At 66.9% G+C, this 56,620-nt stretch carries 49 protein-coding genes (2 of these 49 only partly in view); 29 read left to right on the forward strand and 20 right to left on the reverse strand.

Going from position 1 to position 56,620, the window contains the following annotated elements:
• The 4 genes from ROV93_RS20340 to ROV93_RS20355 form a co-directional block, all read left to right on the forward strand.
• A protein-coding gene (locus ROV93_RS20340; protein ID WP_072167606.1) for a porin crosses the window boundary here: on the forward strand, nt 1-220 show its 3' end. The gene continues 920 nt to the left of window position 1, outside the view; the window shows 220 of its 1,140 coding nt (coding positions 921-1,140); its start codon lies beyond the left edge, outside the window; it ends in the stop codon at nt 218-220.
• A gap of 75 nt (nt 221-295) precedes the next feature.
• Nucleotides 296-1,624, forward strand: coding sequence for a CitMHS family transporter (locus tag ROV93_RS20345; protein WP_005419191.1), 1,329 nt, complete (start codon nt 296-298; stop codon nt 1,622-1,624).
• A 24-nt stretch (nt 1,625-1,648) separates the two neighbouring features.
• Complete coding sequence (phbB, locus tag ROV93_RS20350) at nt 1,649-2,389, forward strand: acetoacetyl-CoA reductase (RefSeq protein WP_005419193.1); 741 nt, start codon at nt 1,649-1,651, stop codon at nt 2,387-2,389.
• A gap of 202 nt (nt 2,390-2,591) precedes the next feature.
• On the forward strand, nt 2,592-4,886 hold the full coding sequence (locus ROV93_RS20355) for a TonB-dependent receptor (RefSeq protein ID WP_072167607.1): 2,295 nt from the start codon (nt 2,592-2,594) through the stop codon (nt 4,884-4,886).
• A 447-nt stretch (nt 4,887-5,333) separates the two neighbouring features.
• Here the strand turns inward: ROV93_RS20355 and ROV93_RS20360 are convergent, their stop codons facing one another.
• Both ROV93_RS20360 and rsgA read right to left on the reverse strand, forming a co-directional pair.
• On the reverse strand, nt 5,334-6,587 hold the full coding sequence (locus ROV93_RS20360) for a flavohemoglobin expression-modulating QEGLA motif protein (protein WP_072167608.1): 1,254 nt from the start codon (nt 6,585-6,587) through the stop codon (nt 5,334-5,336).
• Nucleotides 6,588-6,710: 123 nt separating this feature from the next.
• Nucleotides 6,711-7,820: a ribosome small subunit-dependent GTPase A gene (rsgA, locus tag ROV93_RS20365; RefSeq protein WP_072167609.1), complete on the reverse strand. Its 1,110-nt coding sequence runs from the start codon at nt 7,818-7,820 to the stop codon at nt 6,711-6,713.
• A 113-nt stretch (nt 7,821-7,933) separates the two neighbouring features.
• Between rsgA and ROV93_RS20370 the strand changes: the two genes are divergently transcribed.
• The 3 genes from ROV93_RS20370 to ROV93_RS20380 are packed head-to-tail and all read left to right on the forward strand — an operon-like array spanning nt 7,934 to nt 10,553.
• A complete protein-coding gene (locus tag ROV93_RS20370; RefSeq protein ID WP_072167610.1) occupies nt 7,934-9,208 on the forward strand; it encodes a pyridoxal phosphate-dependent aminotransferase in 1,275 nt (424 codons plus the stop codon).
• A gap of 3 nt (nt 9,209-9,211) precedes the next feature.
• Nucleotides 9,212-9,829 (forward strand): SGNH/GDSL hydrolase family protein, encoded by a 618-nt coding sequence (locus tag ROV93_RS20375; protein WP_065196456.1) that lies wholly within the window; start codon nt 9,212-9,214, stop codon nt 9,827-9,829.
• A gap of 4 nt (nt 9,830-9,833) precedes the next feature.
• Nucleotides 9,834-10,553, forward strand: coding sequence for a class I SAM-dependent methyltransferase (locus ROV93_RS20380; RefSeq protein WP_072167611.1), 720 nt, complete (start codon nt 9,834-9,836; stop codon nt 10,551-10,553).
• A gap of 124 nt (nt 10,554-10,677) precedes the next feature.
• On the opposite strand, the gene ROV93_RS20385 is transcribed toward ROV93_RS20380, so the two are convergent.
• Complete coding sequence (locus ROV93_RS20385; protein WP_072167613.1) at nt 10,678-11,457, reverse strand: polysaccharide deacetylase family protein; 780 nt, start codon at nt 11,455-11,457, stop codon at nt 10,678-10,680.
• 59 nt (nt 11,458-11,516) lie between these two features.
• Between ROV93_RS20385 and grxD the strand changes: the two genes are divergently transcribed.
• Nucleotides 11,517-12,443: a Grx4 family monothiol glutaredoxin gene (grxD, locus tag ROV93_RS20390; RefSeq protein WP_032956577.1), complete on the forward strand. Its 927-nt coding sequence runs from the start codon at nt 11,517-11,519 to the stop codon at nt 12,441-12,443.
• A gap of 120 nt (nt 12,444-12,563) precedes the next feature.
• On the opposite strand, the gene ROV93_RS20395 is transcribed toward grxD, so the two are convergent.
• From ROV93_RS20395 to ROV93_RS20405, 3 genes are all read right to left on the reverse strand, one after another.
• Complete coding sequence (locus tag ROV93_RS20395; RefSeq protein ID WP_005419210.1) at nt 12,564-13,103, reverse strand: DUF924 family protein; 540 nt, start codon at nt 13,101-13,103, stop codon at nt 12,564-12,566.
• Between the two features lie 43 nt (nt 13,104-13,146).
• Nucleotides 13,147-13,923 (reverse strand): AMP nucleosidase, encoded by a 777-nt coding sequence (locus ROV93_RS20400; RefSeq protein ID WP_049415280.1) that lies wholly within the window; start codon nt 13,921-13,923, stop codon nt 13,147-13,149.
• A gap of 125 nt (nt 13,924-14,048) precedes the next feature.
• Entirely contained in the window at nt 14,049-17,642 is a 3,594-nt protein-coding gene (locus ROV93_RS20405; protein ID WP_072167614.1) for an autotransporter serine protease, read from the reverse strand.
• A 249-nt stretch (nt 17,643-17,891) separates the two neighbouring features.
• Here ROV93_RS20405 and ROV93_RS20410 point away from each other — a divergent pair, with 249 nt between their 5' ends.
• The 5 genes from ROV93_RS20410 to ROV93_RS20430 all read left to right on the forward strand — a co-directional run bounded on the left by ROV93_RS20410 (nt 17,892) and on the right by ROV93_RS20430 (nt 22,672).
• Nucleotides 17,892-19,301, forward strand: coding sequence for an amidohydrolase (locus tag ROV93_RS20410; protein ID WP_072167615.1), 1,410 nt, complete (start codon nt 17,892-17,894; stop codon nt 19,299-19,301).
• Entirely contained in the window at nt 19,301-20,563 is a 1,263-nt protein-coding gene (locus tag ROV93_RS20415; protein ID WP_072167616.1) for an amidohydrolase family protein, read from the forward strand. The genes ROV93_RS20410 and ROV93_RS20415 overlap by 1 nt, the downstream gene beginning before the upstream one ends.
• Nucleotides 20,564-20,586: 23 nt before the next feature.
• Nucleotides 20,587-21,219: a 2-hydroxychromene-2-carboxylate isomerase gene (locus tag ROV93_RS20420; protein ID WP_061479593.1), complete on the forward strand. Its 633-nt coding sequence runs from the start codon at nt 20,587-20,589 to the stop codon at nt 21,217-21,219.
• 95 nt (nt 21,220-21,314) lie between these two features.
• Complete coding sequence (locus ROV93_RS20425; protein WP_072167617.1) at nt 21,315-22,256, forward strand: DegV family protein; 942 nt, start codon at nt 21,315-21,317, stop codon at nt 22,254-22,256.
• A gap of 77 nt (nt 22,257-22,333) precedes the next feature.
• Nucleotides 22,334-22,672, forward strand: a complete 339-nt coding sequence (locus ROV93_RS20430; RefSeq protein WP_006469105.1) for a hypothetical protein — start codon at nt 22,334-22,336, stop codon at nt 22,670-22,672.
• 114 nt (nt 22,673-22,786) lie between these two features.
• Here ROV93_RS20430 and ROV93_RS20435 read toward each other — a convergent pair whose 3' ends face one another.
• The 6 genes from ROV93_RS20435 to ROV93_RS20460 form a co-directional block, all read right to left on the reverse strand.
• On the reverse strand, nt 22,787-24,232 hold the full coding sequence (locus ROV93_RS20435; protein WP_072167618.1) for a GGDEF domain-containing protein: 1,446 nt from the start codon (nt 24,230-24,232) through the stop codon (nt 22,787-22,789).
• Nucleotides 24,233-24,343: 111 nt separating this feature from the next.
• Nucleotides 24,344-25,174, reverse strand: a complete 831-nt coding sequence (gene fghA / locus ROV93_RS20440) for an S-formylglutathione hydrolase (RefSeq protein WP_072167619.1) — start codon at nt 25,172-25,174, stop codon at nt 24,344-24,346.
• 22 nt (nt 25,175-25,196) lie between these two features.
• Complete coding sequence (locus ROV93_RS20445) at nt 25,197-25,544, reverse strand: YqcC family protein (protein WP_072167620.1); 348 nt, start codon at nt 25,542-25,544, stop codon at nt 25,197-25,199.
• An 8-nt stretch (nt 25,545-25,552) separates the two neighbouring features.
• Nucleotides 25,553-26,662 (reverse strand): S-(hydroxymethyl)glutathione dehydrogenase/class III alcohol dehydrogenase, encoded by a 1,110-nt coding sequence (locus tag ROV93_RS20450; RefSeq protein ID WP_061479597.1) that lies wholly within the window; start codon nt 26,660-26,662, stop codon nt 25,553-25,555.
• A 64-nt stretch (nt 26,663-26,726) separates the two neighbouring features.
• Nucleotides 26,727-27,002, reverse strand: coding sequence for a formaldehyde-responsive transcriptional repressor FrmR (gene frmR / locus ROV93_RS20455; protein ID WP_005411009.1), 276 nt, complete (start codon nt 27,000-27,002; stop codon nt 26,727-26,729).
• Nucleotides 27,003-27,244: 242 nt separating this feature from the next.
• Complete coding sequence (locus ROV93_RS20460; RefSeq protein WP_072167621.1) at nt 27,245-27,922, reverse strand: SMI1/KNR4 family protein; 678 nt, start codon at nt 27,920-27,922, stop codon at nt 27,245-27,247.
• Between the two features lie 114 nt (nt 27,923-28,036).
• On the opposite strand from ROV93_RS20460, the gene ROV93_RS20465 reads away from it, so the two are divergent.
• Nucleotides 28,037-28,453 carry a VOC family protein gene (locus ROV93_RS20465; RefSeq protein ID WP_072167688.1) on the forward strand — a complete coding sequence of 139 codons (417 nt, stop codon included), beginning with the start codon at nt 28,037-28,039 and terminating at the stop codon, nt 28,451-28,453.
• 112 nt (nt 28,454-28,565) lie between these two features.
• On the opposite strand, the gene ROV93_RS20470 is transcribed toward ROV93_RS20465, so the two are convergent.
• On the reverse strand, nt 28,566-29,450 hold the full coding sequence (locus ROV93_RS20470) for a LysR family transcriptional regulator (RefSeq protein WP_061479601.1): 885 nt from the start codon (nt 29,448-29,450) through the stop codon (nt 28,566-28,568).
• Nucleotides 29,451-29,557: 107 nt separating this feature from the next.
• Here ROV93_RS20470 and ROV93_RS20475 point away from each other — a divergent pair, with 107 nt between their 5' ends.
• Nucleotides 29,558-30,616: an NAD(P)-dependent alcohol dehydrogenase gene (locus ROV93_RS20475; protein ID WP_061479602.1), complete on the forward strand. Its 1,059-nt coding sequence runs from the start codon at nt 29,558-29,560 to the stop codon at nt 30,614-30,616.
• A 91-nt stretch (nt 30,617-30,707) separates the two neighbouring features.
• Here ROV93_RS20475 and ROV93_RS20480 read toward each other — a convergent pair whose 3' ends face one another.
• Entirely contained in the window at nt 30,708-32,072 is a 1,365-nt protein-coding gene (locus ROV93_RS20480; RefSeq protein WP_072167622.1) for a glutamate--cysteine ligase, read from the reverse strand.
• Nucleotides 32,073-32,224: 152 nt separating this feature from the next.
• Between ROV93_RS20480 and ROV93_RS20485 the strand changes: the two genes are divergently transcribed.
• Both ROV93_RS20485 and ROV93_RS20490 read left to right on the forward strand, forming a co-directional pair.
• Nucleotides 32,225-32,929, forward strand: a complete 705-nt coding sequence (locus ROV93_RS20485) for a VIT family protein (RefSeq protein ID WP_072167623.1) — start codon at nt 32,225-32,227, stop codon at nt 32,927-32,929.
• Entirely contained in the window at nt 32,926-33,750 is an 825-nt protein-coding gene (locus ROV93_RS20490) for an AraC family transcriptional regulator (RefSeq protein ID WP_061479605.1), read from the forward strand. Before ROV93_RS20485 ends, ROV93_RS20490 begins: the two co-directional genes overlap by 4 nt.
• Before the next feature lie 396 nt (nt 33,751-34,146).
• Here ROV93_RS20490 and ROV93_RS20495 read toward each other — a convergent pair.
• Nucleotides 34,147-35,498, reverse strand: a protein-coding gene (locus ROV93_RS20495; RefSeq protein WP_312538352.1) for an IS3 family transposase whose coding sequence is annotated in 2 segments (ribosomal slippage) — nt 34,147-35,051 and nt 35,051-35,498 — 1,353 coding nt in all. Because the reading frame shifts where the segments join, the coding sequence is not laid out codon by codon here.
• 288 nt (nt 35,499-35,786) lie between these two features.
• Between ROV93_RS20495 and ROV93_RS20500 the strand changes: the two genes are divergently transcribed.
• Nucleotides 35,787-36,761 (forward strand): MBL fold metallo-hydrolase, encoded by a 975-nt coding sequence (locus ROV93_RS20500; protein WP_072167151.1) that lies wholly within the window; start codon nt 35,787-35,789, stop codon nt 36,759-36,761.
• A 99-nt stretch (nt 36,762-36,860) separates the two neighbouring features.
• Here ROV93_RS20500 and yihA read toward each other — a convergent pair whose 3' ends face one another.
• Entirely contained in the window at nt 36,861-37,463 is a 603-nt protein-coding gene (yihA, locus tag ROV93_RS20505; protein ID WP_072167152.1) for a ribosome biogenesis GTP-binding protein YihA/YsxC, read from the reverse strand.
• Nucleotides 37,464-37,619: 156 nt separating this feature from the next.
• Here yihA and ROV93_RS20510 point away from each other — a divergent pair, with 156 nt between their 5' ends.
• The 4 genes from ROV93_RS20510 to ROV93_RS20525 all read left to right on the forward strand — a co-directional run bounded on the left by ROV93_RS20510 (nt 37,620) and on the right by ROV93_RS20525 (nt 40,911).
• Nucleotides 37,620-38,420 (forward strand): c-type cytochrome, encoded by an 801-nt coding sequence (locus tag ROV93_RS20510; RefSeq protein WP_072167153.1) that lies wholly within the window; start codon nt 37,620-37,622, stop codon nt 38,418-38,420.
• Nucleotides 38,421-38,526: 106 nt separating this feature from the next.
• Nucleotides 38,527-39,177 (forward strand): thiol:disulfide interchange protein DsbA/DsbL, encoded by a 651-nt coding sequence (locus ROV93_RS20515; RefSeq protein WP_072167154.1) that lies wholly within the window; start codon nt 38,527-38,529, stop codon nt 39,175-39,177.
• A gap of 106 nt (nt 39,178-39,283) precedes the next feature.
• Nucleotides 39,284-40,120, forward strand: a complete 837-nt coding sequence (locus tag ROV93_RS20520; RefSeq protein ID WP_072167155.1) for a thiol:disulfide interchange protein DsbA/DsbL — start codon at nt 39,284-39,286, stop codon at nt 40,118-40,120.
• A gap of 23 nt (nt 40,121-40,143) precedes the next feature.
• Nucleotides 40,144-40,911, forward strand: coding sequence for an endonuclease/exonuclease/phosphatase family protein (locus tag ROV93_RS20525; RefSeq protein WP_061479609.1), 768 nt, complete (start codon nt 40,144-40,146; stop codon nt 40,909-40,911).
• A 78-nt stretch (nt 40,912-40,989) separates the two neighbouring features.
• On the opposite strand, the gene ROV93_RS20530 is transcribed toward ROV93_RS20525, so the two are convergent.
• Nucleotides 40,990-41,865 (reverse strand): EamA family transporter, encoded by an 876-nt coding sequence (locus ROV93_RS20530; RefSeq protein WP_312541149.1) that lies wholly within the window; start codon nt 41,863-41,865, stop codon nt 40,990-40,992.
• A gap of 72 nt (nt 41,866-41,937) precedes the next feature.
• Here ROV93_RS20530 and ROV93_RS20535 point away from each other — a divergent pair, with 72 nt between their 5' ends.
• From ROV93_RS20535 to fhuE, 3 genes are all read left to right on the forward strand, one after another.
• Nucleotides 41,938-42,420: an Lrp/AsnC family transcriptional regulator gene (locus ROV93_RS20535; protein WP_061479611.1), complete on the forward strand. Its 483-nt coding sequence runs from the start codon at nt 41,938-41,940 to the stop codon at nt 42,418-42,420.
• Nucleotides 42,421-42,497: 77 nt separating this feature from the next.
• A complete protein-coding gene (locus ROV93_RS20540) occupies nt 42,498-43,049 on the forward strand; it encodes a M23 family metallopeptidase (RefSeq protein ID WP_072167157.1) in 552 nt (183 codons plus the stop codon).
• A gap of 185 nt (nt 43,050-43,234) precedes the next feature.
• A complete protein-coding gene (fhuE, locus tag ROV93_RS20545) occupies nt 43,235-45,397 on the forward strand; it encodes a ferric-rhodotorulic acid/ferric-coprogen receptor FhuE (protein ID WP_180890475.1) in 2,163 nt (720 codons plus the stop codon).
• 132 nt (nt 45,398-45,529) lie between these two features.
• Here fhuE and ROV93_RS20550 read toward each other — a convergent pair whose 3' ends face one another.
• The gene (locus ROV93_RS20550) at nt 45,530-48,391 is read right to left on the reverse strand and encodes a TonB-dependent receptor (RefSeq protein ID WP_072167158.1); all 2,862 of its coding nucleotides are present in this window, start codon (nt 48,389-48,391) and stop codon (nt 45,530-45,532) included.
• Nucleotides 48,392-48,751: 360 nt separating this feature from the next.
• Between ROV93_RS20550 and ROV93_RS20555 the strand changes: the two genes are divergently transcribed.
• Nucleotides 48,752-49,093 carry a hypothetical protein gene (locus ROV93_RS20555; protein ID WP_134970986.1) on the forward strand — a complete coding sequence of 114 codons (342 nt, stop codon included), beginning with the start codon at nt 48,752-48,754 and terminating at the stop codon, nt 49,091-49,093.
• 9 nt (nt 49,094-49,102) lie between these two features.
• Here ROV93_RS20555 and ROV93_RS20560 read toward each other — a convergent pair whose 3' ends face one another.
• Entirely contained in the window at nt 49,103-49,510 is a 408-nt protein-coding gene (locus ROV93_RS20560; protein ID WP_072167160.1) for a biopolymer transporter ExbD, read from the reverse strand.
• Nucleotides 49,511-49,661: 151 nt separating this feature from the next.
• Here ROV93_RS20560 and ROV93_RS20565 point away from each other — a divergent pair, with 151 nt between their 5' ends.
• Nucleotides 49,662-51,647, forward strand: coding sequence for a transglycosylase SLT domain-containing protein (locus ROV93_RS20565; protein WP_072167161.1), 1,986 nt, complete (start codon nt 49,662-49,664; stop codon nt 51,645-51,647).
• A 260-nt stretch (nt 51,648-51,907) separates the two neighbouring features.
• Here the strand turns inward: ROV93_RS20565 and ROV93_RS20570 are convergent, their stop codons facing one another.
• Complete coding sequence (locus tag ROV93_RS20570; protein ID WP_072168689.1) at nt 51,908-53,872, reverse strand: oligopeptide transporter, OPT family; 1,965 nt, start codon at nt 53,870-53,872, stop codon at nt 51,908-51,910.
• A gap of 200 nt (nt 53,873-54,072) precedes the next feature.
• On the opposite strand from ROV93_RS20570, the gene ROV93_RS20575 reads away from it, so the two are divergent.
• Together ROV93_RS20575 and ROV93_RS20580 are read left to right on the forward strand one after the other, a co-directional pair.
• Complete coding sequence (locus ROV93_RS20575) at nt 54,073-55,221, forward strand: DUF1624 domain-containing protein (RefSeq protein ID WP_072168688.1); 1,149 nt, start codon at nt 54,073-54,075, stop codon at nt 55,219-55,221.
• 79 nt (nt 55,222-55,300) lie between these two features.
• Nucleotides 55,301-56,620, forward strand: the 5' portion of a protein-coding gene (locus ROV93_RS20580; RefSeq protein WP_180890469.1) for an oligopeptide:H+ symporter. Its footprint extends 435 nt past the window's final position; the window shows 1,320 of its 1,755 coding nt (coding positions 1-1,320); the start codon lies at nt 55,301-55,303; its stop codon lies beyond the right edge, outside the window.

Here is a 56,620-nt window from a genome sequence, read left to right on the forward strand (position 1 = left end):
GCTGCGTTACGACCAGATGTGGGGCGCGCAGCACCTCGATGGCGCGCCGGACCTGCGCCGTGGCAGCACTGAAGCGTGGACGCTGGGTGGCAACTGGTACCTGCGCGACAACCTGCGCTTCATGCTCAACGTGATCGAAAGCCGCAATCGCGACCGCCTGGCCGGGGTCACGGTGGACCGCACGCGCGCGGTCACCGGCCGCCTGCAGTACGACTTCTAAGCCAACTGTGCCGGGCAAACCACCCGGCCCCCTTCCACTCCCCCACATCCTGTTTTCGCAAGGAGTCCGCAGATGATGCTGAGCATCCTCGGCTTTGGCATGGTCATTACGTTCATGTACTTGATCATGAGCAAGCGGTTGTCGCCGCTGGTGGCCCTGATCACCATCCCCATCCTGTTCGCGCTGATCGGCGGCTTCGGTGCCGGCATCGACGAGATGATGCTGGAGGGCATCAAGAAGATCGCGCCGACCGGCGTGATGCTGATGTTCGCCATCCTCTACTTCGGGGTGATGATCGACGCCGGCCTATTCGATCCGCTGGTACGGGTGATCCTGCGCTTCGTCAAGGGCGATCCGATGAAGATCGTGCTCGGCACCGCGGTGCTGGCGATGCTGATCTCGCTCGATGGCGACGGTTCGACCACCTACATGATCACCGTCTCGGCGATGCTGCCGCTGTACCAGCGCCTCGGCATGAACGCGCTGAACATGACCTGCGTGACCATCCTGGCCGGCGGCGTGATGAACCTGACCCCGTGGGGCGGCCCGACCGCACGCGCGGCCACCGCGCTGCACGTGGACCCGGCCGATGTGTTCGTGCCGCTGATCCCGTCGATGGTGATCGCCTGTGCCGGCGTGCTGCTGCTGGCCTGGTACCTGGGCCTGAAGGAACGCCGTCGCCTTGGCGTGGTGACCCTGCCCAAGGGCGGCAGCTGGATGGACAACAGCGTGTCCGATGACAGCAACCCGCTGCCGACCGTGGAAGACGCCGAGGACATCAAGCGTCCGAAGCTGCTGTGGGTCAACCTGGCCCTGACCGTGGCGCTAATGACCGCGCTGATCATCGGCGTGCTGCCGATGCCGGTGCTGTTCATGGTCGGCTTCGCCATCGCCCTGGTGATCAACTACCCGAACCTGGCCGAACAGCGCCGCCGCGTGGTCAACCACGCCGGCAACGTGCTGTCGGTGGTGTCGCTGATCTTCGCCGCGGGCATCTTCACCGGCATCCTCAACAACACCGGCATGGTCGAGGCGATGTCACACAGCTTCCTGGCGGTGATTCCGGAGTCGTGGGGCCCGTACCTGGCGGTGATCACCGCCGTGGCGTCGATGCCGTTCACCTTCTTCATGTCCAACGACGCGTTCTACTTCGGCGTGCTGCCGATCCTGTCCGAGGCCGCCGGCAACTACGGCATCACCCCGGTGGAAATGGCGCGCGCCTCGCTGGCCGGCCAGCCGGTGCACCTGCTCAGCCCGCTGGTGCCCTCCACCTACCTGCTGGTGGGCCTGGCCAAGGTCGAATTCGCCGACCACCAGAAGTTCACCCTGAAGTGGGCCATCGCCATTTCGATGCTGCTGATGATCGGCAGCCTGCTGTTCGGCCTGTATCCCCTCGCCGCCTGACCCTTTGCCAAGGAGCCTTCTGCAATGACGCTTCGAATCGCTTACGTCACCAGTGGAATGGGCAGTGTCGGTACTGCCATCTGCCAGAGCCTGGCCCGCAGCGGCCACACCGTGGTCGCCGGCTGCGCGCCCAACTCGCCGCGCAAGGCCAACTGGCTGCGCGAGCAGCGCGAACAGGGCTTCGACTTCATCGCCTCCGAAGGCAACGCCACCGACTGGGCCTCGACCAGCGCCGCGTTCGCCAAGGTCCGTGCAGAAGTCGGTGAAGTGGACGTGCTGGTCAACAACTCCGGCGGCAGCCGCGACCTTCTTTTCCGGCAGATGACGGTGGAAGACTGGAACGCGGTGATCGCCTCCAACCTCAATGCGCTGTTCAACCTGACCAAGCAGGTGGTCGATGGCATGGCCACGCGCGGCTGGGGCCGCATCATCAACATCGGTTCGGTCAGCGCCCACAAAGGCCAGATCGGCCAGGTGAACTACGCCACCGCCAAGGCCGCGATGCACGGTTTCAGCCGTGCACTGGCCGCCGAAGTGGCCTCGCGCGGGGTCACCGTCAACACGCTGTCGCCAGGCTACATCGCCAGCCAGGCGATCAGCAGCTTCCCGCCGGATGTACTGGATCGGCTGGCCGCCTCGGTGCCGGTGCGCCGGCTGGGTCGGCCCGAGGAAGTGGCCGGCCTGTGCGCGTGGCTGGCCTCGGATGAAGCCTCGTACGTGACCGGTGCCGACTATCCGGTCAACGGTGGCCTGTACATGGGTTGAGCCCTCCCCCACGGAGTGCGCGGGGTCGGTGAATCTTCGTTCGCGAGGGGGATCCGGCCCCTTTTTCTATCGGGTTGCAGGACACGCACGGGGGCCTGCGTCGCTCGTTGGTTTCTCGTAAAGAAGGTTTCATGTTCCGTTCGCATAGTGGCCATGCACCGCGCACGCGTGCCGGTGACCACCCCCCATGCAACGGACCACCATGCAGACCCGACACCTGACGATCGCCGTGGCGATCGCGCTCTCCGCCGCCAGCGCCCATGCCGCCACCGCCGCCGATACCGGCGCCAGCACCGATGCCGCGCTGAGCGCGCAGACGCTGGATACCGTCTCCGTGATCGGCCAGGGCGAGACCCGCCAGGTGCAGCGCATCACCACCGTCGACAAGCAGGTGCTGCCGCCGGGCACCAGTGGCCAGAAAATCCTCGACCGCCTCCCGGGCGTGTCGGTGCAGTCCAACGATGCCTTCGGCGCGAACGAAGAATCGCAGACCATCAGCCTGCGCGGCTTCGACAAGAGCCGCCTCGGCTATACGCTGGACGGCATCCCGTTGGGTGACAACAGCTACGGCAACTACAACGGCCTGAGCATTGCCCGCGCGATCATTGCCGAGAACCTGGCCGGTGCCGAGCTGTCGCAGGGCATCGGTTCGCTGGGCGTGGCTTCGACCAGCAACCTGGGCGGCACCATCCAGTATTTCTCGATGGACCCGTCCACTGAATTCGGTGGCCGTGCCAGCGTCACCGTCGGCGACAACAACCAGCGCCGTGGCTACCTGCGCGTGGATACCGGCGACCTCAACGGCTTCTCGGCCTATGTGTCCGGCGTGCACCAGGACCAGGACATGTGGGCCGCGCCGTACCAGAACCAGACCACCCGCCAGTTCAACGCCAAGGCCGTGTGGAATGTCGGCGACCACCGTTTCGGTGCGTTCGTGGCGACCTCGCGCGCCAGCCAGGCCAACTACGCCTACCTGTCCAAGGACATGCTGGCCCGCGGCCTGGGTTATGACTGGAACATCTACGCGCCGGACTGGGATCGCGCCGTCGCCGCCGCGTACTGCGCGCCGGGCACCTACAACAAGGCGCGCTGCAGGTTCAGCGGCGGCGTCAACAGCATCGACGATGCGTACTACCAGAGCCGTGCACTGCGCGACGACAACCTTTATTCGGTCGATGCCGACCTGCGCCTGGGCGAGCAGGGCCGCCTGAAGCTGCTGGCCTACCACCACGACAACCGTGGCCAGGGCCACTGGTGGGCACCGGGCCAGCCGTCCTACCCGGGCACCGACAGGATGCTGCCGATTTCGATCCGCAGCACCAACTACACGATCAACCGCGATGGTGTGACAGCCGCGCTGTCGTGGACGGTGGGCATCCACGAACTGGAGGCGGGCCTGTGGTACGAGCAGAACGACCACAACGTGTCGCGCAACTTCTACTACATCAGCGGCCCGTTCCTGGACGACCTGTACCTGAAGAACCCGGACCGCCTGCTGTTCAACCAGGATTTCGACATCCGCACGCGCCAGTTCTACGTGCAGGACCGCATGCGCTTCCTGGACCAGCGCCTGACCGTGGACGTGGGCATCAAGAGCCCGAACACCCGCATGCGCGCCACCGCCCAGCCGGGCGTGGAAACCAGCATCGCCTCGGGCACGCTGACCGCCAAGAAGTCGGTGCTGCCGCAGGTGGGCCTGGGTTTCAAGCTCAACGCCAACAATGAACTGTTCGCCTCGTACGCCGAGAACATCGCCGCCTTTGTCGGTGGCGGCAGCGGTGGCCCGTTGCAGGTGTCGCCGGAATCGTTCGCGGCCAGCGCCGGGCTGGAACCGGAGAAGTCCAAGAGCCTGGAAGCCGGCTTCCGTACCTTCGGCGAGAAGTACCAGGCCTCGATCGCCGCCTACAACGTGAAATTCGACAACCGCCTGCTGTCGCTGAACCCGTGCTCGAGCATCGAAGTCGGCACGCGTCCGGAGTGCGTGACGCGCTTCATCAACGTCGGTTCGGTAAAGAGCCACGGCGCGGAACTGACCTTCATCCTCAAGCCGATCGACGGCCTGCAGTGGTACAACGCGCTGTCCTGGAACAAGACCACCTACGAGGATGACTACACCTCGGGCGGCGCGATCGTGCCGGTGGCCGGCAAGATCACGGTGGATACGCCGCAGCGCATGGCCTCCAGCGAGATCAGCTGGAACCGCGATGGCTTCTTCGCCAGCCTGCGTGCCAAGTACACCGGCAAGCGCTACTACACCTACACCAACGACCAGTCGGTGCCGGGCGTGACCACCTTCGACGCCGGTGCAGGCTACGACTTCGGCCCGGGCCTGGGCCTGCGCAACGTTCGGGTGTCGTTGAATGCGACCAACCTGACCAACAAGCGCTACGCCGGCCAGCTGAGCTCGTTCGCACCGACCGATCCGAAGGGCACGCGCTATGCGATCCATGCGAGCGCACCGCGGCAGCTGTTCATGACGGTGGCGGCGGAGTTCTAAATCGAAAGCGTTGCCCCGCGGCGTCTTGATTACCGCTGCGGGGCAGGGCCGGATGGGCCGGCGCAGGACACGCCGTAAACCCATCCATGGGGGCTCGATGGCGCCATCCATGGCGCCAACGGTCCTGCGCCGGCCCATCCGACCCTGCTCGACGGTTTCCCGCGCCACGGTGCGGAGGACAAAGAAGAGCAAGAGCAAAGAGCCGGGCATTGCCCGGCTCTTTGCTTTTCAAGATTTTCAAGCGCAATCCCTTCGGCGCGGTGATGTGCTGCCGCCCGCGCGGGAAACTGTCTGGCGGCGGTGGCGCACCCTGGCCAGGACCGTGAGGCGCATGGATGCGCCGATCGAGCCCCCATGGATGGGTTTACGGCGTGTCCTGGCCAGGGTGCGCCACCGCCGCCCAGCGATATCAATCGAGGCGCCAGCGCATCATCCCGCCAACGCATTTCATTCCGGCGCCAGCTGGTCCATCCGTATCCGGTTGGCAAACAGCGAAAACGCCAGCATGCCGGCCAGCCCATTCGCCCGGCTCACCCAATGCGGCAGCCAGCGCGGTGGCTTCAGCACCCCCGCCTCGAACAACGGTGCGAACGCGATCGCATCGGCCAGGCTCATCTTGCCGGCGAACAACCAGCGGCAGACCTGCAGGCGGTCCTCGGCCAGCATGTGGCGGAAGAAGGTATGCACGGACACCAGGCCGCGCAGGTACACCGTGTCCTTGGTGAAGGCCAGGCCGCCACTCGGCGGCACCCCACGGAACACGCGCTGTGCCGACGCAAAGCTCTCTTCGGCGTTCTGCCCGGCATCGCAGAAGTAGCGGAACACCTCGATGAAGTCGGCGCCTTCGCGGGCCATCGCGATCGCTTCAGTGCGCAGACTGATTCGCTTCAGGCGTTCGATGTCGATGCTGCCGGTGATCTGTTCGGCGAAGGTAGCCAGCCCTTCCTGGGTGGCCGTCACCCGCGGCGAGGACAACGCCAGGCTGGGCAGCACCGGTTGTTCGCGGCCATTCAAGGCGGTCAGCGAATGCACCAGCGCTTCGTGGTGGAACAGCTGCGCGCGGTCGTAGGCACTGAAGCGCGCACTGGTGCGCAGGCGGATGCGGGTCGGTCCGGCAGCGGCCTTGGACACCAGCTCTGGATCGAGCTGCACCTGGATGATGCGCGATTCGAAGAACGCATCCAGGTCATTCTGCAGCTGCAGCTGCAGGGCAATGGCCGAGACCGGCACCTGCTCTTCCGGCGCCAGCAGTTCGTGATCGAGTTCGGCAGCAATCTGGATGAAGTGACGCGCCGCTTCGCGCGTGCTCGGGCCATTGCCTGGCAACGGCTGCTCGGGCGCGCCGAACAGCTGCACCGAACAGGTATCGACGGCGGCAGTGCCCAGCCCCTCAAGCAGCTGCGCGGCCAGGTCCCAGCTCTGTGCCGACTGCCGCACGTAGTGGCCCAGCGGATGGCTGTCATCGCAGTCAGCGGCGATCACAGCCAGCGCGCGACGTTCTTCGCTGAAGTCCAGCCGTGGGTAATCCACCTTCGGCAGCACCGGCTGGCCACGTGCCACGCTGTCCAGGAACGGTGCCTGCAGCGTGGCCGGCCAGCTGGTCAGCCCCAGCAGGCGGATGCCTCCCACGGCCTCGACCAGGCGCGCATCGAGCGCTGCATGGTGGGCCACCTCACGGTCCAGCGTCGCGGTCGGTTCCATGCGCGGACTATAGCGCCCTGCCGTGCCCGGCGCAGTGCGCCGCCGCCCGAGCATTGGCTCGGGCGCTACAAGGTGTCCCGGGATACAACCGTTGTAGAGCCGAGCCCACGCTCGGCTGCACTGTCAGCGCCGGCGTGGCTTTCCGGCCGGGCGGAACTGCTGGCCTTTGCCCTTCTTGCCGCCACGTTCCTGCGCGGTCTCGGCCTGGCGCACCGCCAGCTTGGCGGCAGCGGCAGCCACTTCTTCCTTCAGCTTGAAATAGTTCAGCAGCCGGCTCTCTTCGATCTCGCCAGCGTCGATCGCTGCACGAACAGCGCAGCCCGGTTCCTGCTGATGCTTGCAGTCGTTGAAACGGCACTGCGTGGCCAGCGCTTCGATATCGGCGAAGCCACCTTCGGACAGCGTTTCTTCGCCGGTCGGTTTCAGCTCGCGCATGCCGGGGGTGTCGATCAGGCAGGCGCCGGTCGGAAGCGGCATCAACGCGCGATGGGTGGTGGTGTGGCGGCCGCGCGAATCGTTGGCGCGGACCGCGTTGGTCTTCATCCGCTGCTCGCCGAGCAGGGTGTTGGTCAGCGTGGATTTGCCGGCACCGGAGGAGCCCACCAGCACCACCGTGCGCCCCGGGCCCAGCCACGGCCGCAGCACCGCCACGCTGTCGGCATCCAGGCCGTTGATCGCATGCAGCGCGATGCCCTGCATCTCCAGCTCTTCCAGCACTGCCAGCGCATCCTCGCTGTACTCGGTCTGGTCGGCCTTGGTCAGCACCACCACCGGTTCGGCGCCGCCACCACCGACCAGCAGCAGGTAGCGCTCGATGCGGCGCGGATTGAAGTCGGCATCCAGCCCACAGACGATGAACACCGTATCGATGTTCGCTGCGATCACCTGCTGGTGGTAGTGCTCACCGGCGGCGCCACGCTTGATCGCGGTGCGACGCGGCAGCAGCGCAACGATGCGGATGCCGTCCAGCAGCACCCAGTCGCCCACGGCCGGCCGCTCGTGGCTGGGAAAGCGCGGGCGCTGCCATTCCGGCAGTGACTCGGCCTTGATCGCCGCATCCGGGCCATCGGCCACCACGTAATGGGTCCGGTGCTGCTCGATCACCCGCGCCGGGCGGGCCTGCGGGTGTGCGGCCATCACGGCCTGCCAGTCGGCCTGCTGCGCCGGGCCCGGCCAAGGCCAGCCGATGGTCTGCAGGGCGATGAAATCGGGGGTCTGGGTCATCGCCGCCATTCTACCTGTGACGGCCCCCGGCCAGCCCAGCAATAGCAGGCCCGGAGCCATTGCCATGCACTGCAGCAATTCCGGTAGGATGGAATCCCCATGCCTTTTGACGGCCCAGCCTCATGTCCACCATCTCGCCCAAGCCCCTGGCCATCCGCGAGCGCCTTTCCGAAGTGCGCTACGAAATCCGCGGAGAACTGGCCCGGCGAGCGCGGGAGCTGGAGGCGCAGGGCCGCAAGCTGATCAAGCTCAACATCGGCAACCCGGGCAACTTCGGTTTCCGCGCACCCGAGCATCTGCAGCGCGCAATCGCCGACGACATGGGCCGCACCGACCCGTACACCCACCAGCAGGGCCTGCCGGTGGCGCGTGAAGCCATCGCCGATTACTACGCCCGCCGCGGCGCACCGGATGCACACCCGGACCGCGTGTTCGTCGGCAACGGTGTCAGCGAGCTGATCGACCTGTCGCTGCGCGCACTGCTCAATCCGGGCGATGAGGTGCTGGTGCCGTCGCCGGACTACCCACTGTGGTCGGCCTCCACCATCCTCAACGATGGCCGACCGGTGTACTACCGCTGCGCCGCCGAGAACGGCTTCCAGCCGGACCCGAGCGAGATCGAGACGCTGGTGTCCTCGCGCACCCGCGCCATCGTGCTGATCAACCCGAACAACCCCAGCGGCGCCAGCTACCCGCGCGAACTGCTGGAGCGCGTGGTCGAGATCGCACGCCGCCACAACCTGCTGCTGCTGGTCGATGAGATCTACGACCAGATCCTGTACGACGATGCGGTGTTCCAACCGGTCGCGCCGCTGGCCGGCGACCACCCGTGCCTGACCTTCAGCGGCCTGAGCAAGGTGCACCGTGCCTGCGGCTGGCGCGTGGGCTGGGCCCATCTCAGCGGCGACGACGCGCGCCTGGGCGACTTCCGCGCCGCGCTGGACCTGCTGGGCGCGCTGCGCCTGTGCGCCAACGTGCCGGGCCAGTACGCCATCGAGGCCGCAGTGAACGGCCCGGACACCATCTCCGAACTGTGCACCCCGGGCGGCCGCCTGTATGAAACCCGCCGCGCGGTGATCGACGCCTGCGAAGCCAGCGAGCACCTGTCGCTGGTCGCGCCAGCCGGTGCGCTGTATGCGTTCCCGGCCGTAGTCGGTGCCGCTGCCAAGAGCTTTGACGACCACACCTTCGCGCTGGACCTGATGAACAACGAAGGCGTGCTGGTGGTACCGGGTTCCAGCTTCAACGTGCCCTACCGCCACCATTTCCGCGTGACCCTGTTGCCGGAAGCCTCGGTGATGCGCGATGTGTTCGCCCGCATCGACCGCGTGCTGGCCCGGCGTGCCGAGGACGCGACCAAGGTCGTGCCGCTGAAGCCGCGCCGTTCGGTGGCCTGAGCGGTGGCGCTGTCCTACCTGGCGCTGGGCGACTCGTACACCGTCGGAGAAGCCGTTGCCGTCGAAGGCCGCTGGCCGCACCAGCTGGCCGCCGCCCTGCGTGCGCAGGATGTGGCGCTGGCCGACCCGCAGACCATCGCCACCACCGGCTGGACCACCGACGAGCTGGACGCCGGCATCGATGCGGCTGCACCCCAGGGCCCGTTCGATTTCGTCAGCCTGCTGATCGGCGTCAACAACCAGTACCGCGGCCGGCCGCTGGACGAGTACCGCGTACAGTTCCAGGCCCTGCTGCAGCGGGCGATCGGCTTTGCCGGGGGCCGCCCCGGGCGCGTGCTGGTGCTGTCCTTCCCCGACTGGGGCGCGACGCCGTTCGGTGCCGGCAGCGGCCGCGACCTGGCCACCATCGAGATCGAGACCGACGAGTTCAACGCAGCTGCCGAGGTGATCAGCACCCAGCAGGGCGTGGCCTTCGTCGACATCACCGACATCAGCCGTGACCAGGGCGGCAACCCGGCAATGATCGCCGAAGACGGCCTGCACCCGTCGGCGCGGATGTACGCATTGTGGAGCGCGCGCGCGCTGCCGGTCGCCGCACGCCTGCTCGGTGGAACGGACTGATACGATGGATGGTAAGCCACGGAACGGCCCGCCCCTGCCCTGCACACCGCTGACCGCCCCGCAGGCCCGCGCGATCGCCGAAGCGTTCCGCCCGGCACGGGCCTGGGGCAGCCGTCGCGACTACTACTACACCCGCGGCAAGCTCGGCAGCGACCCTCTGTATGACGGCGTGCTGCAGCATCTGCGCGACGACGGGCAGCCGGTGCTGGACCTGGGCTGCGGGTTGGGGCTGTTCGCCCATGTGCTGCGCCAGCGCGGCGGCACCCACCCCTACCTCGGCGTGGACGTGGATGCCAGCAAGATCACCCGTGCCCAGCGTGCCGCCACCGGCCTGCACGCTGTGCGCTTCGACTGCCTGGACGTTCAGGCGCCACTGCCGGCGCAGCCCGGACACGTCCTGTTGCTGGATGTGTTGCAGTACCTGGACGCGGGCCCACAACTGGCACTGCTGCGTGCGGCCAGCGCGCGGGTGGCCGCCGGTGGCCGCCTGCTGCTGCGCACGCCACTGGCCACCGGCGATGGTCGCGACCGCACCACGCGGGTGGCGGACCGGTTGGCCTGGCTGGTCGGCTGGATGGGCACGCGGCCGCGCCACTACCCCGACCCGCACGTGCTGCAAGCGACACTGGCCGAGGCCGGATTGCAGGTGACGGCGCCGCGTCCCCTGCATGGGCGCACGCCATTCAACAGCTGGTTGCTGGTGGCCCAACGCCCCGCGCTGTAGAGCTGCGCTGCGACGTTTTTCCGGTGCTGCGCACCGCCGCCCGAGCATCGGCTCGGGCGCTACAGTAGCGCCCCCTTGTAGAGCCGAGCCCATGCCCGGCTGCTCTACATCACCAGGGCCGGCGTTACGGGACCGGCAGCCGCGCTTTCAGCCCGCGCTCGTCCAGTGCCTTCAGCACGCCCTCAATGATCGCCAGGTTGTGGCCGTGGGCGGCCCCCTCATGCAGCAGCACGATGGCCCCCGGTCGCAGATCCGGCAGCAGGCGGTCGAGCACCCCCTGCGCCGTGCAACCGATGCCGTCGAAGCCGCGCGCGCTCCAGCCGACCCGGACCAGGCCCAGCCGCTGCAGCACCGGCGCCACGAACGGATTGGTCATGCCCACCACCGAGCGGTACCAGCGCACCGGGCGACCGCTTACCGCCTGCAGCGCGTGCTGGCAGCCCTCGATCTCGGCGCGCATCGCCGCCGGGCCCAGCCGCCAGAAGCGCGCCTGCGGATGGCTGTGGCTGTGGTTGCCCAGGTCGTGGCCGCGGCGCAGGATCTCCTGCACCAGTTCCGGCTGCGCCAGCGCGCGCTCGCCCACCAGGAAAAAGGTGGCATGGGCCTGGTGGCGGTCCAGCAGGTCGAGCACGGCACGGGTTTCCGGGCCAGGACCGTCATCAATGGTCAACCAGACGCTGTTGCCGGCATCCGGCAACCGGCTCAGCACCGGCGCATAGAAGCGACTGTTGGGCAGGAACACCGGCACCAAAAACAGTGCGTGGCTGGCCACCATCAGCGGCGCCCCCCAGTGCCAGCCCGCCAGGGCCCAGACCAGGATCACCAGCAGCTGCGACGCCACCAGCCAGGGCAGCCAGCGCCAGGGCCGGGTCGGAATGCGATGCAATGTTCCTGCGTTGCTCATCCCCCATGATGCCATGAGGGGTAGAATCGATGGTTCGAATTCCCGGAACCCCGACGTCCATGTCCCTCGATCCCGCCCTGCGTTCGCGCATCGAATCCATCCTCAACGCCAACCGCGTCGTGCTGTTCATGAAGGGCCAGCCGTCGATGCCGCAGTGCGGTTTCTCGGCCAAGGCCGTGGGCGCCCTGCAGGACCTGGGTGTCGAGTTCGCCCACGTCAACGTGCTGGCCGACCAGGAAATCCGTGAAGGCATCAAGGCCTATGGCGACTGGCCGACCATCCCGCAGCTGTACATCGACGGCGAACTGGTCGGCGGCAGCGACATCGTGCTGCAGATGGCCGCCAGCGGCGAGCTGAGCAGCGTGCTGGGCCTGGCTGCGCCGGACCGTACCCCGCCGAGCATCACCGTCACCCCGGCCGCCGTGGAAATGCTCAAGGGCGCGCTGGCCGATGCCCCGGGCGCGGCCCTGCAGCTGTCCATCGACGCCGGTTTCCAGCCGAACTTCCAGCTGGCCCCGCACGACGAAGGCGCCATCGCTGCCGAGTCCAATGGCCTGCGCGTGCAGTTCGACCTGGCCAGTGCCCGTCGCGCCAACGGCATCACCATCGACTGGGTGGACGACATCCGCGGCAAGGGCCTGGCCATCGACAACCCGAATGCGCCCAAGCCGGTGCAGGAAATCAGCGTGCGCGATGCCGACGACCTGGTGCGTGCCGGCAACATCACCCTGGTCGACGTGCGCCCCGCCGACGAACGTGAGATCGCCGCCGTCGGCGTGCCGTTCAAGACCTTCGACGGCAACGGCCGTGCCGCGCTGGAAGCCCTGCCGAAGGACACTGCACTGGCCTTCATGTGCCACCACGGTGGCCGCAGCGCGCAGGCCGCCGAGCAGTTCCGCGCCCTGGGTTTCACCAAGGTGTTCAACGTGACCGGCGGCATCAACGCCTGGTCGGAAGACGTCGACAACGGCGTGCCGAAGTACTGATTGACGGCGCGGGGTCAGCGCCCTTTCCTGCGGAAAGCGGATCTGGCCCCCGAAAAAAGGGGACGGAGGGGATTAAGTCGTTTATGCCACAAACGACTTAATCCCCTCCGTCCCCTTTTTTCAGCCGGCGAAACCGCCTTCGGCCAGGTAGTCCAGTTCCTCCGGCGAGGGAATGCGCCCCAGCACTGCGTTGCGGTGCGGGAAACGGCCGAAGCGGCGGATGATGTCGCGGTGCAGCTCGGCGTACTGCAGGTATTCCTTGTCGCCCAGCACATCGAACATCGCCACCGAACGGTCCTGGTCCAACGGGTCCTCGGAGTGCTCGAACGGCAGGTAGATGAAGGCGCGCAGCTTCGGCACCAGCTGCAGGTCCAGGCCTTCCTCGATGGCGCGCATGGCGTAGTGCCGGGCCAGGCCATCGGTGGCATAGGAATGGGCAGTACCGCGGAAGCAGTTGCGCGGGAACTGGTCCAGCAGCAGCATCAGCGCCAGTGCGCCCTCGGCACTGCCCAGCCAGTGTTCACGCCCACGCGAAGCGGCGGCGAAATGCTCATCCAGGAACAACTGGCGGAACTGCGCGTCGAACGCATCGTCGCGGGCGAACCACTTCGCAGGGCCCGCTTCTTTCCAGAAATCCACCACTTGCGCGGCAACGTCCATCACCTACTCCCCAGGGCCGGCGCGCCGCGCCAGGCCGTCATCATCATTCATCGAAGCGCAGGTGGCGGACCGACTTGCCGTTGCGCCGGATAAGCTTAAGCGCCTCGATACCGATCTGGATATGGTTTTCCACGAACTGGGAGCTGACCTTGGCATCGGAAGCCTCGGTCTTGACCCCGTCGGGGATCATCGGCTGGTCCGAGACCAGCAGCAGCGCGCCACTGGGAATGTGGTTGGCGAAACCGGCCGCGAACACGGTGGCGGTTTCCATGTCGATGGCCATGCAGCGCATCGCCCGCAGCCGCTCCTTGAAGGCCTCGTCGTGCTCCCAGACCCGGCGGTTGGTGGTGTAGACGGTGCCGGTCCAGTAGTCGTGGCCGAGGTCGCGGATCATGGTCGAGACTGCACGCTGCAGCGCAAACGCCGGCAAGGCTGGCACTTCCGGCGGCAGGTAGTCGCCCGACGTACCTTCGCCGCGGATCGCCGCGATCGGCAGCACCAGGTCACCCAGCTGGTTCTTGCGCTTGAGGCCACCGCACTTGCCCAGGAACAGTACCGCCTTGGGCATCACTGCCGACAGCAGGTCCATGATGATCGCGGCATTGGGGCTGCCCATGCCGAAGTTGATCATGGTGATGCCGTCGATGGTGGCACTGGCCATCGGCCGGTCCAGGCCGATGATGGGCGCACCGGTCAGCTCGGAAAAGGTGTGCAGGTAGCCGCCGAAGTTGGTCAGCAGGATGTGCTGGCCGAACTGGTCCAGCGGCACGCCGGTGTAGCGCGGCAGCCAGTTGTCGACGATTTCCTGCTTGCTCTTCATGGGCGGTCCGGTACGGCGTGGGGGCCGCCATTGTAGGCGTGCACGGGCCAACCCACACCTGGGCCGGCAACGAAGAAGGGCGGCCCTGCGGCCGCCCTCCTGGTTTCCCTGCGGTCACCGGCGGCTTAGAAGCGCACCGACCAGCGCAGGTTGGCACTGTGGTCACGGCTTTCGTCGCCATACTGGCCGCTATAGCCCAGCTCCAGCTGCTGGCGTGCGGTCAACCATGCCGACAGCCCCAGTTCGGCCACCACCGTCCTGTCAGCCATCGGGGCACCGCTGACCACGAAGCTGTCGCTGCCGGTGGCAAAGGCGAAGCGGGCCGCCGGGTCGCGATCCCCGCTGGCATGGCGGTACCCGACGCCACCGCGCAGGTGCAGCCAGCTGTCCTGCTGGAACGAAGCCTTCAGGCCCTTGTCAAAACGCAGGCCGGCCGTGGCCACGGTGGTACGCAGATCGTCCACCTCACCCTGCAGTGCAGCCGCACCGCCGCGCTCGTTGACGCGCTTCATGTCCACTTCCACACGTGCGAGCTGCAGGTAAGGTTCCAGCCCCGCCTCGCGGCCGCCGAAGCGATAGCTTGCCTCGACGAACGCCTGGCGGGTGCGGCCGTCATAGCGTGCCGCCAGCGTATCGCTGTAACCGGAGAAGGCCAGCTCACGGGTGCTCTTCACCTCATGCTCGCTCCAGGCCAGGCCACCCCGCAGGCCGAAGGCGCCCCAGTCGTGACTGGCATAGGCCCCCAGGTGCGTATTGTCGACCTTGGCACGCGCACGGCGTCCTTCCTGCTGCTTGGCATCGGTACGGCCGGTACCGGCCAGCATGCCCACCTGCCAGCCGTTGATCTCGCGGTCCACGCCTGCCAGCAGGCCGCTGCTGTTGGCTTCGGTGCGTGCGGTGTTGCCATTGCCGTCCAGCGTGGTGCTGCCACCGATGGCCTGTACCCAGACCCCCGCGGCGGCGGCGTCGTCTGCTCCCGGCGCGCGTACACCGACGCGGCGCGACAGTGCGGCATCACGCACGTAGCGGCTGCCCTCGACCAGGGCCATCGCGGTGGCCGCATGCAGCTCGCCGCTGAGGCCGTCCAGTGCAGCGCCTACCTGTTGAGGGAACAGCAGGGTCAGTGGGCGCGGCAGGCCCTGGTTGACCGCCAGCCGGTCGGCCACAGTGGCCACCGCGCGCTGGTTGTCGGTACTGGCGGCACTGGCGAGCGGATTGCCACGGGTGACTTCAATGCGCGCGCCACCGGTGCCATAGGACAGCCCGAATTTCAGGAACGGCGAGAACGCACTGAAGTCGGTGGTGGCGAACTGGCCACGGATTCCGCCGTCGGCACGGATGAAGTTGAACTGCTCACCCAGGTAATAGGTGCCCGCTTCCGGCAGGGCGATCAGGGTGCCGCCCAGGGTGGCGGTACCGGTGACGCGCAACTGGTCACTGTGCCCGCCCGGGGCCAGCTCGGCCTGGTACACACCGGTGGCGGTCTGCACGTAGTCGCCGTTGATGGTCAGCGTGCCGATCGAGTTGCCCGGTGCAACGATACCGGCCACGGTGGTATCGCCCAGCTGGCCGATGCCCTTCAGTGTGCCGTTGCGGCCAACGAGGGTGTGACCACCGGTCTGCGTGCCGTTGAACGACAGCACGCCACCGTTGACGGTCAGGTCGGAGCCTGCGAGTAACCCGCCTGCATTCACACGGCTGTTGCCCAGGCTGGTCAACGCGCTGTTTTCCAGCCTTCCGTTCAATTCGAACGTCCCCTGCGCGGCCACCGAGGTCTGGGCGCCGCGCTGCACGCCGTCGAAGATGACCACGCCACCGTTGACGTTCAGGTCGGAGCCATCCAGCACACCGCGTGCGTTGATGTGGCTGGAGCCCCCCTGGCTGTTCAGCGCAGTGTTCTTCAATGTGCCATTGAGCAGGAAGCTGCCGCCGGCCACGTCCACCGCTCCGGTGAGCGTATTGACACCATCCAGTTCAAGCACGCCCTCGCGCACCAGCGCACCGTTGAAGCTGTTGTCGCCGCTCAAGCGCAGCCAGCCGATGCCGCTCTTGGTCAGCTTGCCGGGGCCGCCGATGTCGTTGGTCCAGTTGTCCCAGGCATCGCCTTCCCACACTTTCAGGCCACCGGCACGCTGGTTCATCACCACGTCGGTGTCGACGCGCAGCGAACCGTAACCCTCGATGGCCTTGGCCAGGTTCAACAGGCCCCAACCGTAGATGTCGTCGATGCCGGGCGCGCCCAGATCGGTGGTCGTGGTCAGCAGCACATCGCGCACCTGAGCGCTGTCCAGATAGGGGAAGCGTTCAAACAGCAGGCCCAGCGCGCCGGTGACGTGGGGCGCGGCCATGGAGGTTCCACTCAGCAGCGCATAGCCATAGGTAGGCACGCGCTGCTGGATGTCCAGGCTGACGTTGCCGTTGGCGTCGATGCCGACGCTGCCGGCCAGGCTGGAATCATCACCATAGGCGGTCGATACGATGTCCGAACCCGGTGCGGCAAGGCACCAGTTGGCACTCAGGCCGCACTTGTTGGAACGATTGCTCAGGGTCAGATTGGTACCGACGTTGACCACGCTCAACCAGTACGGCTCGATGTCGGCGAATGCGCGCGGCAGCGTGGCGTAGAGGCCGGCGATGGGGCTCTGCGCAGGCGCCGGAATGACCGAACTGGTATTGCCGGCCGCCCACACCTGGATCATCCCGCGCGCACGCGATCCGTCGGCAAAGGTGTTCAGGTACTGGCGGTCGTCCGGGTCGTTGTAGATCGCGTCCATGTCCGTCGCTGTCGTCGGTTCCGTGACCAGGCCCCAGCTATGGTTGATGGCACGCACGCCCTGCGCGTTCATCTGGGCATACAGGTCCTGGAAGGCGCTGACTTTCGGGCCGATCGCGCCCAGTGTCACGACCGAGTAGCCAGTCGCCGTGCGCTGCCACTCGCGGATGCTGTCGGAGAACAGCCGGCCAACGGTCAGGTCCGAACCGAAGGACACACCGTGCATGCCGCTTCCGTCCCGGTTCGCCGCGATGGTGCCAGCAACGTGCGTGCCATGGATCTCGAACTGCATCCCCGGCTGCACATAGGGGCCCGACTCGATGATCCTGCGGATGTTGTCGGGCACGTTGGCGTTGTACCCGACATAGCTGATCTGGACGTCATCGCCATCACTGGCGAAGCAGGCCGCCGGCCCACGCACTGCGGTGGTGTTGGTGCAGCGCGTGCCGTCAGCCATCAGATCGGCGATGCGGATGCTGCGGTTGTCCTTGCCGGCGAATTCCGGATGGTCCAGACCCGTGCCACTGTCGAATACGCCCAGGCGGATGCCCGCACCGGTCAGCCCGCGCGCATAGGCCACGTCGGCATTGATCGCAGCCAGGCCCCAGTCGAGTTCGAATTCACTGGTACGCCAGCTCGCTGCGTCGCCGGGCTTGCCCATGACCGGCTTCGCGGAAGCACCGGCGCTGGGAGCCAGCGCCGCCACCGGAATCGCTACCGAGGGAGCGATCATCGCGGGAGCGGAGGCGCTCACCCCGCTTTGCGCGGCGAACGCCGACTGCAGGCTGCGCTGCAGCTGGTAACGGGCCAGGGCGTCGTCACTGTCCTGGGCCAGGACCGGTAGTGCGGTGGCCACCAGCAAGGAACCGACAATGGCCGACGCCAGCGGCGAGGGCAGGAAGGAACGGCGCGAAACGGTCGAACGGCGGAGCTTTGCAGCAGTCATCGGTTGCGTCCTTGATTCCATGAAAGGTACGGGCCCGGCTCCGTCGTTGGAGCAGGTGCGTAAGCTGGTGATACAGGTCAGCGCAAGACGTAATCAGCCCATCGCTTCATCCAACGTTAATATTTCCTTCACAAATCCTCCATCAGAAAATTCCTACCCCCCCCCCACGCCCCTGTCCAAGGTCACTTGGCAAGCCACATCGGCCCCGGCTAGCGTCCGTGGATTCATGTTTCTGGTGAGGGGAACTGCATGGCATCGACGTTGTTGCGCACCGGGGTGGCACTGGCGCTGCTTTCATTGAGCACGGCACCGGCGGTGGGCGCCTCGCGCTTCGTCGCCGATCCCTACCCCAGCACCTACCAGGCACCCCCCGATGCACCGGTGCTGATCCAGAACGCGACCGTGCTGACCGGCACCGGCCAGCGCCTGGACAACGCCGACGTGCTGCTGCGCGAGGGCCGCATCGTTGCCGTCGGCCGCCAGTTGCAGGCCGATGCTGGTGTCACCCGCATCGATGCGCAGGGCAAGTGGGTCACACCGGGCCTGATCGACGTGCACTCGCACCTGGGCGTGTACCCCAGCCCGGGCGTCGGCGCGCACAGCGACGGCAACGAGATGACCGCGCCGGTCACCGCCAACGTCTGGGCTGAGCACTCGGTGTGGCCGCAGGACCCGGGTTTCGCCACCGCACTGGCCGGCGGCGTGACCAGCATGCAGGTGCTGCCGGGCTCGGCCAACCTGGTCGGTGGTCGTGGTGTGACCCTGAAGAACGTCCCCGCCATCACCTACCAGGCGATGAAGTTCCCCGGCGCGCCGTGGGGGCTGAAAATGGCCTGCGGCGAGAACCCGAAGCGGGTCTACGGCGGAGGCAAGGGCGTCGCTCCGGCCACGCGGATGGGCAACGTTGCCGGTTACCGCGCCGCCTTCATCGATGCCGCCGACTACATCGCCAAGAACAAACCGAAGCCGGCCAAGCGCAAGGGCTGGTTCGGCAGCGACAAGGGCGACAGCGCCGGTGATGCTGGCGGCAAGCGCGATCTCAAGCTGGACACGCTGGCCGGTGCGATCGAGGGCGACATCCGCGTGCATATCCATTGCTACCGCGCCGACGAGATGGCCACCATGCTCGACCTGGCCAAGGAATTCGGCTTCAAGGTGGCCGCCTTCCACCACGGCGTGGAGGCCTACAAGCTGGCCGACCGGCTGGCCGCCGACGGCGTCTGCGGCGCGCTGTGGGCCGACTGGTGGGGCTTCAAGATGGAAGCCTTCGACGGCATTCCGGAGAACATCGCACTGGTCGATCGGCCGAAGAACAGCTGCGCCATCGTCCATTCCGACTCCCCCGAAGGCATCCAGCGCCTGAACCAGGAAGCGGCCAAGGTGATCGCCGCCGCGCGCCGCGCACGCATGCCGGAGATCCCCCCCGAACACGCCATCACCTGGATGACCGCCAACGCCGCCAGGGCGCTGGGGATTGAAGGCCAGACCGGCACCCTGGAGGCCGGCAAGATGGCCGACGTGGTGGTGTGGAACGGCAACCCCTTCAGCTCGTACGCGCTGGCCGAGCAGGTCTTCATCGACGGCCGCCGCCTGTACGACCGCAGCGCACCTGCGGCCACGCCACGTTCCGACTTCCAGCTTGGCCAGGAGGTGCACTGATGGGCGCGTTGAACAAGCGTCGCCGGGCATTGCTCGGCGCTACGGTCATGGTGCTGGCCTGCCTCTCCGCATCCGTGCAGGCGCAGGACCTGCTGGTGCGCAACGCGACCGTACATACGGCCAGCGCGCGCGGCAGCCTGCAGCACGCCGATGTGCTGGTGCAGGGCGGGATCATCCGCGCCGTCGGCAGCGGGCTGTCCGCCCCGGCCGGGGCCAGCGTGGTCGAGGCCGATGGCCGTCCGCTGACACCGGCGCTGTTCGGGGGCATCACCGAGATCGGCATCGAAGAGGTCTCCGGTGAAGCGAGCACGGTCGACAGCACGTTGAAGATCGGCGAACAACCGTTGCGCCCCGAGTTCGATGTCACCCTGGCGTACAACCCGGCCTCGGTGCTGATCCCGGTGGCACGCCTGGACGGCATCGGCTTCACCGCCCTGGGGGCGGCCACCGGTGGCGGCTTCGTTGCAGGCCAGGGTGGCGTGATGCGGCTGGACGGCAGCGCCGATCCCCTCGGGCCGCGCGCGCTGTTCCTGCGCCTGGGGTCGGCCGCAGTGGAGCTGACCGGGCAGTCGCGTGCCGCGCAATGGATGCTGTTGCAGCAGATGGTGGACGAGGCGCGTGGCCAGGTTGCCGCGGACTCACCGCACGCGCTGCTGACGCCGGCCGGGCGCCGCACGCTCAGCCGCTACCTGGCCGGGCACGGCCGCATCGTGGTGGAGGTGGACCGCGCTGCGGACATTCGCCAGCTGCTGCGCTGGGCCGCCCGCGAAAAGGTGAAGATCGCCATCGCCGGTGGCAGCGAAGCCTGGCAGCTGGCGCCGGAGCTGGCCGCCGCACAGGTACCGGTGTTCGTCGATGTGTTGTCCAACCTGCCGGCCAGCTTCGACCAGATCGGCGCCACGCTGGAAAATGCGGCACGCCTGCAACGTTCCGGCGTGGCGGTCTCGTTCGTGCAGCGTGGCGACGCCTCGCACAACGCCCGCAAGATGCGCCAGCTGGCCGGCAATGCCGTGGCCAACGGTTTGCCCTGGGCCGACGGCCTGGCCGGCCTGACCCGGGTGCCGGCGCAGGCGTTCGGCGTGGCCGACCAGATCGGCAGCATCGAGCCGGGCAAGCGTGCCGACCTGGTGCTGTGGGAGGGCGACCCGCTGGACGTGGCGCACTATGCCGAACAGGTCTGGCTGGGCGGCCGGGCGATGCCGATGCGCTCGCGCCAGACCGAACTGCGCGACCGCTACCTGCAGCGCAACGCGCAGCCCTGACCTCGTTATCCAAGGAAACCTGCATGGCCACCCTGCGCTGGTACTTCGACTTCGTCTCGCCCTATTCCTACCTGCATTGGCAGAAGCTGAAGCAGCTACCCCAGTTCGCACAGATCCAGACCGTGCCGATCGCCTTCGGTGCCGTGCTGCATCACCTGGGCAACCTCGGGCCGGCCGAGATTCCGGCCAAGCGCCGCTTCATGTACCGCCAGCTGCTGTGGACTGCGCAGGCCGAAGGAACACCGCTGCGGTTCCCGCCGGGCCACCCGTTCAACCCGTTGTCTGCCCTGCGGCTGTGCCTGGCCGCCGGTGGCAGCGTGCAGGCGGTGGACGTGCTGTTCGACTGGATCTGGCGCGACGGCAATGCCGCCGATAGCGCCGAGGCCCTGCGCGAACCGGCTGCGCGGCTGGGGATCGAGGATGTCGCCAGCGCCATCGCGGCCCCCGCGGTCAAGGAGCAGCTGCGGAGGAACACCGAGGCCGCCATTGCTGCCGGCGTGTTCGGCGTACCGACCCTGGCCATCGATGACGAACTGTTCTGGGGCAACGACGCCCATCCGTTGATGGCCGCCGTGCTGGCCGATCCCGCCCTGCTGCAGCAGCCCGAATGGCAGCGCCTGGCCGAACTTCCGGTGGCCGTGCAGCGCAGTCGCTGAACAGGGCCTGGCGCGTTTCCCTCGCGCGCCACGCCGGAATTTGAGATAGATTTCACGTTTCCGAACCTACAACCGCCCTGGAGGGGGAGCCGCGGATGCGCATCGGAATCGTCGTCGACTCGGCCTGCGACCTGCCGCAGGACTTCATTGCCGAGCACAACATCGTGCTGCTGCCGATCACCGTCCGCATCGGCGAAGCCGTGCTGGCTGATCATCGCGATGAGCAGGCCACGCTGAGTTTCCTGCATGCACACGTGGCCGAGTACGGTGCCGAGGCGGAGACCATCCCCTTCAGTGTCAACCAGATCCGCGACCTGTTCCTGCAGCAGCTGGTGATCGATTACGACCACGTGTTCTGCATGACCATCACCAAGACCCGCAGCCCGATCCACGACAATGCGCTGCAGGCCAGCTTCGCCATCCTCAACGACTACAAACCGGTGCGGCAGGCGGCGGGCTACAACTCGCCGTTCGCGCTGCGCGTGCTAGATACCCAGAACCTGTTCGCCGCGCAGGCGGTGACTGCGGTGGAGGCGGTTCGCCTGCGTGACAGTGGCGCCAGCGTGCAGCAGATCCGCGAGCGGCTGGAAGAACTGGCCGGCAACGTGCACGGCTACATGGTCACCCGTGATCTGTACTACATGCGTGCGCGCGCCCGGCACAAGGGCGACCGCAGCGTCGGCCTGCTCAGTGCGGCGCTGGGCAGCGCACTGGACATCAAGCCGGTGCTGCACGGCTACCGCGGCGAAACCGGGCCGGTCGCCAAGATCAAGGGCTTCGACAGCGCCGTGCAGAAGCTGTTCGCGGTGGTCGGCCAGCGCGTACGTGCGGGGCTGATGACGCCGACGGTGTGCGTCAGCTACGGCGGAGAACTGGACGAGCTGCGTGCCCTGCCCGGCTACGCACAGCTGAAAGAGGTCTGCGCCGGCCATGGAGTGACCGTGTACGAATCGGTGATGAGCCTGACCGGCATGGTCAATGTCGGCAAGGGCGCGGTCACGGTGGGTTTCGCCGATGGGCCACATCGGTTTGAATGAAGGCCGACCGTGGCTGGAATCTGCACATCGATTCCACCGCGGTTGTGCCAGTCTTGCCGCACTTCAAGGAGAACTTCATGCCCGCGCAGTACCACATCAGCCTGCCCGACCCGTCCAAAGCCCGCGGCAACGACCCTGACCTGTCCTTCCATTCGCAGGGCGCCGCCGGGTTCGCCGAAGAGCTGCAGGACGCCCTGCGCAGCGGCACGCTGTTCGAGCGCTGGAAAGCCAAGCAACCCGACCCGGATGCGGTGGAACCGCAGTGGGGCGTGACCGATCCGGACGCCACCGTGACTGGCGAGCAGAAGGACCTGCGCATCAACCTGGTCGCCACCACCCGTATCGACAGTGACGTGTTCAAGCAGCGCCTGCGCCTGCTGGCCGGCCACCACTGGGAACTGCGCGACGTGCGTTGAGGCCACGCCGTGGTAGGGCCGGCCGCTGGCCGGCAACCGAGGAGATGCCGGCCAGCGGCCGGCACTACCCAGTGCGATGTCCCTGGACGGGCGGCACGCCATGGGCTGGTCCGCTCAACAGTCCATGGTGCCGTGCGCGTTGCCCTCGTCATCCAGCACGCGCGCATGCAGGACCACCCGGTTGCGGCCGGCACGCTTTGCGGCATACAGGCCGGCATCGGCATCGGCCAGCAGCTGGTCGGCACTGGCCAGCGCCGGTGGGTGCAGGTAGCCCACGCCGACGCTGATGCTGACCGGGCCTTCCGGCAATGGCAGCGCTTCGACCGCTTCGCGCAGGCGCTCGGCCAGCGCCAGCACGCCCGACAGTGGGCTTCCAGGCACGATGACAGCGAATTCTTCACCGCCATAACGCGCAACGCTGTCACCGCCGCGACCCGCGACGCCCTTCAGCACCCCGGCCACCGCCTGCAGGCAACGATCACCGGCCGGATGGCCGTGCCGGTCGTTGAAGGCCTTGAAGTGGTCGATATCCACCAGCAGCAGGCCCAGCTCGGTGCCGCTGCGCCGCGCGCGATTCCACTCGGAGGTCAGCCGCGCGTCGAACTCGCGGCGATTGGCCACGCCGGTGAGGCCATCCTGCCGCGCCAGTTGATCCAGCGCCGCCTGACGCTCCAGCAGATCGGTCTGCAGCAGGACGCTGCGCAGGCCGAAACCAAGGGTGGCTACGACGAAGCCCGCGACGGCCAACGGCCGCGCATGATCGACCACCAGCGTGCCGACCACCAGCAGCAGCAACGGCAGGATGATCGGACCGGCGGCCTGCACCGTCCTCGCCAGCCGCGGGTGTGCCGTGGTGCCTGTGTCCGGCGCCGTGTCCAGCGCCATGCAGGCGATCAGCAGAAAAGGGACGTCGATCAGCAGGTCGTTGAACGCACCGAATGCATCATCGGAGGTGTAGTGGTTGATGTAGTAGGCCACCAGCAGATAGGCCAGTGCGTACAGCGCCAGTGCACGGAAGAACCTGCGCCGTTCGGGCACGTCGCCGGCCAGCCATCGCACCACGGCGAACGCGGCGATACACAGGTTCTGGATGTCGAACATGCGCTGCATGTTGGACATGGCATGGGCGTCGACCTCGACACGGGCGGCGAACGATGCGGTGTGCACGAAGAACAGCACACCCAGCAGCGCCGCCATCGCCGCGTCGATCAGGCTGATGCTCGGGCGCTCGCGGCGTGCCCGGGCCAGGATAAACACCAGCGGCACGCCATACAGCACGTACAACAACAGGCTGACGCGTGGGGTGAAGTCAGCCCGGCCGGCACCCAGCGCATCCACCATGTTGAACGTCATGCCACCGGCCCACAGCAGCAGTGCCATCGCGGTAGAACGCCAGCCCAGAGCGGCGCGGTCACGTTGCGCCCGCAGCAGGCACGCGGCGGCGGCCAGCAGCGGTGCGCCGGTCAGGAACAGGAAAGAACCCACGCCCGCCGGGCTCGGCCAGAACGCCACGGCCAGCCCATGGCAGAGCACGTACAGCAGCGCCAGCACTACCGGCATGCATCCCCCCGATCCGCAAGGCCGTCTGAGCGCACGATAGCGCGCCGGCACGCCACAGCGGCGTGATCCACTGCGGCAAAACGACACTCCGCGTGCACTACCGGAAAGCCCTCAGGCGTGCAGGGCGCGGGCGTGGTGGGCGACGTGCTCGCCGATGAAGCTGGCGATGAAATAGTAGCTGTGGTCGTAGCCCGGCTGCAGGCGCAGGGTCAGCGGATGGCCGGCTGCGCCGCAGGCCTGCTGCAGGCGCTGCGGCTGCAGCTGGGTCTGCAGGAACTCGTCCGCCTCGCCCTGGTCGACCAGCAACGGCAGGCGCTCGCTGGCCGTCGCCAGCAACGCACACGCGTCCCACTGCGCCCAGTCGGCTGGGTTGTCGCCCAGATAAGCCGTGAACGCCTTCTGCCCCCACGGTACGTGGCTGGGCGCGACGATCGGCGAGAACGCCGACACACTGCGGTAGCGCCCCGGGTTGCGCAGCGCGATCACCAGCGCACCATGGCCGCCCATCGAATGGCCGCTGATCGCGCGTGCATCGGTCACCGCGAAGTTCGCCTCGATCAGCGCCGGCAGTTCCTGCGCCACGTAGTCGTGCATGCGGTAGTGCTTCGCCCACGGAGCACGGGTGGCATTGAGGTAGAAGCCTGCCCCCTTGCCCAGGTCGTAGCCTTCGGCATCGGCCACGTCATCACCGCGCGGGCTGGTATCCGGCGCGACGATGATCACACCGTGCTCGACCGCATAGCGCTGCGCGCCGGCCTTGGTGATGAAATTCTGCTCGGTGCAGGTCAGGCCGCTCAGCCAATACAGCACCGGCAGCTTCTGCGTTTCCGCCTGCGGCGGCAGGTACACGGCGAACTGCATGTCGCAGCCCAGCGTGGTGGAATGGTGCCGGTAGACGTCCTGCCAGCCGCCGAAACAGGCGCGGTGTTCAATGCATTCCATGGTGCTCTCCTGCGCGGCGGCGTCAGCCGTCACGTGTGTTGATCAACTCATCCAGCTGCGACAGCAGGCGCAGAAGCGATTCGACGCCAGGCTGGCCATCCAGATTGCGGTACGCCGCCACCGCCACGTCGCTGCGCGGTGGCCATTGGCCGTCAGCGCGGGCTTCGTGCAGGCGCGGCAGGAATACCTGCGCAAGCCAGTGCTCGAACGGCATGCCATCGTCGCTGCCGAAGGCCGAAGTCACCGCACGCGGTGGCCCCACCTCGCCGTCGACCCAGCCTAGCGCACGCAACGCCTGCTCGATCGGGTCGACCAGGGCCGCGCGCGGATCTTCCGCACGCGGCCTGCGAAGGGCATCCAGCCAGCCCATGACGCGCCTCAGTAGTGGACCACCGAACGGATCGACTTGCCTTCATGCATCAGGTCGAAGGCGTCGTTGATCCTGTCCAGGTCCATGGTATGGGTAACGAACGGGGCCAGTTCGATGTCGCCCTTCATCGCGTCCTCGACCATGCCCGGCAGCTGGCTGCGGCCCTTCACGCCACCGAAGGCAGTGCCCATCCACTTGCGGCCGGTTACGAGCTGGAACGGGCGGGTGGAGATCTCCTGCCCGGCACCGGCCACGCCGATCACCACGCTCTGGCCCCAGCCACGGTGCGCGCATTCCAGCGCCGCGCGCATCACGTTGACGTTGCCGATGCACTCGAAGCTGTGGTCCACACCCCAGGTGGTCATTTCCACGATGACCTGCTGGATCGGCTTGTCGAAGTCCTTCGGGTTGATGCAGTCGGTGGCGCCGAATTCGCGCGCCAGTTCGAACTTGGACGGATTGGTGTCCACCGCGATGATGCGGCCGGCCTTGGCCTGGCGCGCACCCTGGATCACCGCCAGGCCGATGCCCCCCAGGCCGAACACCGCCACGCTGTCGCCTTCCTGCACCTTGGCGGTGTTGTGCACCGCGCCGATGCCAGTGGTGACGCCACAGCCGAGCAGGCAGACGTGCTCCGGGTTGGCGTCCGGGTTGATCTTCGCCAGCGAGACTTCGGCCACAACGGTGTACTCGCTGAAGGTCGAGCAGCCCATGTAGTGGTACAGCGGCTCGCCGTTGTAGCTGAAGCGGCTGGTGCCGTCGGGCATCACGCCCTTGCCCTGGGTGGCACGCACCGATACGCACAGGTTGGTCTTGCCGCTCTTGCAGAACAGGCACTCGCCGCACTCGGCGGTATACAGCGGAATCACGTGGTCGCCCGGCTTGACGCTGGTCACGCCCTCGCCCACTTCCACCACGATGCCGGCGCCTTCATGGCCCAGCACCACCGGGAACAGGCCTTCCGGGTCATCGCCGGACAGGGTGAACGCGTCGGTGTGGCAGACACCGGTGTGGGTAATCTTCACCAGCACTTCGCCCTTCTTCGGCGGGGCGACGTCGATCTCGACGATCTGCAGCGGCTGGCCGGGACCAAAGGCGACGGCGGCACGGGACTTCATGATGGCTTCTCCAGGATCAGGCGGAAATGGGATACAGCGTGAGCGGCGCGACGTCGCGCCGTCGTTATTTCAGGTACGAGCGGATCAACGCGCTCATGTCGCGCACGCGTTCGGCGCGTTGTTCGTCGGAGGCGGCGGGCTGGCCGAATTCCTCGCGCAGATGGGCCTCCATCACCTCGGACATCAGGCCGTTGACCGCGCCACGGATGGCGGCGATCTGCTGCAGCACCGGCCCGCAGTCGGCGCCGGCTTCCAGCGCGCGGTCCAGCGCATCGCACTGGCCGCGAATGCGGCGCACGCGGGCCAGGACCTTCTTCTTCTCTTCGGGGGAGTGCGGCATGGCGGGCCAGCTCGGAACTATACTGGGGGATAGTATATACGCAAAAAGCAGAAGGGTTGACGCAATAGGCTGCTTGGCAGCTCTACGCCGGGTGCCTGCAGAAACCAGATGCAGCCACCGCACTGTCCTAGATGCACGTCATCCGCCGCGAGCTGGCCCAGCTGCCGCCGGCCCATGCCATCTGGTCGTTCGATGATAGGTAGCTGGAGCACGACCGATGGCGGCGCTCCGGCCTACCGGGTTCAGGCCTCCTCGCGCACGTAAGCGAACGACTCGTCCAACCGCTCGAAGCCGATCACATCAGCGACGATGGCCTGTGCGTCGTCTTCGCTGATGTTTCCTTCTTCAATATCGTCAACGCGGGCGAACAACCGCTGCAACGCCGCGAACTGGTCGCCGCGCAGGAACGACTGGTGGCTCTGCAGCCAGCGCTGCAGATTGCCGGCCAGCTCGCCATGCGACAGCAGCGTATACGGCGCTTGGTAGTCGGCAACGGCTTCGACCATCTTGCGGAACAGGAAATCCTGGTAGTTGGCGGCCAGCACATCGGCACGATCATCGTCATGCCACACCAGCACGACGGGCGGCTCGGCAGAATCGGGCGCGTTGCTCCAGAAGCAGTAGCTGTCGCCCGCGCCGGTCCGCGCAAAGGGCAGCAGTTGCAGGTCTGTGCGCAGGGGATTGTAGTGGTCCTCGGCGGTCAGCTCCTGCCACGCTTCGAGCAGCTCATCGTGTTCCAGCGGTTCGTATTCCTGGGCGTACAACAGCACCGGTGGATCCGCCTGCAGCGTCGGGAACACCACCTCGGACCAATCCGGATGCGAACTGCCCCAGCTCAACCGGCCTGCTACCTGCAACTGCTTGAACAAAGGGGGGAAGGCCTGCCCGGTGGCCTGTTCGATGTCAGAGAGTGCGCTCATGGAAGTCCTTGTCGATAGAGGTCGCCCAGCTTGCCCGAATCCTCGCAGGAGATGAACCGGCAGCAACAGGTGGCGGGACTAGACTGCAACCACCGGATGCAGGAAATCACTGCCATGAACGCCACTGCCCGCAACTTCATCATCAACATCGACGTGCCCGACCTGGCCGCCGCCGAAACGTTCTACCTGGCCGCGTTTGGATTGCGCATCGGTCGTCGGCTCGGTCCCGGCGCGGTGGAACTGCTCGGTGGGCCAACACCGCTCTATCTGCTGCAGAACGAGGCTGGCAGCGCCGCCACCGAAGACGGCGACGTGCGCGACTACGAGCGTCATTGGACGCCGCTGCACCTGGACTGGGTGGTGGAGGACATCGACGCCGCGTTGATGCGTGCGGTCGCGGCCGGGGCGATGCTCGAGCAACCGGTGCGCGAGCGCCGCTGGGGCCGTATCGCCGTGCTGGCCGATCCGTTCGGGCACGGCTTCTGCCTGATCCAGTTCAGTGGCGAAGGCTACGACGTGCTGGTCGAGTGAATTGCCGTCTGCATTGCGGGCGCCAATCCACGCATGGCGCGGATCTACTGGTCTGGTCCTGGTGGACGCCATCCGGTAGGTGCCGACCGTTGGTCGGCACTCCTGCAGCACCTCACTCCCGCAACATATCCACGAACGCACGCAACGCACCGGGCATCTGCCGTTGCTTCGGGTAGTACAGCGCAAACCCGGCGAACGGTTCGCTCCAGTCTTCCAGCACCGCCACCATCTGCCCCGATTCGATATACGGCCGCGCGGTGTCTTCCAGCACGTAGGCCAGGCCGATGCCATCAAGTACCGCGCCGACCACGGTGCCCTGCTCGCTCAGCGTCAGCCGTCCGGGCACGTCGATTTCCAGCGCCTGCCCACCGCGCTCGAACTGCCACTTGTACAGATGCCCGCTGGCGAAGCGGAAGCGGATGCATTCATGCGCGGCCAGGTCGCGCGGATGCAGCGGCGCCGGATGCCGCCGCAGGTAATCCGGCGAGCCGACGATCAGCCCACGCAGCGGCGGCCCCATCGGCACCGCCACCATGTCCTCGGGCACGAACTCGTGCAGGCGCACGCCCGCGTCGTAGCCCTCGGCGACGATATCGACCAGCCCATCATTTTCGGTCAGCTCCACCCGCACGTCGGGATGAGCGTGCAGGAAGCGCGCCAGCCGAGGCCGCAGCTGGGTCGCCACCGCCGCGCGGGTGGCGTTGATGCGCAGCAGGCCGGCCGGGGCGGCGCGGAAGTGGTTCATTTCTTCCAACGCGTCATGCACCTGCCCCAGCGCCGGCTGCAAGCGCTCCAGCAGGCGCTGCCCGGCCTCGGTCAGGGCCACGCTGCGCGTGGTGCGGTGGAACAGGCCCACGCCCAGTCGTTCTTCCAGCGCGCGGATCGCATAGCTCACCGCCGAGGTCGACAGCGCCAGCTCGGCGCCAGCGCGGCGGAAGCTGCGGTGGCGGGCAACCGCCGCGAACGCGGCCAGGTGGGAAAGGTTGTCAGTGGCCATGATTGTGCAGTTTCACTTGATGAATCATGCCGATATCCACGCTTCTTGCCATTGGGAACGCGGCGTATTGTAAAGCGCCTTTCGATAAACCCTGCCAAGGATTCCCCATGTCCCTCGCCCGTGGTTACGCCGCCCATTCCCATACTGCTCCGCTGGTCCCCTATGAGTTCGAACGCCGTGCGGTCGGTCCCGACGATGTGCGCATCGAGATCCTCTACAGCGGCATCTGCCACTCCGACCTGCACCAGGCCCGCGATGACTGGGGTGGCTCGATCTACCCGATGGTGCCGGGCCACGAGATCATCGGCCGCGTCACCGAGGTCGGCAGCAACGTCACCCGCTTCAAGGTCGGCGACCACGCCGGCGTGGGTTGCATGGTCGACTCCTGCCGCCACTGCGACGCCTGCCAGCACGACCTGGAGCAGTACTGCGCCGAGGGCGCGACCTGGACCTACAACGGCCGTGAACGCGAAAGCGGCGCACCGACCTACGGCGGCTATTCCGACCACGTGGTGGTAGAGCAGCGCTTCGTGGTGAAGGTCTCCGACACCCTCGACCTGAAGGCGGCCGCACCGCTGCTGTGCGCCGGCATTACCACGTGGTCGCCGCTGCGCCATTGGAAGGTCGGCCCGGGCCAGAAGGTCGGCGTGATCGGCCTCGGCGGCCTCGGCCACATGGGCGTGAAGTTCGCCAAGGCGCTCGGTGCGCACGTGGTGATGATCACCACCACCCCGGAAAAGGGCGCCGATGCCAAGCGCCTGGGCGCCGATGAGGTGCTGGTCTCGCGCGATGCGGCGCAGATGAAGGCGCACGCCGGCAGCTTCGACTTCCTGCTCAATACCATCCCGGTCAGCCATGACACCAATCCGTACATGGGCCTGCTCAAGCGCGAAGCCACCATGTGCCTGGTGGGCGTGCTGACCGAACTGGACCCGCCGTTGACCGGCGGCAGCGTGATCTTCGGCCGCAAGCACCTGACCGGCTCGGCGATCGGCGGCATGGCCGAAACCCAGGAAATGATGGACTTCTGTGCCGAGCACGGCATCGTCAGCGATGTGGAGATGATCGACATCAGGAACGTCAACGAAGCCTGGGAGCGCATGGCGAAGAACGATGTGCGCTACCGCTTCGTGATCGACATGGCGACGTTGAAGAACGCGGCCTGAGCCAAGGCAGATGTGGAAATGAAAAACCCCGGCAATGCCGGGGTTTTTCTTCTGGTAGTGCCGGCCGCTGGCCGGCAACCCCGCATGACGGTCAGTACGCGAACTCGCGGAACACCGGATCGACGTCACCATGCCAGCGGCCATGGAACAGCGCCAGCTTGCGCTCGGCCGGGGTCAGGCCGGATTCGACGATCTCCTGCAGTACGTCCAGGAACTTGCTCTCGTCCTGGCCATCGGCATTGCGCGCAGCACGGCGCTTGAGGCCTTCCACGGAAATCCTGACCGCTTCCCGGGCCAGGTCGCGCACCGTGCCGTTGCGGAACGGCAGGTTCATTGCATGCTTCGGCACGCCGTCACGCAGCGCATGGCGCTCGGCCAGGGTGAAGTCACGCACCAGGTCCCAGGCAGCGTCCAGTGCAGTGTCGTCGTACAGCAGGCCCACCCAGAACGCCGGCAGCGCACACAGGCGGCTCCACGGGCCACCATCGGCGCCGCGCATTTCCAGGTACTTCTTCAGGCGCACTTCCGGAAACGCGGTGGTCATGTGGTCCGACCAGTCGCGCAGTGTCGGCAACGCGCCCGGCAGCACCGGCAGCTTGCCCTGCATGAAGTGGCGGAAACTCTGCCCGCTGGCGTCGTGGTAGGTGCCGTCGCGATAGGAGAAGTACATCGGCACGTCGAGCAGGTAATCGACATAGCGCTCGTAGCCGAATCCATCCTCGAACACGAAGTCGAGCATGCCGGTGCGGTCGGCGTCGGTGTCGGTCCAGATGTGCGAGCGATAGCTCAGGTAGCCGTTCGGCTTGCCTTCGGTGAACGGCGAATCGGCGAACAGCGCGGTGGCGATCGGCTGCAGCGCCAGGGACACGCGGAACTTCTTCACCATGTCCGCTTCGGTGGCGTAGTCCAGGTTCACCTGCACCGTGCAGGTACGGGTCATCATGTCCAGGCCCAGCGAACCGACCTTGGGCATGTACGCGCGCATGATCTTGTAGCGGCCCTTCGGCATCCACGGCATTTCATCGCGCTTCCACTTCGGCTGGAAGCCCATGCCGAGGAAGCCCAGCTGCAGTTCGCCGGCCACCTGCGCCACTTCGTTGAGGTGGGTGCCGGTCTCCACGCAGGTCTGGTGGATGGTCTCCAGCGCCGCACCTGACAGCTCCAGCTGGCCGGCCGGTTCCAGCGTCACCGAGGCCCCATCGCGCAGCAGGGCGATGGTGCAGCCATTCTCCTGTACCGGCTCCCAGCCGAAGCGGACCAGACCGTTGAGCAGTGCTTCGATGCCGCGCTCCCCCTCGAAGGTCGGCGGGCGCAGGTCATCCAGGCGGAACCCGAACTTCTCGTGCTCGGTGCCGATGCGCCACTGCGCGCGGGGCTTCTCGCCGGAGGCGATCACCTCCACCAGCTGCGAGCGGTCGGTAATGGGGGTATCGGCGACGTGGCTGGGGCTCGACAAGGGGAAGGCTCGCTGGACGGTGGCGGGGGATGTGGGGCTCGCGGCCTTCCATCGCAAGGGCGCACTATAGCGTGGCACCTCGTTGCGTCATGCGACGGTGACGGGTTTCAGCATCCTACCGACGCCCTCTTGACCCTCGTACACTCAACGTCATGAGCCGCCATTCACGACACCCCGAACTGCACCGCTCCGAGCGCGTCGGCTGGCTGCGTGCCGCCGTGCTGGGCGCCAATGATGGCATCGTCTCGGTGGCCGGCCTGGTGGTCGGCGTGGCCGCCGGCGGCGCCTCCGCTACCACCATCCTCGCCACCGGCGTGGCCGGCACCGTGGCCGGCGCGATGTCGATGGCCGCCGGCGAGTACGTCTCGGTACAGACCCAGGCCGACACCGAGGACGCAGACCTGGCAATGGAAAGGCGCGAGCTGCGCGAAAATCCGCACAGCGAGCTGGAGGAGCTGGCTTCGATCTACCGCCACCGCGGCCTGGAGCCTGCGCTGGCACGGCAGGTGGCCGAACAGCTCACCGCCCATGATGCGCTGGGTGCCCACGCCCGCGACGAACTGGGCATCACCGATACCCTGCGCGCCCGCCCGCTGCAGGCAGCGCTGGCCTCGGCCGGTGCGTTCACCTGCGGCGCGGTGCTGCCTGTGCTGACCGCCCTGCTCGCACCGGTCGACAGGGTCGCACTGATGACCACGGCCAGTACCCTGCTCGGCCTGTGCCTGACCGGCGCAGTGGCGGCCAGGGCCGGCGGCGCACCGCCGGTTCGCGGCGCGATCCGGGTGATGTTCTGGGGCGCATTGGCGATGGCCGCGGCGGCCGGCGTCGGTCGCCTGTTCGGTGCCCACGTGTCATGACCGCCATGCTGCCACCGGCCACCGCACTGCTGGCCGAGATGGCCAGCCTGGCCGGCTGCGCACGCGCCGAAGGTTATGCGTGCATCACCGCTCGGCGCGAACATGGCGCCAGCTCGGTGGAGATTCCACAACCGCAGTTCGCGATCCTGCTGGAAGGCCGCAAGCAGGTGCGTACCGCGCACCAGTCGCTGGAGTTCATCCCCGGCGACATCCTGCTGCTGACCCAGCGCTGCCGCATCGATGTGGTCAACACCCCCGACCCACGCAGTGGCCGCTACCTCAGCGCCATCGTGCCGCTGTGTGCCGAAGTGCTGGCGGCCGCACGTACGCTGTGGAGCGGGGAGCTTCCCGCCGCCGGTCATGCGATGGCGCGACTGCCGTTGATCGATCATGGCGTGGTGCTGCGCCAGTGGCGGCAATCACTGCAGGACGGCCGTTACAGCGAAGCGCGGCTGGCCCTGGCCTCGTTGGTACTGACCCTGTGCCGGCAGGGCCACGGCAACCTGCTGCTGCCGCAGGCGCCGAGCCTGGGCGAACAGATCCGCGACCGCATCGCCGCCGAACCGGCTCGCGACTGGCAATCGCGTGATGTGGAAGCGCTGTTCGCGCTGAGCGGCGCGACCCTGCGCCGTCGGCTCGCCGCCGAGGACACCAGCCTGCGCCAGCTGCTCACCGAGGCCCGGCTGGCGCATGGCATGCAGTTGCTCTACACCACCGACCTGCCGCTGAAGACCGTGGCCGCACGCGCGGGCTACCGGTCTGCGGCCAGTTTCAGCAAGCGCTTCGCCGAGCAGTACGGGCTGGCTCCCACAGACATTTGAGGGGGTTCGGCAGGGCTTGCAGCCCTGCACCTGCAGACGCGACGGCAACAGCCGAAGCAACAGCAACAGCGTGCATTCCGTGAGGTGGCGGGACGGTGTCGGAGTGCGGGGACGCCGCAAGTACGTCCCTGTAGGCTTGGCAGCCGCATCCATGCGGCTGACACCCCGCACTCCGACACCGCCCCACCTCTGACAGATCGTCGCGGCTGTTGGTAGGTGTCGACCTTGGTCGACACATCTGTCAGACATCGAAATCGATCTGACCCCAAGAGAATTTCCAACAGATCACGGAAAACTGTCGAAGGCGGGGTGGGTCCGGTTGCGGGAGTGTCCGCGGCATGGATGCCGCGGCCAAGCCCCCATGGTGAAGTGACCCCCGAGACTTGGACGGTGGGGTCAGGCGGCTGCTTGGGCCTGTTCCCGGTACTTTACCGGGCTTAGCCCCTTCAATTTCAATCTGATTCGCTCTTGGTTGTAGTACTTGATGTACTCCACCAGCCCGGCCTCCAGGCTTTCGATGCTGTCAAAGCTGTTCAGGTAGAAGAACTCCGACTTCAGCGTCCCGAAGAAGCTTTCCATTGCCGCATTGTCCAAGCAGTTGCCACGTCGGGACATGCTTTGCTTCAACGAGTGCTTTTCCAGCATGTGCCGGTAGTTCTCATGCTGGTACTGCCAGCCCTGGTCGGAGTGGATCATTGGCCGCTCATCCGGCGAAAGCTTCTTGATGGCCTCCTCCAGCATCTGACCTACCAGATCGAACACAGGCTGGCGCTTGATCTGATAAGCCACGATTTCACCGTTGTAGAGGTCCATGATCGGCGACAGGTACAGCTTCATGCCTTGCACCTTGAACTCGGTGACGTCAGTCACCCACTTCTGGTTGGGCCGCTCGGCATGGAACTGGCGATTGAGGTCATTGCCAACCACAACATTGGCGGCCCCTTTGAAGGACCGGTAGCGCTTCACGCGTACCCGTGATTTCAGGCCCATCTCCCCCATCAGGCGCTGTACCCGCTTGTGATTGGTCCGATGGCCCTGATTGGCCAGTTCCAGCGTCACCGTGCGATACCCATAGCGCCCTTGGCTTTGATCGTAGATTGCCCGGATGCGCTCGCACAGGGCTGCCTCATCCTGATCCGGATGGGCCAGGACATGGTTCTGGTAATAGAACGTACTGCGTGACAGCTCTGCCGCTTCGAGCAGAAGCGACAGCGGATGAACCTGCCTCAATCCTTGGATGGCTTGCGCTTTGCGTCCTGCGCCGCCTGCTCTTCCCGGATCAAGGCATCGAGTTTTTTTAGGTAGTCGGTCTCCGCACGCAGATAGGCAACTTCCTTGAGCAGCTCATCGCGGCTCATTTCCTCAGGTGGCTTGGACGAACGGGTCTTTTTCATCGGCTTTCGGGGCGGCGGCGGAGGTGGTGCCAGCGCTTGGGCACCGCCTTGAGCATACAGGCGACGCCACCGACCCACCGCGCCGGCATCGCCAATTTGAAAGTAAGTGGTGGCCTCCCGCCCGGACATGCCGTCCTGGCCCATCTTCTTCAGGACAGCCAGCTTGAATGCGAGGTCATAGGACTGGGACTGGCGATGAAATCCCCGCCAACCATGCAGCCGATAGGTCGCCACCCAGCGCCTGACCGTGGAGAACTCCAGGCCGTAGCGACGAGCAACGGCTTTGACCGATGTGGAGGTCTTGCAGGCCTGTTTGGCGACCTGCAGTTTGAAACGCGCGTCGTATCTGTTCATGTATCCCTCGGGGTCGGATCTGATGTCCAACTCCCGGGGGTCACTTCATGGACGGGTTTACGGCGTCTCCCGCAACCGGACCCACCCCGCCATCCCACGGATAGCCCGCTGTTGCTGTTGCTGTTGCTGTTGCTTCGGCCGTTGCTCTGGCTCGTAGCGGGTGCAGGGCGCAGCCCTGCAGACAACACCCCCTTCCCTGAGCATTCCACGCAGTGGTTTGAGCGCCGTGCGCACGCCAGTCACGGCACGCTAGGCCAACGGAACCCCCGTCATCCACCGAGAACCCTCATGACCCTGCGCCACCTTCCCCTGCGCTCCGCCCTGCTGCTGGCCCTGTCCGCCCTGCCACTGGCCGCGCTGGCCGAAGCCACCTCGCCCGCGCCCACCCAGCAGGTGCCCGGCGTCTACCACCAGCGCGTCGGTGCGCTGCAGGTCACCGCCCTGTTCGACGGCGTGGTCGCGCTGGGCCGGCAGGAAGTGGTCGACGTGCCGCCGACACTGGTCAGCCGCCTGTTGGAAGGCCGCTACGTGCCCGAAGACAAGAAGGGCCTGCAGACCGCGATCAACGCCTTCCTCGTGCGCCAGGGCAACCACCTGACCCTGGTCGATACCGGCACCGCGCAGTGCTTCGGCCCCGGCCTGGGCCAGGTGCTGGGCAACCTGCGCGCCTCCGGCGTGGACCCGGCCGAGGTGGACGAGGTGCTGCTGACCCACGCCCATCCGGACCACCTGTGCGGGGTGCTCGATGCGCAGGGCAAGCCGGCCTACCCGAATGCCACCGTGTGGCTGTCCAGGGCCGATGCCGACTACTGGCTCAACCCGGCCAGCGAGGCTTCTGCGCCGAAGGGTGTGCGCTTCGCCTTCCCGCTGGCACGCAACGCGGTGGCGCCGTACCAGGCCAGTGGCCACCTGCGCACGTTCAACCCCGGCGATGCCCTGCCCGGCGGCGCGGTGGCAATGGACACCCATGGCCACACCCCCGGCCACGTCTCCTACCGGTTCGACAGCCAGGGCCAGTCACTGCTGGTGTGGGGCGACGTGCTGCACTTCCATGCGGTGCAGTTCGCGCACCCGGAGGCCGCGTTCGAGGCCGATTCGGACCGCAAGGCGGCCATCGCCAGCCGTCGCGGGCTGCTGCAGCAGGCCACCGCCAACGGCTGGTGGGTGGCCGGTGCGCACCTGCCGTTCCCCGGCCTGGGCCACGTCCGCAGTGAAGGCCAGGCCTATGCGTGGGTCCCGGCGGAGTATTCGCCGTTGAAATGACCTCGTGTAGCGCCGAGCCCATGCTCGGCTACCACGCGCAGCGTGCCGGGATTCCGCAGCCGAGCGTAGGCTCGGCTCTACAGGAAGGCAGGGAAGGCCTTATTCCAGCCCCAGCCAGCCGCCGATCACGGCGCGCGCTTCGTCCACGCCGGTACGGTCTTCGCCGGAGAACACCTGCACGCTGACGCTGTCACCGTAAGCCGATTGCAGCTCCTTGCGCACCTTCTGCAGGGACTGCATCTGCTGGCTGCGGCTGAGCTTGTCGGCCTTGGTCAGCAGGGCGTGCGCCGGCAGGCCGCGCTGCACGGCATAGGACAGCATCTGCCGGTCGTAGTCCTTCAGCGGATGACGGATGTCCATCACCACCACCAGCCCCTTCAGGGCCTCGCGGGTGCGGAAGTACTTGTCGATGAAGGCCTGCCAGTGCGCCTGCAGGTCCAGCGGCACCTTGGCGTAGCCGTAACCGGGCAGGTCGACCAGATGCGACTCCGGGGTGACCTGGAAGAACACCAGCTGCTGGGTACGGCCGGGGGTCTTGGAGACACGCGCCAGGGCGTTCTGGCGGGTCAGCGCGTTGAGCGCACTGGACTTGCCGGCGTTGGAGCGGCCGGCGAAGGCCACTTCGGCCCCTTCGTCGGGCGGCAGCTGCCGCACGTTATGGGCCGAAAGGTGGTAACGGGCGCGTTCGATGAGCAATGACATGTGCCTAGGATCGCATGTTGCGGCGCCGCGCGCCCGTGCCGGCGGCCTTTGCGGGCATTTTGCTGCACTGCTGCGTTGACCGTGCGCGGAAACGGCGTTGATAATCCGAACGATGCCGGCGGCCACCGCCCGGCCCGGTCCATACGGAGCTTCAGCATGCGCCACGCTCGCGTTCTTGCCGTATCCGCCCTTGCCACTGCTGTAGTCGTTGCCGCTGCTGCGTTCGCGCAGACCACGTTGACCCCGCTGCCCGACAATGGGCCGATCAACACCGCCTCGCTGGAGGTGGATTTCAGCAAGACCCACTGGGGCGATGCCAAGGCCGGCCAGGCCAAGGCCTCGGCCTGCGCGGCCTGTCATGGCGTCGACGGCAATTCCACGGTGGACATGTATCCGTCCATTGCCGGCCAGAGCGAGCGCTACGTGGCCCAGCAGATGGCCCTGATCGCCAATGGCCAGCGCAGTTCCGGCGCGGCAGTGGCGATGGTGCCGTTCGTGCAGAACCTCACCCCGCAGGACATGCGTGATATCGGCGCCTACTTCGCCACGCAGAAAGCCAACGCCGGCATCGCCGATGACACGGCGGTGACCGAGGGCCCGTACAAAGGCATGAAGTTCTACGAGATCGGCCAGCAGCTGTACCGCGGCGGCGATGCCAAGCGTGGCCTGCCGGCCTGCATGGCCTGCCATGGCCCCAGCGGTGCCGGCAATCCCGGTCCGGCCTATCCGCACCTCGGTGGGCAGCACGCCAGCTATGTCGCGCGCCGCCTGCAGGAGTACCAGGCCGGCCAGACCAACGAGACCGACAAGGCGCACTTCCAGATCATGGCCACGGTCGCGCAGAAGCTCAGCGAGCAGGAGGTGCAGGCGCTGTCGAGCTACCTGCAGGGCCTGCACAACAAGGCCGACGATGTGGCCGCCGCGGCCACGCCAACACAACCGGCTGCCGCCCCCTGACCACCACTGGTCGGCCCGGGCCGCGACGACGGCCCACGGCTGCGGTATGTTTCCTTCACGCCGGCGGCTGCGCCGGCGTTGCTTTTTTCAACGGAGATGCGTGTCGATGAGGTTGATTTCCCGCCTGCTGTTGTCCGTGCTGGTGCTGCTGCCGCTGGCAGCCTGCGCCGCCACCCCCGCCAATGCCCCGCTGGTCGAGGGCAAAGACTACGAGCGCATCGCCCAGCCGGGCCCGTTCCAGCCGCTGGCCGGCAAGATCGAGGTAGTCGAAGTCTTCGGCTACACCTGCCCGCACTGCGCCCATTTCGAACCGCAGCTGGAAGCCTGGGCGGCCAAGCTGCCGGCCGACGTGCGCTTCACCCCGGTCCCGGCGGCCTTCGGCGGTGCCTGGGATGCCTGGGCCCTGGCCTACTACGCCGCCGATGAAGTCGGCGTGGCCAAGCGCAGCCATGCCGCCGTGTTCAAGGCCCTGCACGAGCAGGGGTCGCTGCCGATGCAGAACGTCTCGGCCGATGAGCTCGCCACCTTCTACAAGGCCTACGGCGTGACCCCGGACCGCTACATCCAGGCCCTGCGCGGCGATGCCGTGCAGAAGAAGGTCGACGCCGCGCGCGCGTTCGCCCAGCGCACCAAGATCCCGGGCACACCGGCCCTGATCATCAACGGCCAATACCTGGTGCGCGGCGAGAGCTTCGACGACCAGCTGCGCATTGCCTCGGCGCTGATCGCGCAGGCGCGCGCCGCCCGCGGCCGCTGAACCAACACCCACCACCGACACGGCGTTGTCGCCGCCGCATGTCATCATTTCCCCTTGGCCGGCGCTTGCCGCCGGCCCCACCTTTCCAGATGCTGGAGACGTTTCCATGAAGATCCGTTACGCCCTCGCCCTCGCAGCGCTGCTGCCGATCCTGGCCGCCTGCAAGGCCGACGACGGCAGCACCAACACCACCGCGGCCCCGGCCGAACCGGCAGCCACCCCGGCAGCCACCACCGAACCGGCTGCTGCGCCGGCAGCGGGCAGCGAAGGCGCCGCGCCGGCTGCCGCTGAAGGCGAGAAGGCCCCGGCCGAAGCGGCGCCGGCCGCCGCACCGGCCCCGACCACCGCCGCACTGACCGGCCCGGCTCCGGTGGAAGGTGCCGACTACCAGGTGATCCCGAACGGCCAGCCGTTCCAGCCGGCCGCCGGCAAGATCGAAGTGACCGAGATCTTCGGCTACGTCTGCCCGGCCTGCGCCGCGTTCCAGCCGCTGGTCGGCCCATGGAAGGCCGGCCTGCCCAGCGACGTGAACTTCGTCTACGTGCCGGCCATGTTCGGCGGCACCTGGGATGACTACGCCCGTGCCTTCTACGCCGCGCAGACCCTGGGCGTGCAGGAGAAGACCCACGAAGCGCTGTACGCCGCCATCCACTCGCAGAAGACCCTGAAGGGCGAGCGCGGCCGTGACTCGGTAGAAGACATCGCCAAGTTCTACGCCGCCTACGGCGTTGATCCGAAGCAGTTCGCGGCCACCATGGGCAGCTTCGCGGTGAATGCCAAGACCAACTCGGCCAAGCAGTTCGCCCAGCGCAGCCAGATCAGCGGCACCCCGTCGATCATCGTCAACGGCAAGTACCTGGTGAAGGGCAAGAGCTTCCCGGACATGCTGCGCATCGCCGACCACCTGATCGCCCGCGAACGCGGTGCGGCCCAGGCTCACTGATCCAAGAGAAGCATTTCCCGGCCGTGAATTCACCCCGTACACGGACCCTGCGCTTGCTGACGGCCAACATCCAGGCCGGCTCAAGTACCCGCCGTTACAGCGACTATGTGACCCGCAGCTGGTCACATGCGTTGCCGGCGGGTCGCAAGCGCAGCAGCCTGGACGCGATCGCCACCCTGGCGCGCGAACATGACATCGTCGGCCTGCAGGAGGCCGACCCGGGCAGCCTGCGCTCGGGCTTCACCAACCAGACCCATTACCTGGCCCAGCGCGCCGGCTTCAACTACTGGAGCCACCAGCCGAACCGGCGCATGGGCGGGGTCGCGTCCAGCGCCAATGGCCTGCTGAGCAAGCTCGAACCGGTGGAAGTGCAGGACCACGCCCTGCCCGGCCGCATCGGCGGGCGCGGCGTGCTGCTGGCCAAGTTCGGCGACGGTACCGACGGCCTGGCGGTGGCGGTGGCGCATCTGTCATTGGGCGCGGGATCGCGGATGTCGCAGCTGGGCTTCATCGCCGAGCTGCTGTCCGACCACCCCAACGCGGTGCTGATGGGCGACTTCAACTGCCTGGCAGAACGCCCGGAAATGCAGGTGCTGTACCAGAAGACCCGGCTGCAGCCGCCCGGCTGCATCGTGCCGACCTTCCCCAGCTGGCGCCCCGACCGCGCCATCGACCACATCCTGGTCAGCAGTGGCCTGCAGACCCGCACCGTGGAAGCCATACCGGCCGCGTTTTCCGATCACCTCGCCCTGGCGATGCAGATCGACGTCCCGGCCGACGCCCTGCGCTGAACGCTCCCGGTAGGTGCCAACCTTGGTTGGCACGCCGCTCTGGTGGGTGCGGACCGTAGGTCCGCACGCTCTCCGGCGCTACCCTGCCTGCACCACCGGCACCTTCAATCGCCGCGCCGTCATCGTGCTGCCCACCGAGGCCAGCACCGTGCAACCGATCGCCAGCCACTGCAATCCATGCAGGTGCTCGTGCAGCAGCAGCATCGCCCACAGCGCGGCCACCGCCGGCTCCATGCTGATCAGGATGCCGAAGGTTTCCTTTGGCAGGCGCTTGAGCGCCATCATCTCCAGCGACATCGGGATCGCACTGGACACCAGCGCCACCAGCAGGCCGGCCGCCAGGATCTTCGGATCGAGCAGCGCGGCACCGGCATGCGCCACGCCCACCGGCACCACCACCAGCGAAGCCGCCAGCAGCCCCAGCGACACCGAATGCCCAGCGTGCAGGTGGCCGGCACGCTTGCCGAACACGATGTACAGGCCCCAGCACGCCGCTGCGCCCATCGCATACAGCACGCCTGCCGGATCCAGTGCCGGCCCGCCGCCGATCGGCAGCAGCAGCAACAGCCCCACCGCCGCGCACCCCACCCAGACGAAATCGATGGGGCGTCGTGATGACAGCATCGCTACCGTCAGCGGCCCGGTAAATTCGATGGCCACCGCAATGCCGAAGGGAATCGTGCGCAGGGCCATGTAGAACAGCAGGTTCATCAGGCCCAGGGTGAGCCCGTAGCGCAGGAGGGTGATGGCATCCACGCGGCGGGTCTTCCAGCGCCAAGGCCGCCAGAACAGCAGCAGCAACAGCGCCGAGAAGCCCACGCGCAGCGCACTGGTGTCCTGTGCGCCGATCAGCGGGAACAGGTGTTTGGCGTAGGAGGTGCCGATGGCCAACGAGGTGACCGAGCCGAGCACCGCCAGCGCCGGCAACATCGGCGCAAGTCGTGAGGTCTGCATGGGCAAAGTCTATTGCGCCGGCGCCGAGCACTTGGCTCAATTGACAGCCTGTTCGTGCAACTTCTGCTCGCCATGGCCACCGCCCCCGTGCTCGACAGCTTCGACCGCGCCATCCTCGACCTGCTGCAGCGGGACAACACCCTGCCGCAGCGCGAGATCGCCGAGGCCGTGCACCTGTCCACCCCGGCCGTGCAGCGACGCATCAAGCGGCTGCAGGACAGCGGCGTGATCGCGGCCAATGTGGCGGTGATCGATGCCGCAAAGATCGGCCGGCCGCTGACCATCATCGTCGAGGTGCGCGTGGTCAGCGAGCTGCGTGAACGCGTGGCGCCGTTCAAGCGCCGCGTGCAGGACGACCCGGCCGTGCAGCAGTGCTACTCGATCACCGGCGATGGCGATTTCCTGCTGCTGCTTTCGGCCGCGTCGATGGAGGAGTACGAAGCGATCACCGAGCGCCTGTTCGGTGGCGATGACAACATCGAGCGCTTCCGCACCTCGGTGGCACTGGGAACGTTGAAGCGCAGTTTCGAAGTGCCGCTGGCCCCGGTTCTGTAGCGCTGAGCCATGCTCGACTGCGCTTTGACCACAAAGTAACAGCCGCCGAGCATGGCTCGGCGCTACAGTCGGAGACCATGAACACACCGCCCTCCCCCGCCCGTCGCCTGCGCCGCTGGCTGCTGCGCGGCCTGTGGCTGGTCATCGCGATCGTTGCCGCGATGGCGCTGTGGAACAGCCCATGGGCTGCTGCACCGAAACTGCTGTGGACACTGTCGCGGATGCCTCCGGCCACCGAGCTTCCGGTGCCGGTGGAAGGCGTGCGGCCCCGCCAGATCGCCGATACCTTCGGCGCCCCACGCGGCCGTGACCGCTCCCACGCCGGCATCGACATCTTCGCCAGGCGCGGCACCCCGGTGCGCAGTGCCACCGCCGGCGTCGTCGTGGATGTCAGCGACCGCGGCCTCGGTGGCCGCCAGGTGTGGGTGATCGGGCCCGGGCGCGAGCGCTACTACTACGCCCATCTGGACGACTGGGCCGAGGGCCTGGCGCGCGGCCAGGTGGTCCAGGCCGGCGACCTTCTCGGCCACGTCGGCGACAGCGGCAACGCCAAGGGTACGCCGCCGCACCTGCACTGGGGCATCTACGGCGCCGACGGCGCCCGCGATCCACTGCCGCTGCTGCGCTGAACGCCGTGTGCTGCGTCGAGTCCTGCGCGAGCGCCTTCCGCGTTCATCATTTGTAAATAGGAATAGTTCGTATTACCATTTCTTTCGTTTCCGGTGGTGCCAGGACGGCCTGCCCGCCCGTTTCCCACCCGTAGCGCCTCGCCTTCTGGATGCTGGCCGAGCGCGCGTGCTCGTCCAGGACCCCCATGAACCGTTCCGCTTTCCGTATCCCGCAGCCGCAACGGCTGTCCGTTGCCGTGCTCGCTGCACTCTGCGCCGTGGCCCCGGCCGCCTTCGCCGACACCGCCGCCGACCCGACCACGCTCGACAAAGTGGTGGTCAAGGGCGAACGCGCCGAAGGCTATTCGGTGCGCCGCACCTCGGCCGGTACCCGCTTCGACCTGGCGCCGCGCGAGATCCCGCAGTCGCTCAGCATCATCAGCCACCAGCGCATCGAAGATCAGAACCTGGACGACATCATCGACGTGCTGGCCAACACCACCGGCGTCAGCAGCACCCAGTCCGACAGCGAGCGCACCGAGTTCTATTCGCGTGGCTTCTACATCGACAGCTACCAGTTCGATGGCCTGCCGACGCAGATGGTGCAGAACTGGAGCTACGGCGATTCCGGCCTGGACCTGGCGCTGTATGACCGCGTGGAAGTGGTGCGTGGCGCCACCGGCCTGCTGACCGGTGCCGGCAACCCGTCGGCGTCGGTGAACCTGGTGCGCAAGCACGCCGACAGCGCCGAACTGACCGGCAGCGTCTCGGTGAACGTCGGCAGCTGGGGCCGCACCCGCAGCACCGTGGACGTGACCACCCCGCTGAACAAGAGCGGTTCGGTGCGCGCCCGCGTGATCGGCAGCTACCTAGACACCGACGCGCAGATGGATCGCTACAACCAGCACAAGACGCTGGGCTACGCCGTCATCGACGCCGACCTGACCCCGGACACCCAGCTGAGCGTGGGCTACGACTACCAGCAGAAGCGCGCCAACGGCGCCACCTGGGGTGGTTTCCCGATGCTGTTCTCCGATGGAACCAGCACCGGCTACGACGAATCGTTCAATCCGAACCCGAGCTGGACCTACTGGGACACCACCAGCAAGCGCGCGTTCGCCACGTTGGAACACGCCTTCAACGATGACTGGAAAGTCCGCATCGGCGCCACCCACGACGAAACCAGGGCCGACGACAAGCTGTTCTACCCGGCCTACAACGACTGGGTCACCGGCGCTTCGTTCTTCGACAAGAACACCGGTGCCGGCATTTCGCCGTCGGCCGGCTTCTACAACACCGAACGCAAGGTCAATGCGGTGGACGGCTACTTCAGTGGCGCGTTCGAGCTGTTTGGCCTGAAGCACGAAGTGATGGGCGGCCTGAGCTACAACAAGCGCGAGTACGCCAACTACGGCGACTACCAGATCGGCGGCGCCGGCCTCGCCTGGGACCCCTTCTCCAGCTACCTGAACTGGAACGGCAACATCAGCGAACCGAACTGGAATCCGCTGGCCCTGGCCAGCGAAGGCACCATCACCCAGAAGGCCGCCTATGCTGCAGCACGCCTGTCGCTGGCTGATCCGCTGAAGTTGATCGTGGGCGCGCGCTACACCGACTGGAAGAGCGAAGGCGAAGGCGCCGACCGTTCGCACAAAGTCACCACCCCGTATGCGGGCCTGGTGTTCGACATCAACGACACCTACTCCACCTATGCCTCGTACACCGAGATCTTCCAGCCGCAGATGCTGAAGGACCGCAACGGCAGCTACCTGGACCCGGTGGACGGCAAGAGCTACGAAGTGGGCGTGAAGGGTGCCTGGTTCGACAACCGACTGAATGCCTCGGTGGCGGTGTTCCGCATCGAGCAGGACAACGTCGGCCAGTCCACCGGCGAGCCGGTCATCGGCGGCACCGGCGGCGAAACGGCCTACGTGGCCGCGCGTGGCACCGTCAGCCGTGGCTTCGAGTTCGAACTGAACGGCGAACTGGCACCCGGCTGGAACGCGACCTTCGGTGCTTCGCGCTACGTGGCCAAGGACATCAACGGCGCCGACATCAACACCAATCTGCCGCAGACCGCGCTGAAACTGTTCACCAGCTACACCCCGCAGTCGCTGCAGGCACTGACCGTCGGCGGCGGCGCCAACTGGCAGAACCGCATCTACTACGCGGTGCCGGCTTACGGCCGCATCGAACAGAGCGGCTACGCCCTGGTCAGCGCCTTCGTGCGTTACCGCCTGTCGCCGGAATGGAGCGTGCAGGCCAACCTGAACAATCTGCTGGACAAGAAGTACTTCTCGCAGATCAACGGCTACGGTGCGTACGGCGATGGCCGCAATGGCTCGCTGACGTTCACCTGGGCGTTCTGATCAGACGCGGGGTACGACCGCCCCGCACCTGTAGAGCCGAGCCCATGCTCGGCTCAGAGAATCAGCCGAGTGCGGGCTCGGCGCTACATCCGCAAGGCAGCGCCGGAACTGACCGGCGCTGCCCCTCTCACATCAGAACCGCAGGTCCGCGCGCAGGTACCAGTAACGGCCACGCGGGATGTCGTAGGTCGAGGCGTCATACCCGTTCAACGAGCACGACAGGCAGATCGGCGGATCCTTGTCGAACACATTGTTCAGGCCCGCGGTCAGCTGCAGCCCCTTCATCCAGTCGATCTTGTAGCCCACCTGCATGTCGTGGAAGGTGGTGGCCGAGAGCGTGTTGGTGCCGTCGGCCTGGTTGCTGCACACCGGGAATGCCACGGCATCGCCGCAGTTCTCGGTCAGCTCGGAGATGTGCCGCACCGTCCAGTTCGCACTCCAGCGGTCCATCGTCCAGGCGATGCTGGCGTTGCTGGTCCACTCCGGAATGGAGCTGTCGGCCACTTCCACGCCCGGCTTCTGCGGCTGCTTCTGCCCGGCCGCGCCGGTGGCTTCGTAACGACCGACGAACGTGTTCTTCCACGCCAGCTTGAACTGGCCGAAGGAGGTCTGCGGCAACGTCCAGAACAGGTCCACGTCCCAGCCGTCGGTCTTGATCGAGCCCAGATTGGTCAGGCGGTTGTTGAAGCTGCTGACCGCACCGGTGCTGGCGCGGGTGATGCCATCGCAGTACAGCGGGTCGAGCGTGTCCACGCACAGGTCCAGCTGGGTCTGCGCGTTGATGGCCTGGATCGCACCATCGATGGCGTGGCGGTAGAAGGTCACCTCCACATCGAAGCGCTCCGACCACGACGCGTTGTTGCCGAACCACGGGCTCCACACGAAGCCGGTGCTGAAGCTGCGCGAGCGCTCCGGTTCCAGATCACGATTGCCGCCGGTGGTCACCGAGATCTGCGAGTTGGCCTGCTGGAAGCCGGCCGGCACGCCCAGCGCGGCACAATTGGCGGCACTGCCACGTGGCGGCGTACCGCCCAGGCCCACCGAGCACGGATCGAACAGCTGCAGGTCGGCACGTGCGGCCGAGCCGTACAGTTCGCCGATGGACGGTGCGCGGAAACCCTCGGCGTACGTGGTGCGCAGCACGAAGTCATCGGTCACCTGCCAGCGCAGGCCGTACTTGGGCGTGAACTCGCCACCGAAAGTGGAGTAGTCCGAATAGCGGCCGGCCAGGCTCAGGTCCAGCTTCTTGCCGAACGAGGAGTCGGCGAAGATCGGCACGCTCAACTCCAGGTAGGCCTCGTTGACGTCGTAGGAACCGGAGGTCGGCTGCGACGGCACGCCGTTGTAGTGGCCGATCACCGTCAGCGGATCCGGCTGGTACCAGCCCTCGTACTTGCGGTACTCGAAACCGGTGGCGAAGGACACCGGGCCGGCCGGCAGCGAGAACAGCTCGCTGGACAGGTTGGCGGTGAACAGGCTCAGCTCGTTCTGGCTGCGGTCGCGCACCACCGGCTGGATCCACTTCAGCATGTCCGGGGTGATCGAACCGACGCCACCGAAGATGTTCAACGGCACGCAGCCCGGGGTAGCCGCGCACACCGCCGGGTCACCCAGCGCCATGTTGACGTTGTAGATGTTGTAGCTGCCGTAGTTGGTCTGTTCGGCCTTGTTCTTGCTGTACATGCCGTTGACGTCCCAATACCAGCTACGGTCGGCCGCCTGGAAGTTGCCGACCAGGCCGGTGGCCACGTAGGTCGTGTTGACCTCCTGCTTGAACACGCGCGCACCGCCTTCCACCGGGCGACGGCCGATCAGGCTCATGTTGCCCGAGGACACCAGGTCGAAGCCGAACGGGTTGTACGGGTTCAGGCGCGAGACCACGATGTTGTCGGCCAACGGATTGCCGGTGGCGCCATCGGGACCAAAGAACAGCGGCTCGGGGCCGGCCTGGTTGGTCGACTCGCGGCGGTTGCCCAGTGCCTTGATGTACCACTGCACGTTGTCAGTGATGTCGAAGCGGAACTGGCCGAACAGGCCCTTGCGCTCGGACGGCGTGAGCACCATGTTGTATTCGGCGAAGTTGAAGCGGTCGGCGCTGGTGAAGCAGTGGTAGTCATCGCTGCGGTTGCAGCCGGCGCTGCCGTCGTAACGCGGGTTGGGCACGCCGCTGTTGGGCACGATGTCCTGCTCGGCACCGGTGTTGGGGTCGACGAAGGCGAAGCGGCCCTGTGGAATGCCGCCGCTGCCGAAGGCCAGGCCGGTGCCCGGAATCGGGAAACGTGACTGCTCGCGATCCTTGGCGAATACCGGGTCCTGCTTGGTCCAGCTGGCGCCCAGGAACAGGCTGAAGCGATCACCGCTCTTGCCCCACGCCAGATCCACGCCCTTCTGGGTGCCGTCACCCTTGCTGTACTCACCATAGTTCAGCGTCACCTGCCCGCCATCGAAGTCGCGGCGGGTGATGATGTTGACCACGCCGGCGATGGCATCGGAGCCGTACAGCGACGACGCGCCGTCTTCCAGCACCTCGATGCGTTCGACGATGGCCAGCGGAATGGTGTTGAGGTCGGTGGCCGCACCGACGCCCGATGCGGACGACTCATTGACCCAGCGGATGCCGTCAACCAGCACCAGCACGCGCTTGGCACCCAGGTGGCGCAGATCGACCTGCGCCGAGCCGGCACCCACGCCACTGCCATCGGGCGGGAAACCGAAGTTGCCGGACGAGTTGAACTTGGCGTTGAGCGCAGAGCCGGATCCGGTGAGCTGCTGCAGCACTTCGCCGATCGAGGTCAGGCCGGTGCGTTCGATGTCGCCACGGGTCAGGGTCTGGATCGGCACCTGGCCTTCGACTTCAGCGCGCTTGATGCGGGTACCGGTGACTTCCACCGCGTCGAGGTTGGTGGTGGATTGTGCAGCGGCACCCAACGGGGCCAGGGCCATCACGCACAGCGTGACGGCAACCGCCAACGGGCGGTGGTGCAGGTGATTCATTCGCTCTCTCTCCAAAGGAATGTCGGGACATGGACTGCCGTGCTCCCCCTGCATGGCGGCAGCGTCTCCTTTGTAAACAAGCGGTAAAAATCACGGCGTGACGATCGACACTCTTTCACGCGGAATTGACGCAATTGCATGACATTTGCGTCAGATGAGTGCCGTTTAGAACCGGACGATAATGTTCCGCCGCTTCGCTTTTGATGCTGGCCGCGACAGCGCGCGCCGGAAACTGCCGCGCGCATGAAAGTGCCTTTGCCGAACCATTTCAGGAATAGTCTGAAATTCCTTCATTCAGAAGGCCCGCTTGATCGACCCGGTGCAGACTCGCACCTCCAGCCATTCGCGGGAGGATCGATCATGAAAGCACTAACTGCCGTGCCGAGCGTCATGATGGTGATCACGCTGCTTCTTCCTCTGGCAGGCGAATCGAGGGCAGGCGGCGTGATCGAGTGCAACAACTGCCTCTCTCCCAGCGATGCGGCCTCGGCCTCAGGAGAGGGGTTGACGGTTGTGGTGGATTTCGAGAGAGCCGAGTTGACCGCTTTCGACGTTGAACATGACCCTGAGACCAGAAGGTGGCGAGCACATCCGACCCCGGTTCCGGCGCAGATTGAAATGGCTTTTCTGCGGATCCTGGATGCGACGCTGTCAGCAGGGCAAGCGCCGCTCATGCTGCAATCACCGCATGAGCGGCAGTGAGACAACGCTCTATCGCACGAAGGCAATCCGCTCCATGCCGGTCGCCTCGGCCGCAGCCAATATCCGCGCCATGCCTTCGTACTCGGCCGCCGGATCGGTGGCGATGCGCAGCTCCGGCAGATTGCCGGCATGTTTGCCCACCTGTGCCTGCAGGCGCGCCTGCAGCTCACTGATCGCCATCGGCTGGCCATTCCAGCTGAGCTGGTTGCCAGCGTCCAGGCGCAGCTCGATCGGCGGGGGCGGTTCGGGACGGTCGACCACCCGATCGGTGGCCTGCGGCAACTGCACGGCAATCGGCCGGGCCACGATCGGCGCGGTCACAATGAAGATGATCAACAGCACCAGCATCACATCCACCAGTGGCGTGACATTGATGTCCGCCAGCGGGCCGCTTCCTCCTGCGCTACTGAACGCCATGTGCCGCTCCCTGCAGCCGGGCCGTTCGCCCAGGGCCGACGTTACGACGCCTGCGACCCCGTGCGGCAGGGGCCTGCGCGGATTCATTCAGCTGTCGTTGCCGACGCCGGGCGTGCACGCAATGCGAAACTGAATTCAGCCATCGCCCGCTATGCTGGTCGCCATGACCCGACGCACTTCGACCGCCCTGTCCCTGCTGCCCTTGGCCACCACGCTGCTGATCGGCTGCGCCAATGCCCAGTCCCTCGATGCCCAGAACGCGCAGCTGAAAGCCGCGATCGCAGCCGCCGAACGCGGCCAGTACGATCCTGGCCAGGCCGCTGCGCTCAGCCGCCATCCGGCCTATGGCTGGCTGGAGTACGCCAACCTGCGGCGCAACATCGACACCGTCGATACCGCGCAGGCGCAGGCCTTCCTCAAGCGCTATGACGGCCAGGCCGTGGCCAGCACCTTCCGCAGCGTGTGGCTGCCCTCGCTCGCACGCCGCCAGGACTGGCCGACCCTGCTGGCCAACTGGGCGCCCACCGACAACCCCGGCCTGCGCTGTGCGCAGCTGACCGCGCGCCAGGTGACGGGCAGGGTCGATCCGCAGTGGATCAGTGAAGCGCAGGATCTGTGGCGCAAGAACGGCAAGTCGCTGCCGGACGGCTGTGATGCCGTTTTTGCCGTGCTGCAGGCACAGGGTGGCCTGAGCGACGCCCTGCGCTGGGAACGCATCGATGCCGCCGCCGATGCCCAGCAACCGGCGGTGATGCGCAGCGCCGCACGCGGCCTGCCCGCCCCCGACCTGGCGCTGGCGAACAATTACGCAGCCTTTGTCGACAAGCCCAATGCCAGCGCGTTGAACTGGCCGCGCAACGAGCGCAGCCGGCGCATCGCCACCGATGGCCTGGCCAAGCTGGCCAAGGCCGACCCCGGCGCCACCGAGCAGCAGCTGCCGCAGTACGCCCAGGCGCTCGGCCTGAGTGCCGACCAGCAGGGCCAGGTGCTGTACCAGATCGCGCTGTGGACGGTGGCCTCCTACCTGCCCGATTCGGCACGCCGCCTCAACGCGGTACCCGAATCGGCCTACGACGAGCGCCTGCACGAATGGCGCGTGCGCGAAGCGATGTCGCGCGGCGACTGGCCGGCAGCGCTGGCCGCGATCCGCAAGATGGGCAGCAAGCAGCGCAGCGACCCGCGCTGGCGCTACTTTGAAGGCCGCATGCTGGAAAAAACCGGCCAGGCCCAGCAGGCGCAGCCGCTGTTCCGCGAAGCCGCACGCGCACCGACCTTCCACGGTTTCCTGGCCGCCGACAAGCTGCAGCAGGGCTACACCCTGTGCCCGTGGAAGCCGAACGACAGCGCGCAGGCACAGGCAGCGGTCGCGCGCGACCCGGCCATCCAGCGCGCGATGGCGCTGTACCAGATCGACCGCGCCGGTTGGGCCGTGGCCGAATGGAACAGCGCGCTGTCGCGCTTCGACGACACCCAGCGCCGCCTCGCCGTGCGCGTGGCGCAGGACAACGGCTGGTTCGACCGCGCCGTGTTCGCGCTCGGCAAGCAGCCGCAGGAACAGCGCCTGTACGACCTGCGCTTCCCGCTGCATCACGACGCCACCATCCGCCGCGAATCGGCACGCAACGCGATCGACCCGGCCTGGGTGGCCGCGGAGATCCGCGCCGAGAGTACCTTCACTCCGCGTGCGCGCTCGCCTGCCAATGCCATGGGCCTGATGCAGGTGCTGCCGGCCACCGGTGCCAGCGTGGCCAAGTCGATCGGCCTGACCGGCTACGGCGGCGCCGACAGCCTGTACGACCCGGACACCAACATTGCCATCGGCACCGCCTACCTGCGCCAGCTGATGAACAAGTACGACGGTCTGCCGTACGTGACCATCGCCGCCTACAACGCCGGCCCGACCCCGACCGCACGCTGGCAGGGCCAGCGCCCGGGCTTCGATCCGGACCTGTGGATCGAGACCATCAGCTACAAGGAAACCCGCGAGTACGTTGCCCGCGTTCTGGCCTTCAGCGTGATCTACGACTGGCGCCTCAATGGTGATGCCCTGCCGCTGAGCGACCGCCTGATGGGGCGCCTGGTGGACAAGCGCAAGAAATTCAGCTGCGCGGCCGACGCCGAGCAGGGTGGCGATTGACCGCAACACGGTACTGCCGGCTGCTGGCCGGCATTCCCCGGTATCCATTCCGTGGGGAGGGAAACGATGAGCCTGCTGGCCTGGCTCGGGCTGGCCGCTGCATCGGTAGTGCCGGCCGCTGGCCGGGCGCGGGGGGGGGGGGGGGGGGGGGGGGGGCCCGGCCCCCCCCCCCCCCCCCGCGGGGGGGGGGGGGGGGCCGGCGCCCCCCCCCCCCCCCCCCCCCCCCACTACCCGTTGCACCCAGGGTCAGAGCCCGCCCCTTACGCCTTGGCGTACTTGCCGGTGCGGTAGATCAGCCAGCCGACCAGGAACAGCACGGCCAGGCCGATCCACTGTGCGCCCGGCAGGTGGAACGGCACCGCCAGCACGTCGGCACGGCTGCTGATCACGATCGGAATCGCGATGGCGATGCCCATCAGTGCCTCACCGGTGATCAGGCCGGCGGCAAACAGCACGCCCGGCTTGTGCACGCGGTCGCGGCCTTCTTCGTCATCGGCGCGCACCTTGTGGAAGCGCTCGACCAGATGGGCGATCAGGCCGCCGAGGAAGATCGGCACCATCAGTTCCAGCGGCAGGTAGATGCCGATGGCGGCGGCCAGCACCGGCACGCGGAAGCGCGCGTTGCGTGACTTCAGCCAGCTGTCGAAGGCGATGATGGCAGCACCGACCACAGCACCGATGCCGATGAAGGTCCACGGCAGTTCACCACCGAACAGGCCCTTGGCCACCGAGGCCATCAGGTTGGCCTGCGGCGCAGCCAGCGCGTTCGGGTGCAGCTCGGACTTCACGCCGATGCCGTAGGCAGTGGCCAGCAGGTTCAGTACCGGAGCCATGATCAGCGCGCACGAGAACGCACCGATGCCCAGCATCAGCTGCTGCTTCCACGGGGTGGCACCGACGATGTAACCGGCCTTGAGGTCCTGCAGGTTGTCACCACCGACCGCAGCGGCGCAGCACACCACCGCGCCGATCATGATCGCGGCCACCGCACCCAGCGGTGCACCGCCGGCACCGACCGGCTTGAGGCCGTCAGCGCCCAGCAGCACGACCAGCACGGCCGAGGCGAACAGGATGGTCGAGATGGTGATGCCCGAGACCGGGTTGTTGGACGAACCGATCAGGCCGGCCAGGTAGGCCGAGACCGAAACAAACAGGAAGCCGGCGACGATCATGATGAGGGTCATCGGGATCGACACGTGCCACTGGCCGACGATGGCCTGATACAGGGCCAGCAGCGGCAGCACGAACGCCACCAGGGCGACCAGCATCCACTTCATCGGCAGGTCGCGCTCAGTGTGCGCCAGCACCGGGCCGCCACTCTTGCGGGCCGCGGCGAAGCCGCTCTTGACGCCGTTGAGCAGCGACTTGCGCAGCGAGATCAGGGTCCAGATGCCACCGATCAGCATCGCACCAACGCCCAGGTAGCGCATCTTCGCGCCCCAGATGGCGAACGCGGCCTCGGTGGAGGAAGCCGCGGCAACCGACGCGGCCAATGCCGGATCGGTGTTCATGAAGAACGCCTGGTAGATCGGAATGGCGATGTGCCAGGTCAGGATCGAGCCGGACACCACCACGATGCCGACGTTGAGGCCGACGATGTACCCCACGCCCAGCAGTGCAGGCGACAGGTTGGTGCCGATGAAGGCGGTGACCTTGGAGCTGCCGACATAGGCCGAGGTGGCCCAGGCGTCCGGAATCAGGCGCATGCCGCTTTCCGCGGCCAGCTTGACGAAGGCGCCGATCACCGCCGACAGGCCCAGGATCTTCAGGCCCGGACCCGGGTTCTCACCGGCCTTGAGCACTTCCGCCGCCGCCTTGCCTTCCGGGAACGGCAGCGGGTCTTCAACGATCATCGAACGGCGCAGCGGCACCGAGAACAGCACGCCCAGCAGGCCGCCCAGGCCGGCGATGCCCAGCACCCACCAGTACTTGAAGTCCGGCCAGTAGCCCATGATCACCAGCGCCGGGATGGTGAAGATCACACCGGCGGCGATCGATGAACCGGCCGAGGCACCGGTCTGCACGATGTTGTTTTCAAGGATGGAGCCACCGCCCAGCAGGCGCAGCACGCCCATGGAAATCACCGCGGCGGGAATGGCGGTGGCGATGGTCAGGCCTGCGAACAGGCCGAGGTAGGCGTTGGCGGCCGACAGCACCACCGCCAGCACGATGGCCAGGGCCACTGCGCGGAAGGTGAGCTGCTTGGGCGCAGCGTCGTGGTTCATGGAAGCCCCTGCTGGCAAAAAATCCCTGTCACGCTAGCGTTCAGGGCAGATCAAGTCCAGCGTGCCAAAGGATGGGGGCGTGCGCTGCAGCGCAACGGGCCAACACGTGGCCCGGCAATCGACCGACCCGGCAAAGTCCGGATGGGCGCGCCGCAAATGATATGTTATATCTTAATGCTACCTTGTTCTTACTGCATCGCATGCCCCCTTCCCCCTCCCCTCGCCTGGCCTCCATCGACCAGCTGCGCGGCACCGTGATGCTGCTGATGCTGCTGGACCACGTGCGCGAGACCTTCTTCCTGCAGCACCAGGTGAGCGACCCGATGGATGCAGCGACAGTCTCTCCTGCGCTGTTCGCCTGCCGCCTGCTGGCCCACCTGTGCGCACCCGTGTTCGTCCTCTTGACCGGCCTGTCGGCCTGGCTGTACGGCCAGCGCCAGGCGGATCCGCGCCGGGCCACGGCCGCGTTCCTGCTCAAGCGCGGCCTGTTCCTGGTGGTACTGGAGCTGACCCTGGTGAACTTCGCCTGGACCTTCCAGCTGCCGCCGGACACGCTGTACCTGCAGGTGATCTGGGCCATCGGGCTGAGCATGATCGCGCTGGCCGGCCTGCTGTGGCTGCCACGCCCGGCGCTGCTGATGCTGGCAATCGCGGTGGTGGCCGCGCACAACCTGTTCGACGGCATGCGGGTGCAAGGCGATGGCCTGCTGGCGGTGCTGTGGAAAGTGCTGCATCAGCGCGGCTGGATCGAGGCTGGCGCGCTGCGCCTGCGTACCTCCTATCCGGTGCTGCCGTGGATCGGGGTGATCGCACTGGGTTATCTGATGGGGCCCTGGTTCGCCCGCGAGCGCGCGCCGGAGCAGCGCCAGCGCTGGCTGCTGTGGACAGGCTTCGGCGCGCTGGCCCTGTTCGCATTGCTGCGGTTCGCCAACCAGTATGGGGATGCTCCCTGGTCGTACCAGACCACTACGCTGCGCACGTGGTTGAGCATCTTCAATGTCACCAAATACCCGCCGTCCTTGCAGTTCCTGCTGCTGACCCTGGGGGTGGGAATGTTGCTGCTGCGGCTGTACGAATGGCCGCCGCTGGCGCGGGCACTACAGCCGCTGGCCGATATCGGCGCTGCGCCGATGTTCTTCTACCTGCTGCACCTGTACGTACTGAAGGGGCTGTACCTGGCCGCGTTGGCGGCCTGGGGGCCGACCCATGGCGAGCTGTATGCCCTGGATTCGGTCAGCGGCCTGCTGCTGGTGGCCTGTGCGCTGGCGGTGGTGCTGTACCCGCCGACGCGGGCCTTCGCGCGGTTCAAAGCGCGAAGGCGCGATCTGCCTTGGTTGCGATACCTGTGATCGCCCAGGCCAGTCCGGCAATCCACGCATGGCGTGGATCTACTGAAAGCGGATCAGGTCACAGGCCTATAATTCCGCGATGAATTCCACCGCTATCGCTTCCGACGACTTCCTGGGCCACCCCAAGGGCGTCTACGTCTGCTTCTTCACCGAAATGTGGGAGCGCTTCTCCTTCTACGGCATGAAGGCGCTGCTGCTGCTGTACCTGACCAAGTACCACCTGTTCGGCGACAAGGCCGGCCTGGACCTGCTCGGTGCCTACGGTGGCCTGGTGTACTGCATCCCGGTGTTCGGCGGCATGCTGGCCGACCGCTGGCTGGGCATGCGGCGGGCGGTGCTGTTCGGCGGCATCCTGCTGGTGCTCGGCCACCTCGGCATGGCCTTCGAGGGCCGCGCCGCTTACCGGGTAAACGGCGAAGTGGTGCGCGACACCTCGGCACTGGCGGTGACCTACCTGTCGCTGGCGCTGATCATCATGGGCGTCGGTTTCCTCAAGCCGAACATTTCGACCATCGTCGGCAAGCTGTACGCCAAGGACGATCCGCGTCGCGACTCGGGCTTCTCGCTGTTCTACGCCGGCATCAACCTCGGCGCGCTGTTCTCTTCGCTGGTGTGTGGCTTCCTCGGTGAGGCCTATGGCTGGAAGTATGGTTTCGGTGCTGCCGGCATCGGCATGCTGGCCGGCCTGGCGATGTTCCTGTGGGGCCAGAAGTACCTGCAGGGCCATGCCGAACCGCCGCAACCGGCCGCGCTGAAGCAGAAGGTGCTGGGACTGCCGCGCGAATGGCTCATCTATCTGTGCGCGGTGCTGGGTGTGCTGCCGGTGGCGTGGCTGATGTGGGCTGCCGGCAACGGCGCGTTCGCGCTGGGCGGTGAAATCAGCCTGGCGCTGATGCTGATGCTGGTGGTGCTGGGCGGCGTGCTGGTCTGGTTCGCCTGGTTCACCGGCAGCAAGTGCACGCCGGTGCAGCGCCAGCAGATGATCGCGCTGATGGTACTGATCTTCCTGGCGCTGGTGTTCTTCACCATGTACGAGCAGTCCTACGGCTCGTGGGTGACCTTCACCGACCGCCTGTTGACCAAGGACATCGTGCCCTCGCTGGTGATCACCGGCGGCACGCCGCTGCCGTGGTCGATCCTCTCGCTGCTGCTGGCACCGCTGGGCTTCGTGATCAGCGCGCGGCTGTCCGAGCGCCGCCCGGGCTCGTCTGCACCGCGCACGTTCTTCGCCGCCATCGTCGTGCTGATGCTGGTGCTGCTGGTGCGCGACTGCCTGGTGATCCCGCAGACCGCCGGCTCGCTCACCTATCTCGGCGGCCTGTTCCTGGTGCTGCTGGCGCCCGTCTTCGCCGCGCTGTGGACGTGGATGGACCGCCGCGGCTGGGAGCCGGGCAAGCCG

Origin of the sequence: Stenotrophomonas maltophilia group sp. msm4, assembly GCF_032025605.1 — a bacterium.
GTDB lineage: Bacteria > Pseudomonadota > Gammaproteobacteria > Xanthomonadales > Xanthomonadaceae > Stenotrophomonas > Stenotrophomonas sepilia.

What these genes read in the sequence shown, in the direction of transcription:
- ROV93_RS20345 (WP_005419191.1), top strand. Translation starts at nt 296, where the DNA reads ATGCTGAGCATCCTCGGCTTTGGCATGGTCATTACGTTCATGTACTTG.
- phbB (WP_005419193.1), top strand. Translation starts at nt 1,649, where the DNA reads ATGACGCTTCGAATCGCTTACGTCACCAGTGGAATGGGCAGTGTCGGT.
- ROV93_RS20355 (WP_072167607.1), top strand. Translation starts at nt 2,592, where the DNA reads ATGCAGACCCGACACCTGACGATCGCCGTGGCGATCGCGCTCTCCGCC.
- ROV93_RS20360 (WP_072167608.1), bottom strand. Translation starts at nt 6,587, where the DNA reads ATGGAACCGACCGCGACGCTGGACCGTGAGGTGGCCCACCATGCAGCG.
- rsgA (WP_072167609.1), bottom strand. Translation starts at nt 7,820, where the DNA reads ATGGCGGCGATGACCCAGACCCCCGATTTCATCGCCCTGCAGACCATC.
- ROV93_RS20370 (WP_072167610.1), top strand. Translation starts at nt 7,934, where the DNA reads ATGTCCACCATCTCGCCCAAGCCCCTGGCCATCCGCGAGCGCCTTTCC.
- ROV93_RS20380 (WP_072167611.1), top strand. Translation starts at nt 9,834, where the DNA reads ATGGATGGTAAGCCACGGAACGGCCCGCCCCTGCCCTGCACACCGCTG.
- ROV93_RS20385 (WP_072167613.1), bottom strand. Translation starts at nt 11,457, where the DNA reads ATGAGCAACGCAGGAACATTGCATCGCATTCCGACCCGGCCCTGGCGC.
- grxD (WP_032956577.1), top strand. Translation starts at nt 11,517, where the DNA reads ATGTCCCTCGATCCCGCCCTGCGTTCGCGCATCGAATCCATCCTCAAC.
- ROV93_RS20395 (WP_005419210.1), bottom strand. Translation starts at nt 13,103, where the DNA reads ATGGACGTTGCCGCGCAAGTGGTGGATTTCTGGAAAGAAGCGGGCCCT.
- ROV93_RS20400 (WP_049415280.1), bottom strand. Translation starts at nt 13,923, where the DNA reads ATGAAGAGCAAGCAGGAAATCGTCGACAACTGGCTGCCGCGCTACACC.
- ROV93_RS20405 (WP_072167614.1), bottom strand. Translation starts at nt 17,642, where the DNA reads ATGACTGCTGCAAAGCTCCGCCGTTCGACCGTTTCGCGCCGTTCCTTC.
- ROV93_RS20410 (WP_072167615.1), top strand. Translation starts at nt 17,892, where the DNA reads ATGGCATCGACGTTGTTGCGCACCGGGGTGGCACTGGCGCTGCTTTCA.
- ROV93_RS20415 (WP_072167616.1), top strand. Translation starts at nt 19,301, where the DNA reads ATGGGCGCGTTGAACAAGCGTCGCCGGGCATTGCTCGGCGCTACGGTC.
- ROV93_RS20420 (WP_061479593.1), top strand. Translation starts at nt 20,587, where the DNA reads ATGGCCACCCTGCGCTGGTACTTCGACTTCGTCTCGCCCTATTCCTAC.
- ROV93_RS20425 (WP_072167617.1), top strand. Translation starts at nt 21,315, where the DNA reads ATGCGCATCGGAATCGTCGTCGACTCGGCCTGCGACCTGCCGCAGGAC.
- ROV93_RS20430 (WP_006469105.1), top strand. Translation starts at nt 22,334, where the DNA reads ATGCCCGCGCAGTACCACATCAGCCTGCCCGACCCGTCCAAAGCCCGC.
- ROV93_RS20435 (WP_072167618.1), bottom strand. Translation starts at nt 24,232, where the DNA reads ATGCCGGTAGTGCTGGCGCTGCTGTACGTGCTCTGCCATGGGCTGGCC.
- fghA (WP_072167619.1), bottom strand. Translation starts at nt 25,174, where the DNA reads ATGGAATGCATTGAACACCGCGCCTGTTTCGGCGGCTGGCAGGACGTC.
- ROV93_RS20445 (WP_072167620.1), bottom strand. Translation starts at nt 25,544, where the DNA reads ATGGGCTGGCTGGATGCCCTTCGCAGGCCGCGTGCGGAAGATCCGCGC.
- ROV93_RS20450 (WP_061479597.1), bottom strand. Translation starts at nt 26,662, where the DNA reads ATGAAGTCCCGTGCCGCCGTCGCCTTTGGTCCCGGCCAGCCGCTGCAG.
- frmR (WP_005411009.1), bottom strand. Translation starts at nt 27,002, where the DNA reads ATGCCGCACTCCCCCGAAGAGAAGAAGAAGGTCCTGGCCCGCGTGCGC.
- ROV93_RS20460 (WP_072167621.1), bottom strand. Translation starts at nt 27,922, where the DNA reads ATGAGCGCACTCTCTGACATCGAACAGGCCACCGGGCAGGCCTTCCCC.
- ROV93_RS20465 (WP_072167688.1), top strand. Translation starts at nt 28,037, where the DNA reads ATGAACGCCACTGCCCGCAACTTCATCATCAACATCGACGTGCCCGAC.
- ROV93_RS20470 (WP_061479601.1), bottom strand. Translation starts at nt 29,450, where the DNA reads ATGGCCACTGACAACCTTTCCCACCTGGCCGCGTTCGCGGCGGTTGCC.
- ROV93_RS20475 (WP_061479602.1), top strand. Translation starts at nt 29,558, where the DNA reads ATGTCCCTCGCCCGTGGTTACGCCGCCCATTCCCATACTGCTCCGCTG.
- ROV93_RS20485 (WP_072167623.1), top strand. Translation starts at nt 32,225, where the DNA reads ATGAGCCGCCATTCACGACACCCCGAACTGCACCGCTCCGAGCGCGTC.
- ROV93_RS20490 (WP_061479605.1), top strand. Translation starts at nt 32,926, where the DNA reads ATGACCGCCATGCTGCCACCGGCCACCGCACTGCTGGCCGAGATGGCC.
- ROV93_RS20500 (WP_072167151.1), top strand. Translation starts at nt 35,787, where the DNA reads ATGACCCTGCGCCACCTTCCCCTGCGCTCCGCCCTGCTGCTGGCCCTG.
- yihA (WP_072167152.1), bottom strand. Translation starts at nt 37,463, where the DNA reads ATGTCATTGCTCATCGAACGCGCCCGTTACCACCTTTCGGCCCATAAC.
- ROV93_RS20510 (WP_072167153.1), top strand. Translation starts at nt 37,620, where the DNA reads ATGCGCCACGCTCGCGTTCTTGCCGTATCCGCCCTTGCCACTGCTGTA.
- ROV93_RS20515 (WP_072167154.1), top strand. Translation starts at nt 38,527, where the DNA reads ATGAGGTTGATTTCCCGCCTGCTGTTGTCCGTGCTGGTGCTGCTGCCG.
- ROV93_RS20520 (WP_072167155.1), top strand. Translation starts at nt 39,284, where the DNA reads ATGAAGATCCGTTACGCCCTCGCCCTCGCAGCGCTGCTGCCGATCCTG.
- ROV93_RS20530 (WP_312541149.1), bottom strand. Translation starts at nt 41,865, where the DNA reads ATGCAGACCTCACGACTTGCGCCGATGTTGCCGGCGCTGGCGGTGCTC.
- ROV93_RS20535 (WP_061479611.1), top strand. Translation starts at nt 41,938, where the DNA reads ATGGCCACCGCCCCCGTGCTCGACAGCTTCGACCGCGCCATCCTCGAC.
- ROV93_RS20540 (WP_072167157.1), top strand. Translation starts at nt 42,498, where the DNA reads ATGAACACACCGCCCTCCCCCGCCCGTCGCCTGCGCCGCTGGCTGCTG.
- fhuE (WP_180890475.1), top strand. Translation starts at nt 43,235, where the DNA reads ATGAACCGTTCCGCTTTCCGTATCCCGCAGCCGCAACGGCTGTCCGTT.
- ROV93_RS20550 (WP_072167158.1), bottom strand. Translation starts at nt 48,391, where the DNA reads ATGAATCACCTGCACCACCGCCCGTTGGCGGTTGCCGTCACGCTGTGC.
- ROV93_RS20555 (WP_134970986.1), top strand. Translation starts at nt 48,752, where the DNA reads ATGAAAGCACTAACTGCCGTGCCGAGCGTCATGATGGTGATCACGCTG.
- ROV93_RS20560 (WP_072167160.1), bottom strand. Translation starts at nt 49,510, where the DNA reads ATGGCGTTCAGTAGCGCAGGAGGAAGCGGCCCGCTGGCGGACATCAAT.
- ROV93_RS20565 (WP_072167161.1), top strand. Translation starts at nt 49,662, where the DNA reads ATGCTGGTCGCCATGACCCGACGCACTTCGACCGCCCTGTCCCTGCTG.
- ROV93_RS20570 (WP_072168689.1), bottom strand. Translation starts at nt 53,872, where the DNA reads ATGAACCACGACGCTGCGCCCAAGCAGCTCACCTTCCGCGCAGTGGCC.
- ROV93_RS20575 (WP_072168688.1), top strand. Translation starts at nt 54,073, where the DNA reads ATGCCCCCTTCCCCCTCCCCTCGCCTGGCCTCCATCGACCAGCTGCGC.